Raw genomic sequence first — 57,671 nt, 5'->3', positions numbered from 1 at the left:
AAACGGCCGCTTTCTTACCGGCCTTTTCTCCTCCCAATGCTGATTGCGCCGAAGATGAAAATGCTAAAGCTGAGCCGGTAGTCAATGACCCGACTAGTGCGAAACTTCCTGTTCGCAAAAAATCTCTTCTGTCCATACTCGCATTAAATTTAATCAGTTAGTTATCATTTTTGGTTAATAAACTTTCTAGTTCTTCGGCACTCAGCCGCAAATAAAACTGTCCTTGATAGGCGACCGATATAGCTCCGGTTTCTTCAGACACAATAATCGCATGAGCATCGGATTCCTGACAGACTCCCATTGCTGCACGATGACGCAAGCCTAAATCTTTGGGTATATCTAAGTTATGAGATACAGGCAAAATACATCCTACAGCTTTTATCCTTTTCTTCGAAATAATCATCGCTCCATCATGCAACGGACTATTTTTAAAAAAGATATTTTCAACGAGTCGCTGGTTGATTCTTGCATCGACTTCCTCTCCAGTATAGACAAATTCATCCAGAGGAATATTATGCTCTATCACAATTAGAGCCCCCACCCGTTGCTTAGCCATATTCAAACAAGCCATAACGATCGGCATGATGTCATCATGACGTAACGTCACTTTCTTGTTCCCTGAGAAGAAACGTACCAAAGCGCTCATATGCTTATGTGATCCAAGAGTTAATAAGAAGCGTCTAATTTCGTCTTGAAACAGCACAATCAAAGCAATTACACCAACATTCTTTAGTGTATCAAAAATTGAGCCCAATAATTTCATCTCAAGCACTTGAGTGACAACAACCCAAATCAAGATAAACACCAATATCCCAGTGAATATCTTAATTGAGCCAGAAACTTTCATTAATTTGTAAGTGTAATACAAAAGAAAAGCAACTAGCAGAATATCGATAAGATCTTTAATTCCAAATCCAAAAAACGGCACAATTACAAACAAATTAGGGGTTAATTTTCTTGTTTAATTTTCTCCACAATTTTAATGGTTTCAACAGCCTCACGAACATCATGCACCCGAAGGATATCAGCCCCCTTCAACAAGGCAATCGTATCAAGAACAACTGTACCATTTAATGCTTCATCTGGATTCACATTCAGCAGTTTATAAATCATAGATTTACGAGAGACACCAACTAACAGTGGTTGCTCAAATATTCTAAAATCTTCTAAATGCGACATCAATTCATAATTATGATCCAACGTCTTTGCGAAGCCAAAGCCTGGATCAAGAATAACATCTTTTACACCAAGCGAACGAAGACATTCCAATTTTTGGGCAAAATATAAGAAAACTTCTCTTACAATGTTCTCATACGTTGCACATTTTTGCATATTTTGTGGAATTCCTTTCATATGCATCATGATATAGGGGACACCAAGTTTAGCAATCATCTCAAACATTTTGTTGTCCATATTACCACCCGAGATATCATTAATGATGCCAACGCCAAATTCATCCACGCATTTTTCAGCTATATCCGATCGAAAAGTATCAACAGAAATGACAACATCAGGATATTCCCGTCTAATAATATCTAAACCGAAGCGTAATCGTCTCATCTCTTCTTCTGAAGAGATATGTTCCGCATCCGGCCTGGAAGAGTAGGCGCCAACGTCAATAATTGTTCCTCCTTGAGTAACAATCTGTCGTGCTCTGTCCAAAATATCCTGTTCTGTTTGCATCCGGCTCCCTGCATAGAAAGAGTCTGGAGTCACGTTTAAGATCCCCATAACTTGAGGAACGGCGAGATCTATTAGATGACCATTTACATTTATCGTTTTTAAATTATTCAAGTCCATTTTCCATCTATTTTGATAAATGCAAATTTACAGAAAAAAAAAGAGTAATTGCATTAAAATTCAGAAATAAACGTATATTTGCAATAGATACAATAGATGTACAATGAAGCTCACAAAACACTCAATCAGCCGCCCTTTTGTCCTGTTAGTCTCCCTACTATTTTTGGCATGCCCTACCAAGGCTCAAAAAGAGGTTGACGCATTTAATGTAGACACAACGCTTTACTCGTATTATCAACATTGTCAAGCAAATATACTTCGTCCTATAGCATTATCCATGGCGGATACTCTTTTCCAAAAGGCATCTATAAAGAACGATATCAGAATGCAAGCAGTGGCTTTATCCCTCAAATTGAACTATTACTATTATCAAGGGATCGAAGAAGATAGCATCATATCCTACACCAATAAAGTTAAAAAATTTGCGAAGGAAACTAACCAACTCAAATACTACTATTTTGCATGGGGAGATCGCCTCATTCTATATTATCTAAAAACCGGGCGTAACAATATTGCATTATACGAAGCTGAACGCATGCTTAAAGATGCAGAAGCGACTGACAGTAAAATCGGATTATTAAATTGTTACGGTGCTCTAGCTCATATCTATTCGATTAAAGGCTTTAAAAAACTAGCACTAGAATGGCAATTAAAAGAAATAGAACTTACTGAACATGAAAAAGTCGAGAATTATAACATTGCTATTGTTTACGGCCTTGCCGCAAGCTATTACATTGACACCAAGGAGCGTAAAAAAGCCCTTGAAATGCTTCAAAAAGCAGAAAAGGCTTCTAATTCACGAGGACATCAAGCCCTCATTAAGCTTTATTACGTCAACTACTATTTAGCTTTTAACAATATTGCAGAAGCAGAAAAAATAATGAGAGAATGTCAACTTCTTTTCAATAAAGACAAAAGGCTAGACTCCATCAAAAAGACTTTTTACCAGACCGAATCTAAATATTATATTGCCACCAACCAACTCAAAAAAGCACTCAAATCGTTTCTCAACCAAGAGGCCGAAGAGAAACGATTCAGTGAGCATGCTCTAAATGGGACTCAAGTTCGTTCTAAAGCAAATATCTATTATAAAATGGGAGACGTAGAATCTGCCTTTAAGTGTCTACAAGAATATATTATATTAGACGACTCTTTAAAACTTGAGAATGAACAGAAAGCAACGAGTGAATTTGCGACTTTATTAAATATTGAAAAACTAAATTCCGAGAAGAAAGAGTTAATGCTTCAAACTCAACAAAAAGAAATAAAGAACAAGAAAACACTGATTATCTCATTAACGGGACTTTTAGGGCTCGTTTTCATCTTCCTTTACCGTGAAAATTTACTAAACAGGAAGCTTAGATTATCGGAATCAAAATTAAAAATCAAAAACGACGAATTGACAGAATCACGCGAAGAACTGCGTATTGCCAAAGATAAAGCTGAGCGAAACAGCCAAATGAAAACAACATTCATTCAAAGTATGTCTCATGAAATTCGCACTCCTTTAAATTCAATTGTAGGCTTTTCTCAAATACTAAGTGACAACTACGGAAAAGAAAATCCGGAAACAAAAGAGTTTGCGGAAATTATCAAGACCAACAGTAACGATCTGCTTCGATTAATCACTGATGTCCTAACATTATCGGAATTGGATCAATATGAAGAAATCGAATCAAACATCCCGACCAATATCTACGACTGTTGCCAGAGCGGCTTAGAACTTGCAGGGCATCAGAAAAAAGAAGGCGTTCAAATAAACTTCCACCACGAGAAAGAAAGCCTCATCATTAAGAGCAACCCCGGATATGTAACCCAAGTTTTAAATAACCTACTCCACAACGCGGCAAAATTTACCTTAAAAGGTAGTATCACCTTGGAATATAAGATCTCTGATAGAAAAGATACAATCTCTTTCATTGTTACCGATACTGGAATCGGAATCTCTAAAGATAAAAAAGAATATATCTTCGAACGTTTTTATAAAATAAATATGTTCTCGCAAGGAACAGGATTGGGACTCCCAATATGCAAAAGTATTGCAGATAAACTCCATGGAAACTTAATTATAGATGACACCTACACAAATGGATGCCGCTTCATTTTCACTATTCCTTATAAAAAATGACTTTAACATGATTTTTAATTATTAAAAGACTTAAATTAAAAAAGTCATCAATAATCAGACTATATTTGCATGTTTTTTAATAAAGAATAATGATGACAATCAATTCTATTTATCAAATTTTCCTGAAATGCCAATCTGTGACAACCGACAGTCGCAATTGCCCCAAGAATTCTCTTTTTATTGCTTTGAAAGGAGAATCATTTGACGGAAACTTGTTTGCAGCACAAGCTTTGGAAAAAGGTTGTAGCTATGTAATCGTAGATAACCCAGAGTATTATGTTGAAAATGATCAACGATACTTATTAGTTGATGATACCCTAAAGGCATTGCAAGAATTGGCCACTCACCATCGACAACAGATAAATACTCCAATTATTGGGATTACAGGAACGAACGGCAAAACCACGACTAAAGAACTTATAGCTTGCGCCCTATCTACAACATATAACATTCTATATACACAAGGAAACCTTAATAACCACATCGGCGTTCCACTCACTTTACTGCAACTAAAGAAAGAACATGAAATCGCTGTCATTGAGATGGGGGCTAATCATCCTGGAGAAATTGCATTTTTAGCACAAATAGCCAAACCAAACTATGGCCTCATCACAAACGTCGGCAAAGCGCATTTAGAGGGATTCGGTTCATTTGAAGGAGTAATCAAAACCAAAGGCGAACTATACGACTTTTTGCGACTAGATCCCCAATCCGTTGTTTTCATTCACCATGAAAATAAGCATTTGGAGACTATTGCCAAACAACTGACACTTATTGAATATGGCACCCATGATTCTTTGTACATCAATGGTAAAATAACCAATAACAATTCACCTTTTCTATCACTTATTTGGAAGAAAGGAGAAAAAGGAAATATTCAGACTATAAATTCTAAATTAATCGGAGATTATAATCTTCCCAATGTGTTAGCCGCAATAGCTATCGCCACATACTTCAATATAAGCCCCGAAAAAATAAACCAAGCTTTAGAAAACTATACTCCTAAAAACAATCGATCACAACTAAAGGTTACTAAAAGTAATTCCCTCATTATTGACGCATATAATGCTAACCCTACAAGTATGATGGCCGCTCTTGAGAACTTCAAGAAAATCGATACTCCACATAAAATGCTCATACTAGGAGATATGAAGGAACTTGGAACAGAGAGTCTGACTGAACATCAAAAAATAGTAGATTATCTCACCAAATGTCAATTTGAAAAGATTTGGTTAGTTGGGGAGCAATTCTCATCTGTAAATCATTCATTTCGGAGCTATCAATCAGCTCAAGATATTATCGAAGAGCTTAAGCAAGAACCAATAGAAGGACACACCATTCTTATAAAGGGCTCGAACAGTACAAAACTTTATACAATAGTGGATTATTTATAATCCACTATTACTTTTTGCCGACCCAAAATCGAAATAGCAAATAAGCCATAACGAGTCCAACCAAGCTACCTAATAAATCGACAAAGAAATCGTTCCATTCTCCACTACGATAATTTGTACCGTATTCTTGTAAAAGTTCAATTCCGCCTCCCAACAAAGTCGCAAGAATAAGATATATCGAGATTTTAATTATCGAGAGCTCGCCTGTTTTCCAACAATTCCTAAAATATTCAAAACCGAACACCAAAGATAATCCACAATACATCAGAAAGTGAGCAATTTTATCGATATACTTAAAACCTTCGCCTCCACTTTGAGAAAACCGTCCAAACGACAAAAAACAAATAACACCTATAACTAATATAGACAAAGGATATCTTTTTAGGTAATAAACTAACATATTCCATTTTATTTTGATCATACACAAACATAAGATTATTTTTTTATATTTGCATATCACAACAATAATATATCGCATAAAAAGGAATAAAGTATGCAACAACATCATAGAGCTAACTTTGGGAGCAAAATCGGGATCATTCTAGCATCGGCTGGATCAGCAGTAGGGTTAGGTAATATTTGGAGATTTCCATATGAAACAGGCAACCATGGAGGAGCAGCCTTTATTCTAATCTATTTAGCATGCATCATCATACTAGGCCTCCCTATCATGATCGGTGAATTTCTCATAGGACGCCAATCCAGAGCTAATGCAGCAGGTGCATATCGAATTCTAGCTCCGGGAACTCCTTGGAAATGGGTGGGTAGAATGGGAGTTCTAGCAGGTTTTCTCATCTTAAGCTATTACTCAGTTGTAGCCGGGTGGACCTTAGAATACACCACTGAAGCATTAAGCAATAAATTCTCTGGGCAAAACTCTGCGGATTTCATTCGTTCGTTTCAAACCTTCACCAACAATCCTTGGCGACCTCTATTATGGCTTGTTGTTTTCCTTCTAGCCACTCATTTCATTATCATCAAAGGCGTAGAAAAAGGAATTGAAAAATACTCGAAGCTAATGATGCCAGCCCTATTTATAATTATACTTATTTTAGTTGGCTGCTCAATTACTCTACCCGGAGCAGAAACTGGGATACGTTTTCTGCTAAACCCTGATTTCAGTAAAGTAAACGGGACAGTCTTTTTAGCAGCAATGGGGCAAGCATTCTTTTCACTAAGCCTAGGATTAGGCTGCCTTTGTACATATGCTTCGTATTTTGGTAAAGATACAAATCTGACAAAAACGGCATTTACAGTTGGAATCATCGATACATTTATTGCCATTCTTGCTGGATTCATTATTTTTCCAGCAGCTTTTTCAGTTGGTATTAAACCTGATACAGGCCCAAGTTTAGTGTTTGTAACTCTCCCTAATATCTTTCAGCAAGCTTTCAGTGACATACCAACCCTAGCTTATATTTTCCCGATAATGTTCTATGTACTATTAGCAATGGCTGCACTTACGTCAACAATATCGATGCACGAAGTAGCCACAGCTTATCTACACGAAGAATTCAAACTCACTCGAAAGAAAGCAGCTTCTTTTGTAACTGGAGGATGTATAATTCTAGGTACAATTTGTTCATTATCCTTTGGCCCAATAAAAGAATATACTCTATTCAACCTTACCGCATTTGATTTATTCGATTTTGCAACAGCAAAAATTATGCTCCCCCTAGGTGGGTTATTCGTCTCATTATTTTGCGGTTGGTATTTGGACAAAAAGATCGTATGGACACAAATCACCAATAATGGAAAACTTAGATTCACCTTTTACAAACTTGTCATATTCATCTTAAAATACATTGCATTAGTAGCTATAACCCTAATTTTTATCAACGAACTCAAACTTATTTAATAGAAATGTGGAAAGATTTCTTCTATTTCTCAAAAACAGAACGCCGAGGTATCCTGCTATTAATAACCATCATTTTAGTCTTCATTGCATCTCCTCTTGTGTTTAACAAACAAGAAGTACTGCCTGCTATAGATGACAAGTCAAAAGAAGAATGCGAACAATTCTTCTCAACCATGCAGAACGTAGAGAAAAAGAAACATTTTTTTCACACCTACAATCACAATCCTCAAGTCATTGCATTACGCTCATTCGACCCTAATACGGCTGATTCAATGGAGCTGCAGCAGCTAGGACTTTCAAGGTGGATCGTCCGAAATATTATACATTACAGACAAAAAGGCGGACGCTTTAAAAAACCTGAGGATTTCAAAAAAATCTACGGTATAACACAGGAACAGTACAACACCTTGCTCCCTTACCTATCCATAACCTCTCCTCAAAAGAATATAGACACCTTACTTTTACTTACAACCCATACCATAAAGAAAGACTCTGTTTACAAATACCCCATAGGGACAACTATAGAGCTCAATAAAGCCGATACCACAGAACTCAAGAAAATACCCGGAGTAGGTAGTTACATCGCAAATCTCATCGTGAACTACAGAAAATCGCTCGGTTTCTATTATACAGTTGATCAACTCAAAGACATTCACTTAAAAGTAGATAAGCTACGCCCTTGGCTTACTATCAGCAAGAAAGAGCTCCCTTATCTTAATTTAAACAAAGTCGGTTTAGCACAGCTCATGCGCCACCCCTACCTAAACTTTTATCAGGCAAAAGTCATTGTTGAACATCGAAAGAAAAAAGGGAAGCTCCAAAGCCTAAATCAACTCATCCTTTATGAAGAATTTACCTCATTTGATTTTGAGAGATTAAAGCCCTATATCTGTTTTAACTAAAAAACGTCTCTCCTATCTTTCATAAAGACTCCACTAATTATAGATGAATCATTCCATCAAGCATATGTATCGTTCGATCAGTTAATTGAGCTAGCCCTTCATCATGAGTTACAATCACGAAAGTTTGTCCCATTTTCTCTCGAAGATCAAAAAACAATTGATGAAGTTCTTCCTTATTCTTAGAATCCAAACTTCCTGAAGGTTCATCGGCCAATACCACAGCCGGATTATTAATTAATGCACGAGCCACTGCTACGCGCTGTTTCTCTCCCCCAGACAACTCATTTGGTTTATGAGAGGCACGATCAGCGAGTCCCATGAAATGAAGTAGTTCAAGAGCTCGTAGCTCTGCATCTCTTGAAGATACCCCAGCAATAAAAGCCGGAATCATAATATTCTCTAAAGCTGTAAATTCCGGAAGCAATTGATGGAACTGAAAAATAAAACCAATCTTCTTGTTTCTGAATGCAGATAATTCTTTCTCCTTCATCTGGTCGAGAAGAGTATCGTCTATCATAACCATCCCACGATCAGGTTTATCCAATGTGCCCATAATTTGCAATAACGTTGTTTTACCAGCTCCACTAGGACCTACAATGCTAACGATCTCTCCTCTAGCAATATTTAAATCAATACCTTTGAGCACCTGTAATGTCCCAAAACTCTTCGTAATTCCTTCTATTTTAATCATATCATTACAACCGTTTAATGACGTATTCAGCCAAATAACATCCAAAAATCATTGGCATATAACTCACTGTTCCACAAGTTGATTTTTTATTTTTCTCATTATCAACAAGGATAACCGCCTTAGGATCAGCTTGTTCAGCACTAAACACAACTGGATGTTTACGTTTCAAGCCCATTTTCTGCAGGCGTTTCCTCACCGCTTTACTTAGGCCACAGTGGTAAGTCTCCCACAAATCAGCAAAACGAACTTGAGTGATATCACTCTTTGCTCCAGCTCCCATACTCGAAACGATTTTGAGACGACGTTTCATTGCCTCATAGATTAAAAAGCATTTAGGACTAATCGTGTCAATAGCATCTACAATAAAATCATAATTCTGGGCATCTAAAAGCTCCGGTATATTCTCATCCTTTAAATATATCGCATGAACAGTTAGTTGTATATCAGGGTTGATATCTTTAAACCGATCTTCTAAAACTTTAGCTTTCTCTAATCCTATAGTAGAGTGTAGAGCAGGTAATTGTCGATTAATGTTAGAAGCTTGTACCGTATCCGCATCAACAATCGTCATACGTCCCACTCCAGCACGACAAAGAAGTTCGGCAGCATGAGCTCCTACTCCTCCTAATCCAACCACTAAAACATTTGCTTTTGTAATTCTAGACATCTTCTCAGCACCAAACAATAGCTGAGTCCGTTGTAACCAATCTTTCTCCATTTATTTTTTCTTAAACCAATCATAACACCATTGACAGATTCTCTCATACGGCTGCGTTTCCACTGGTCCTCTAGGCTCAGAAAAGGATAATAATTCCTGTGCTTCACCACATTGATCCGGATAGAGGACAATCAAGCTCGTATTGGCAAAATATTTATATAACTGACTAGGTAAACGTTCAAAAGATGGATTGTAAGAGATTGATCCCCTCCGTGCACTAATTACAACCCAAAGATGGTCATAACTCACCTGCCCAGAAAGAGAAAGCAAATCATCCCAGCTTTCTAATTCTGAAAAACCAATCGACACGCCATTGTAATTTTTAGTGAGTTGTTGCTGTATATATAAATAAGTTTTGTTTTCAGCAAAAAAATGTATCCGACATCCCAAGACATTAGCCATTCGTCCAAGATGATCGATCCAGCGCAAGAAACCGTATTCATATTCCGCTTTTGACGGGACTACTACATTAATGCGTCGAATGGTATTGACAGGTATCAACAGTTTAACAATAGTCACTTGTCGATGCGTTCCTTTCAATAGATTTTCCGCCAAATCTCCAAAAAAGGAGTCCACAATATTCGACTTGCGATGTAATCCGATAACCACATTCGTGATATCATATTCCTTCATCGTATGAATAATTCCAGAGGCGATATTGAGATCATACCTCGTCATCGTTTTAAGTGAAACATTGGCTGCAGTGGTTAACTTAGCTGCTTTTTCGAGATTTCTCTTAGCAAGTATCTGCAATTTAGAAGAATCATTATGATCATTAATGACACTTAAAGCCATCAGATTATTTTTCCTCTTTCCATCACGAATCACTAAAGCCAAATTCATCAACTCTTCAATCGTTTCAGGATTTCCTATCGGAATCAATATTTTCTCGGGCTTGTGTTCTTTTACGGTTTCATCAATTGAGATTTCCTGCATTGCCATACGCTTTGCAGCTCGCTCTGTAATGAAAGAGCTGATGATACACGTCAAAAGGATTAGTAAAATCGTGCCATTTAATATATCATCGTTAAGCAAACGATCTCCATTGGGTAACATGATATTATAACCGACAAGGACTGCAGCCAAAGTAGCAGCTGCTTGAGCATTACTTAATCCAAACATTAGTTCTCGTTCAATTGCTTTCATCCGATAGATTTTCTGAGTCGCCCATGAAGCCAACCACTTGCTCGTTAACGCCATTGTTGTCATTACCAAAGCAACTTTCAAAGAATCACCATGTCCAAACAAGATCCGGACATTAATAATCATTCCTACTCCAATAAGGAAATAGGGAATAAACAATGCATTACCGACAAACTCAAGATGATGCATTAAAGGTGATACATGAGGAATTAGTCGATTCAAAACCAATCCGGCTAAAAAAGCACCCAATATGCCTTCCATACCAACAAATTCCATTAAACCTGCACCTAAGAACACCATGGCTAATACAAAAACAAACTGTACAATGCCATCACTATATTTCCTAAAAAACCAACGTGCAATACGTGGAAAGAAGAAAATGATAAGCCCTCCCAATAGAATGACCTTTACCACTAACCAAACCCAAAAGAATTCCGAGCTATCTCCTTTAAACATTCCACTGATCACCGCTAAGACCAGCAACGTAAATGTATCCGTTACAGCCGTACCGCCAACTGCAATACTAACACTCCGTTGTCTAGCAATACCATATCTGATCACAATTGGATAAGCAATCAAAGTGTGAGAGGCATACATACTCGCCAATAAAACAGAAGTAATCACACCATATTTCAGAATCGTAATGTTACTAATAAATCCTAGGATCATAGGAATAACAAAGGCTAAAAGCCCTAAAACAAAAGCCTTCCAACGCGTCTGTTTAAAATCCGCCATATTCATTTCAAGTCCCGCAAGAAACATAATATAATACAAGCCGACCTTGCCAAACAACTTAAAACTGCTATCGTAATTCAGCAAATGGAAGCCATGTTCTCCAATTACGACACCGGCAATAATCATCCCAATAATATGAGGAATATGTAAGCGATTCAACAAAATAGGAGCAAACAAGATGATGCAAAGCACTAAAAAAAACACCCAAGTCGGATCGGTTATCGGTAGTACAAAATCAAAGCCAGTAGAATGCATATACTCTTGATTTTAGAATTTATAAGCAAAGGAACAAAAAAGTTAGCACATAGACAATTAGACAAGAAACATAATAAAAAAATAAATCTTCTATAAAAAAGTACCATTATATTTCAAAATGTTATAAATTTGCAACCGTCTCTTTACTATATAGATAAAAAAAAGAAGATACATTAATAATCACAATTAAATTTAAGGAAAAAAGATGAAAGTAGCTATTGTTGGCGTAAGCGGAGCTGTGGGACAAGAATTCCTACGTGTGCTCGATGAGAGAAACTTCCCTGTGGACGAGTTAGTTTTATTCGGTTCTAAACGTAGTGCCGGATCAGCATATACTTTCCGAGGTAAACAGATTGAGGTCAAACTCTTACAACACAACGATGATTTCAAAGGAGTCGACATAGCTTTCACTTCAGCCGGAGCGGGCACTTCAAAGGAATTTGAGCAAACCATCACTAAACATGGTGCAGTAATGATTGACAACTCGAGTGCTTTCCGTATGGACTCAGACGTTCCGTTAGTTGTGCCCGAAGTTAATCCGGAAGATGCTTTGGCCCGCCCACGTGGTATCATTGCCAACCCAAACTGTACAACTATTCAAATGGTTGTGGCCCTAAAAGCGATTGAAAATTTATCGCATATTAAAACTGTACATGTGTCGACTTACCAAGCGGCTAGTGGCGCCGGTGCAGCAGCAATGGATGAACTTTACGAACAATATCGTCAAGTCTTAGCCAATGAGCCGGTCACAGTAGAAAAGTTCGCCTACCAATTGGCCTTTAACCTCATTCCACAAGTTGATGTCTTCACCGAAAACGGCTACACCAAAGAAGAAATGAAAATGTATAACGAAACACGTAAAATTATGCACTCCGACGTTAAGGTTAGCGCAACCTGCGTACGTGTTCCAGCTTTACGTGCTCATTCAGAAAGTATCTGGGTAGAGACTGAACGCCCTATATCTATCGAAGAAGCTCGCACAGCATTTTCAGAAGGTGAAGGATTAATTCTTCAAGACGATATGGAGAAAAAAGAATATCCAATGCCATTATTCCTTGCCGGAAAAGATCCGGTATACGTTGGACGTATTCGCAAGGATTTAGCTAATGAGAATGGATTAACATTCTGGACTGTTAGCGATCAAATTAAAAAGGGTGCTGCGCTGAACGCCGTACAAATTGCCGAATACCTCATTAAGGTAAAAAATATCTAAACACACACTTCTCATTAGGGCGTTCTCTGCATCTATTAATGCAGAGCGTCCTAATTTTTTTATTCCACAAAAGCTCTTATTTAGAAAAAAGAGTCCTATATTTGTAGTCCAATCAAAATACTTTGATATGAAACTGATAGCAGAAAGCGGTTCTACGCGAACAGAATGGGCTTTAATAGAAGGCAATCACCTCATTGAACATGTATTTACCGAAGGTATTAATCCATTTTTTCAGAACCGTCGGGAAATCAGTCGGAGTGTCCGCTTAGGACTCCCCAAGGAATTCTTTCGTCCCAAGCTAGAGGTGGTCTACTATTATGGAGCTGGATGTAGTTCGGACGAGAAAAAGAACATTCTTGCCGCTTCGTTTGTAGCTCAATTCAAGACTCCAATCAAAGTAGAGAGTGATTTATTAGGAGCCGCTCGCGGACTTTTCAAAGACGAAGCCGGTATCGCCTGCATTTTAGGTACAGGCTCCAACTCTTGTTTCTATGACGGAAAAGAAATAATAAAAAACGTCAAAGCGGCAGGATACATATTGGGAGATGAGGGTAGTGGTGCCGTACTAGGAAAACTTTTCTTAGCCGATTTGCTAAAAGGATTCGTTCCTAAAGAATTAGAAACTGAATTCATTGAAACATTCCGTATTACCCCTAATGAAGTCATGGATTCCGTATATAATCGCCCATTTCCTAATCGCTTTCTTGGAACTATTGCTTATTTCTTAGCTGATTATCTAGACAACGATTATGCCCGTAATCTATTGGAAAACAACCTTCGTCAGTTCTTTACACGCAACATCTGCCAGTATGATTACAAGAACTACCCTATTCGTTTTGTTGGTTCTTTAGCTTATACCTACGCTGATGTATTGAGAGAGGTGGCACAAGAGTTTGGTGTTCAAACCGACCTAATCACAGAAACCCCAATGAAAGGATTAATCGATTTTCACTCCGCAAACTTAAATTTGGACACACTTCGTTAGAAACTAACCAGACTATTCGAAATCAGTCAACCATTTTTCTATAATCAGCACTATGATATAATTTTTCATCACAGTGCATTTTTTTGTGAAAATTTTATTGAATATAAAGTCTTTTAATTCTGACACATCTTTCACATTTTGAGAACATCTAACATCATTTCAACTTATTTCTCTCTTTTTCATAGCCTCTAACAACATAAAAACAGAACAAAATATTCAAAATATATGTTTTCAAATCTAAAAATACGCAAACAATAGTCGTAAATAATTAAACTATAACTATATTTGTATGCTAGAAAAGAAAAACGAAGTCGTTGTTCCTTTTGTTAACAGTTAGTTTATATCTCTTGAGACATATTATAATATATAATGCAGCTTATCAAACTATTATAAAAAATACAGAGATCACTAAACAAAAAAAACAATAAAAGAAAAAAGCCTATGAAAAACCCTTATTAGCCTTATTAAATAAGGATAAAAGCATTTTCTTCCCAACTCTTATCCTTATCATCTATTTCTTTAAAGTTAACCAATACATTAATTTATAATCAATCTTTTATTATGAACGGGAAACAAGAAAAACGAAGAGCTGTAAACAGCAAAGTATTCTTTGCCGCAGCACTATCCTCCCTATTCATTATAGGTAATACCTACGCAGTAACCTATTCGGCTACTCATTCGGACCTATATGAAGTCAATGACCAACATCAGTCACAAGCTATCAGCGGAAGCGTGACAGATGTCAATGGTGAACCCATTATCGGTGCTAGTGTCATAGAAAAAGGCACGACCAATGGTATCATTACGGATCTCGATGGAAAATTCAAACTCAATGCAAAACAAGGGGCTACCCTCGTTGTATCATTCGTCGGTTATCAAACTCTAGAGGTTAAAGCTGCCAAAGGAATGCACATTATCCTTAAGGAAGATGCTAAAGTTCTCGACGAAGTAGTTGTTGTAGGATACGGCACACAGAAAAAGGCCAATCTTACCGGTGCAGTCAGTACAGTAGATGTGGGAAAGACTCTGGAGTCAAGACCACAGTCAGATGTATCAAAAGCACTACAAGGCGTAGTCCCCGGCCTAACAATTCTCAACAGCAGTGGTGAGCTTAATGCAAAACCTATAATTTCAATTCGTGGAACAGGAACGCTAAGCAACGATGCAACAACAAATCCACTTATTGTCGTTGATGGTGTTCCAATGGATGACATTTCTTTTCTCAACACTCAAGATATTGAAAATATTTCTGTATTAAAAGACGCTGCATCAAGTTCCATTTATGGAACCCGCGCTGCTTTTGGCGTTATCTTAATTACTACAAAAGCGGCAAAAAAAATAGATAGAATCACGATCAATTACAATAATAACTTTGCATGGGATACTCCAAGTATATTACCTAACTATCCTGATGTCGGCACGCAAGCTCGCGCATTACGCACTGCAAATATGCGCGCAGGTCTAGCAAATGAATTATTTGGCATGTATATGAATGATGATTTTATAAAAAAGGCCGAAGATTGGAAAAAACGCCATGGAGGCAAAAGTGGTTATCGAGAAATGATACCAGGTGATGATTTTGATTTGGCAGCTGACGGCAGTGCATTATATTATGCCGATTGGGATGTAGTTGGCATTATGTTCCGTGATTGGAAACCATCACAAAGCCACAACCTCTCAATACAAGGCACAAGTGGAAAAACATCTTATTTCTTATCATTTGGGCACAATCACGACGAAGGAGTCATGACTTTCAACCCTGATAAACAAAATAAATATAACGCCACAATGAATATCACCTCCGACATCACAGATTGGCTACAAATCGGAGGACGATTTAATTACAGTAATAAGGTTTATACAGAGCCTAACGCACGTAGAAATACGTATACTTATATGTGGCGCTGGGGAAGTTTTTTTGGCCCATACGGAACCTACCAAGGAGTGGATATGAAAAATGATATCGCCTATAGAAAACAAGCTGGAGATGACAGAACTGATGATACTTACACAAGAATAGGAGCTTTTCTAAAAGCGAAAATCGCCAAAGGGTTAACACTGAATGCCGATTACACTTACAACATTAGGAACTCTCAAGAAAAAATCGCAGGATTACCTGTAACTTCTTGGAATTCATGGGGTGGAAAGCTAACAACTCCTTCCACTTTCAACACAGGTTCTTCAACTTATGTTAAAGAAGAATCTATTCGCGATCATTCCTATGCTCTGAATGTCTATGCAAACTATGAACTCAATCTACTCAAAAAACATAACTTTAACTTTATGTTAGGAGGCAACTCTGAAGAAGGAGAATACAACTCTCATTGGGGAAATAGAACGAACTTACTAGATAACACATTGCCAGAATTCAATTTAGCAACGGGAACTCAAACCGTAGGTGGAGAACATTCTAAATGGGGAACAGCTGGCTTTTTCGGACGTATAAACTATGACTATAAAGGCATCTGGTTACTAGAATTAAACGGCCGATATGATGGTTCCTCTAGTTTTCCGGCAAATGACCGCTGGGCTTTCTTTCCTTCTGGATCAATGGGATACCGCATGAGTGAAGAAGCCTACTTCGCTCCGATTAAACCTATCATAAATAATTTGAAACTTCGCGGTTCTTACGGAGAAATTGGTAATGAAACTATTGGAAAATACAAATTCATTTCAACAATAAATAATGTAACAGCCTCTAACACTTATTGGCTAGACAATGCAGGTAACAAAGTCATGGCTTACGATATTCCAACCCTTGTACCACAAACTCTAACATGGGAACGCATCCAGACCTTGGATTTAGGATTTGATTTAGGTGTACTAGACAATGAGCTAAATATTTCTTTTGATTGGTATCAACGCACCAATCGCGATATGCTTGCTCCAAGTAAGACGTTACCTCAAGTGTTGGGAACAACAGCACCATATGTGAACGCGGGTACATTACGTACACGCGGTTGGGAATTAACCATTAATTGGCAACACACATTTAAAAATGCCATGAACTTATATGCTAATGTTAGCATCGGTGATTTTAAAACAGTGATTACGAAATGGGATAATGATGCTAAATTACTGAATCAAAACTATTCAGGCAAAGTTTATGGAGATATCTGGGGATTTGAAACAGACCGGCTTTTTACTAAAGACGATTTCAATGCCGATGGTTCATATAAGGACGGTATCGCATCACAACAAGGACTAGAACAAGATAATTTCATCTATGGTCCTGGAGATGTAAAATTCAAAGATTTAGACAAGAGTGGCACAATTGATGGGGGCAAAGGAACAGCCAATGATCATGGTGACCTAAAGGTGATTGGTAATACAACACCTCGCTACCAATATAGCTTCCGCTTAGGAGGAAATTGGAAAGGATTTGACTTAGATTTGTTTTTCCAAGGAATAGGAAAGCGCAGTGCATGGACACAATCGGCTTTTGCTATGCCAATGATGCGCGGCGCAGATGCCATATATGCTAATCAAACCAACTATTGGACTGAAGAAAACCCGGATAATAATGCCGAATTTCCACGTCTATACCCTGGTAACGCTTCACAAGGTAAGATATCGGTATTAGACAGAGGCAACCATAACTTCTATCCACAGTCCAAATATTTGATCAACATGGCCTACCTCAGATTCAAAAATTTAACGATTGGATATACTTTACCTAAACATCTTACTCAAAAAGCTTATTTAGATAAAGTACGAGTTTATTTCAGTGCCAATAACATTTGTGAATTAATCAACAAGAGCAATGCCCCTATCGACCCAGAAGTCAATAGCAGCCAAGGCAGTACAACTTCATCAAACGACTTCGGGAATGGTACTTGGGGACGTATTGACCCAATGTATCGTACCATCTCATTCGGTATGCAGGTTACTTTCTAAATGTTATCCTTTAAAAAAATAAATTATGAAAAAAATAACATATATTTTAGGTTTAATGTCCATAGCAATGCTTTCAAGCTGTTTGGATAAAGACCCATTAGACCGTTTTACAAATGACAATTTTTGGAACAATGAGAACAATGTTTCCGGATATGCCAATACATTCTATAACGAATTTTTAGGTTACGGAAATAATGGTGGCACAGGCAATTTCTATTTTAAAAGTTTATCTGACGACCAAGCAGGAAGAGACTTCGATGATTGGAGTCAAAAAGGATTAACAACGTCTAATGCCACTTGGAGAAATGCATACAAAGAGATTCGTCGTGCAAACATCATGATTGAAAATATTAACAAAATGACTTCAATGGATGATGCCACTAAAAATCATTGGCTCGGTGTAGCCCGATTAATGCGCGGATGGGAATATTATCAGTTGGTAAGAATGTTTGGAAATGTTCCATACACAGATCGCTCATTGGATGTCAACGATGAAGGAATCCTATACGGACCGCGTAACAATCGAGATGAAATTATGAATCACGTATTAGATGATTTAAACTTTGCTTCATCAAACATCAAGGAAAGTTCATCAAGAACGACTTGGAGTAGAGCTTTAGCTAATGCTATGAAAGCAGAAGTGGGTTTATATGAAGGAACTTTCCGTAAATATCGCAAAGTCGAGGACGGACAACCAGCTCCTGATCTATCAGGTTCTAAAACCTTCTTAGAAGCTTGTAAAACGGCTTGTTCAGCTGTCATGAGTGGAAATTTCTCACTAAACTCTTCATATCAAGGCAACTATAACTCGACAGACTTGAGCGGAAATAAAGAGATGATCTTCTATAAAGCCTACAAACAAAGTGTATTAACCCATTCACTCATTTCATATACTTGTAGTTCTACACAAATAAGTGGAATGACCAAAGACGCTTTTAACGCTTATCTTTTCAAAGATGGTAAACCAATGGCATTAACAGTCGAGAATAATACGGATGTTCCTGAATTAGAAAACAATAAACTTTCTATCAACAAACTACTCGAAGTCCGAGATAAACGTTTATCTCAAACAATAGATCCGATATTAATGTATGAAGGTAAAGGTTATCCTAGGTTTGCAGGTGACATGGAGATGATTTCATCAACAGGCTATGGTGTGTGTAAATACGACAACAGCTCGATTCCAACACAATACAGAAATCAAACGGTATCCAATTATACTCATGCTCCACTATTTTGGTTATCTGTTATTTATTTAAATTATGCAGAAGCTTGTGTTGAGTTAGGTACTATCACTCAAAACGATTTAGATCAATCCATCAATTTATTAAAAGACCGTGCAGAACTCCCACATCTTCAAGTGAATGTTGGTTTTAATGATCCGGCAAATAACCATGGCGTAAGTAGCTTAATTTGGGAAATTAGACGAGAACGTCGCTGTGAACTAATGTTTGATAACTGGACACGTTATTGGGATTTAATTCGCTGGCATCAACTCGACAAATTAGATTCATCTAAATATCCTAGTATTTTACTTGGAGGCAATGTAACTACAGATCCTAACTGTATAGCTGCTAAGAAAGGGAATTATTTAGATGGCAGCAAAGGGAAACAACGCGAATTTGATAATAAATATTACCTATACCCAATCCCTTCTGGGGAAATCGATCTTAACCCACAGTTAAAACCCAACAATTTCGGTTGGTAAAAACAACAAGATTACTAAAGGAAGGATCGCTTTTTAAGGCGATTCTTCCTTATCTTTCGAAAAACATCCAACAAGTATAAAATAAAACCATGAAAAGTAATAGACCCCTCTATCTGTTCAAAATATTTTTATTTAGCATATGCTTGTTCTTTCCCATAGGAATAACAGCACAGCAAATATCTTCAACCACTATTAAGGAAATCTCTCTTTTTCTTAACTCCATAACTCAGCAAGCCGTTTCTTGTGGAGAAGTTAAAGTTGACTCAACTGCTGTTTCTGTTAAAAACAAAACGATTGCAATTTTCACCAATATCAATTTCTCTTACGTCCCTTTTAGAGAAGAAAGCGTGGAAGAAGTTTATCAGCAAATAAGACAACTGCTTCCCACTAGCTATAAAATGTATAAACTCACGATATATACGGACAATCGTCCTATAGAAGAGCTTATACCATTGGCTTTCAAGCAAAAAAAAGACAAACACATCAAGACGTTTCGAAACAAAGTAGAGCATCCTCTGATCACACGATTTTCAGAACCATATCAAGCTCTCAAGGGACTTCAAAACCGTCATATTGCGCTATGGCAAAGTCACGGTTATTACTATGAAGCCAAACTTGCTCGCTGGGAGTGGCAACGCGCCCGTATCTTTCAAACGGTCGAAGACCTCTACACTCAAAGTTATGTTTTACCTTTCCTTGTGCCAATGCTCGAAAATGCAGGGGCTAATGTGCTCCTTCCGCGAGAAAGAGATACCCAAACACAAGAGATCATTATAGACAATGACACACCTACAAAGGAAGAGTCACTTTATAAAGAAATAAACGGTTTAGAATCGTGGACACTAGGAACAGGAACCGGATTTGCCCATTTGAAAACAACATACAAAGACTTTGAAAACCCGTTCAGAGAAGGAACATATCGACAAGCGACAACGATCAAAAAAGGAAAAGAGAGCCTGATTGAATGGCAAGGTAGTCTTCCTGCAGCTGGTCGTTACGCGGTCTATGTGGCTTACAAAACCGTAAAAAACAGTACAGACGACGCTCTATATAGCGTCTGTCATAAAGGTGGAACCTCTCAATTTAAAGTCAACCAACGTATGGGAGGTGGCACTTGGATTTATTTGGGACATTTCGACTTTAATGCCGGCCTAGAAGCTTGTAAAGTTACGCTATCCAATCGATCTAAACATGCCGGGAAAGTCATCACTGCCGATGCCATCAAAATAGGGGGAGGATATGGCAATATTGCACGACGGGTATCCCCTGAAGGATATACAGAAAATGTGAAAAGCTCCGATCAGCATCGTACGGTCGAAACTCAAACACCTACCATTCTCTACCCTTACGAAACAAGTGGATATCCACGCTTTTGCGAAGCGGCTCGCTACTGGATGCAATGGGCCGGTATCCCTGATTCCGTCTATTCAGAAAGTAAAGGTAAAAATGACTACACAGATGACTATAAGTCTCGCGGCTATTGGGTCAATTATCTAGCAGGAGGTTCGTCTGCTAATCCCGAAACAGAAGGATTACATATTCCTATTGATCTGGCTTTTGCCTTTCATTCGGACGCCGGAACAACATATGGGGATACCATCATAGGAACATTAGGAATCTTTGAAACTCAATCGAACGACGGCTTATTTGCCAATAAGTCCTCTCGTTATGCTTCACGCGATTTAACCGACCTGATCCAATCGGCCATCGTCAATGACATCCGCGCCCTTCACGATCCTCAATGGACCCGCCGAGGGATGTGGAACCGCTCGTATTTTGAAGCTAGAGTGCCACGTGTACCGACCATGTTGTTGGAATTACTCTCTCATCAAAATTTTGCCGATATGCGTTATGGACTCGACCCGCGTTTCAGATTCACAGTGAGTCGTGCCATTTACAAAGGCATGTTAAAATTCATCGCATCACAATACCACACCTCCTATGTGGTGCAACCTTTGCCAGTAGACCACATGAGCATCCGTTTCACTGATCGCCAACAAATAGAGTTAACTTGGCAAGCCGTTATGGATGAACTAGAGCCTACCGCCAAACCCGAGCAATATATCGTATACAAGCGTATTGGAGACGGAACTTTCGATCAAGGTACGATCGTCAGTTCACCTATCTATCGCTGTGCCATTCCTGCCGATCAGGTCTGTAGCTTCAAAGTCTGTGCATTAAACAAAGGTGGTAAAAGTTTCCCCTCAGAAATACTATCCGTAGGCTATTCTTCAGAATCGAAAGGAACAGTACTTGTGATCAATGGTTTCGATCGGGTTTCAGCTCCGGCAGATTTTGTAGCTCATAAAGATACCCTAGCAGGATTTCTAGACGAGCTTGACCATGGAGTACCTTATTTAAATGACATCAGTTATATCGGATCGCAAAAAGAGTTCCGCCGTCAGATTCCTTGGATGGATGATGATGCCTCCGGTTTTGGAGACAGCTATGGTACACATGAAACCGAAGTCATCGCCGGAAACAGTTTTGATTATCCGGCCATACATGGTGCTGCGATACTAAAAGCCGGTTATTCATTTACCTCATCTAGCGATGAAGTGATCGAAAACCAAATGATCAAGCTTATCGATTACGCAACCGTCGATCTCATCTTAGGAAAAGAATGCCAAACGAAGATGGGGCCTGAAGGAATCAAACCATTATCTTTTAAGACCTTTAGTTCGTTAATGCAAAAGGCTATTACGGCCTATTGCGAAGCTGGCGGTCATCTCTTCATCTCAGGAGCCTATGTCGGCACCGATTTATGGGACAATCGTTGGGCTCAGCCTCAACAAGCAGATAAAGATTTTGCGACCCAAGTCTTAAAATACAAATGGCGTGTTGGTCAAGCAGCCCAAACGGGAAAAGTTAAGAGTGTGGTTTCACCGTTGATGCCTTACCGTGGAAATTACACTTATTACCATGAATTGAATCCCGAATCGTACCTTGTAGAATCACCAGACGCCATCGAGCCCACGGATCGTAACGCGTATACCATTTTCCGCTATAGCGAGAATAATTTAAGCGCAGGTATAGCTTACCAAGGTACGTACAAAACCTGCATATTAGGTTTCCCATTCGAAAGTATACGTACCCCGGAACAAAGAGCACAACTCATGGAAACTGTTTTAACCTTTTTCAATAACAAACCCTAAAAGAAGATGATAAAAAGACTATTCATACTCTTGATCTGCTTAGGTGGATTTCTTAATCTGTCGGCTCAAGGACAAGCCTTCCGGTTTGCACAGCTGACCGATTTACATATCAGTCCGAATAACTCCCAACCGGAAGAAGATTTAAGACGTTCTGTACAACAGATCAATACAACATCAGGGATCGACTTTGTATTGATCACCGGTGATATTACTGAAGAAGGTGATCGAATAAGCCTACAACGAACCAAATCAATTTTAGATCAATTAAGAATGCCATATTATATTGTGCCCGGCAATCACGAGACCAAATGGAGTGAATCGGGAGTTACTGATTTCAGCCAGATCTTTGGTTCAGAGCGGTTCAAGTTTGAGCACAACGGTTTCCTATTTTTAGGCTTCAACTCCGGACCGCTCATGCGAATGGCTTATGGACATGTTGTACCACAAGACATCAGTTGGTTAAAAAAGCAGATGAGTGATGCTCCGAAGAGTCAACCCATCATTCTAGTATCACATTATCCCATGACTGAAGGAGATGTAGACAATTGGTACGAAGTTACCGACGCCGTTCGTCCATTTAATATTCGCTTATTTATTGGTGGACATTATCACCGTAACCGTCTCTGTTCATACGATGGAATACCCGGGATATTAGGTCGTTCAAATCTCCGTGATAAAGATGGAATTGGAGGCTATAGTCTTTTTGACGTAACAGGCGACTCCATATTGGTTCACGAACAACGCATTAACGAGCCCATGAAGCGTTGGGCCGGACTATCCCTCCATCACCGCTATTATGAAGCCGACGGAAAAGCCCTGAAATATCCAGATTTCTCAATGAACAACCAATATCCTCATGTAAAAGCCCAATGGACGATACAAACCGGATCGGGTATTTACTCCTCCCCTGTTGTTTATAAAGGGACTGTCTTTGTTGGAGACGATAGTGGTATAGTAAGCTGTTATAACCTTAAAAACGGGCACAAAAAATGGAGTTATCAAACCGGTGCGCGTATTGTTGGCACTCCGGATGTCTCAAAAGACATTCTTGTTTTCGGCTCAGCCGATAAAACCATTTATGGGTTAAACGCTCTGAACGGTCAACTTCTTTGGAAAGTTCAAGCAGACGAAGCCGTCCTTGGTGCGGTAACGATCGACCATGGAACGGCTTACATCGGCGCAAGTGATCACTGCTTTAGAGCCATTGACATCCATTCCGGAAAAACACTTTGGACTTACAATCAAGTCAAAGGATACATTGAGACCAAACCATTAATAGCGGGTGATAAAGTCATATTTGGAGCATGGGACAACACACTCTACGCTTTAAACAAAATCAACGGAACAGAAAAGTGGAGATGGACAGGCGGATTAACTCGTATGCACTTCTCTCCGGCAGCAGTTTGGCCGGCTGCTTCACACCATCGGGTTTTTATTGCCGATCCACAACGAGCGCTGACAGCCATTGATCTCAATAACGGTCAAACCATCTGGCGTACGTTCCAATCCATGGTACGCGAATCGATCGGTTTATCAGAAGATGGCTCTAGGCTTTACGCCAAAACGATGAATGACAGCATTGTGTGTTATCGTACAAACACTAAGCAACCTCAACAAATTTGGGCTTCAAATGTAGGTTTTGGCTACGAGCATGCTCCTTCAATGCTCATTGAAAAAAATGGAATCATATTCGGTAGTACCAAAGAAGGCGTTATCTTTGCATTACAAAGCAAAACCGGAGATCTCCTATGGAAGCACAAGATCGGCAATTCACTAATTAACACAGTTTTGCCTATCAATAAGAACAACCTATTGATCACATCGACAAGTGGTGAGCTTGTCCTATTAACCTATAGTAAAACAAACAAAAAACAATAAAAATATAAGAACATGAAAAAGACCATTAGCTGCTTCATCCCTTTCACGGAAGCAACACAAGCGATACAAACGATCGAAGGATTGAAGAACCTTTCAAACATCAAACGACTGATACTGTTGGCTACCGATAAAAATGTAGCCCCACTAGAAGGATGCGACATCATGTATATCGACCAACTGTTTTCTAGCGCGACCTTAAAAGAAATTGCAGGACATTCGGATGCCGATTACACCCTATTTTACACCAAGCATACCACCCTAAACATGGGACTGTTTGCACTTGATCGTATGATTAGCATTGCTCAAGACAGTAGTGCCGGTATGGTCTATGCCGATCATTACCAAATCGCTAACAGCAAAAAAAGTTTAGCACCGGTCATCGATTATCAACAAGGTAGCTTACGTGACGATTTCAACTTCGGATCCGTCTTGTTGTTCAATGCAGAAGCTCTTAAAGAATCGGCTGCCCGTTTAAAAGCCTCTTATCAATTTGCCGGATGGTACGATTTACGTTTGAAACTATCACAACGTTATCCATTAGTACATATTAACGAATATCTCTACACTGAGATAGAGAATGATACCCGCCAAAGCGGGGAAAAAATCTTTGATTATGTAGATCCCAAAAACCGATCGGTACAAATCGAGATGGAGCAAGCGTGTACAGAACATTTAAAAGAAATCGGTGCTTATTTAAAACCCGAATTCGAGCCCATTTCCTTTGATGCCGAGACCTTTGAATATGAAGCTTCTGTCATCATCCCGGTACGTAACCGTATTCGCACCATTCGAGATGCTATACGCTCAGTGCTCGTACAAAAGACAAACTTCAAATTTAACCTCATCGTTATTGACAACCATTCAACCGACGGTACAACGGAAGCCATTAAAGAGTTTAGCGACGATAGTCGACTTATTCATCTTATCCCAGAACGCGAAGACTTAGGTATTGGGGGATGTTGGAATTTAGGGGTACATCATGAGAAATGTGGTAAGTTTGCCGTACAACTCGACAGTGATGATGTTTATAGCAAAGAAGAGACCCTACAAACCATGGTTAATGCTTTTTATGAGCAGAATTGCGCCATGGTAGTCGGTACTTATATGATGACCGATTTCAACATGAACATGATAGCTCCGGGTATCATCGACCACAAAGAATGGACGCCCGAAAACGGGCGAAACAATGCCCTACGTATCAACGGATTAGGTGCACCACGTGCCTTCTACACCCCTGTACTTCGGGAAGTCAACGTCCCTAATACGAGCTACGGCGAAGATTATGCGTTAGGATTACGTTTCTCTCGCCGGTACCAAATCGGACGGGTATATGAGGTGGTGTACAACTGTCGCCGTTGGGATGATAATTCAGATGCATCACTTGACATTGTGAAGATGAACGGACATAATCTTTATAAAGACCGTATCCGCACATGGGAACTTCAAGCGAGATTAAAACCAAACCGCTAGTTTGTAAGATCATGACGACAGAACAAATAAACGCTCTATTCCTAAAGCAACTAGCTCTTTGGGATCTAGCCAAAAAAAACTATAAAGCCTTAGAAACTGTACAAGAAAAGCAATTCACCATCAATGGCAATTGCTATAAGGTACAATTTAATCCGGCACGTATCGTTTCATCGGCGGCTAAAGTCGATGCAAAGTCGATCCAAGAACGCAAATGCTTCTTGTGTCGGCAGAACTTGCCATTGGAACAGATCGGCTTACCTTTTGAGGCCAACTATCAAATTTTAGTCAACCCATTTCCTATTTTTCCAAGACACTTGACTGTTCCGGATCAACAACATACCGATCAACGCATCGCAGGACGTTTTAAGGATATGTTAAGTTTAGCTGAAGCCGCAACTGATTATATTATCTTTTATAATGGTCCCCGCTGTGGAGCCTCCGCCCCTGACCATATGCATTTCCAAGCAGGTAATAAGGGGTTTCTTCCACTAGAGAACGACTGGAAAAAGCAAAAAGCAGAGAAGATAGGGCAGGGTACAGAGTCCACATTATGGGCACTAAACGATGAACCACGCAACACCTTAGTCATCGAGTCGACGAATAAGGATGAGGCAACAAAACTTTTCGACAAGATTTACCAGGTTCTAGAAGCTAACTCACGGAATCATGCAGAAGAAGAACCGATGATGAATCTGATCACTTGGAAAGAAGGCAAACGATTTGTTACCTGCCTCTTTCCACGCGTGCTCCATCGTCCGAGTTGTTATCATGCCGAAGGAGATCAAAATATATTGATTAGCCCAGCTTCAGTCGATATGGGTGGAGTCTTTATTACCCCTCTAGAAAAAGACTTTAAAAAAATCACAGCAGAAGACCTCACCAACATCCTCAAAGAAGTTTGCCTGCAGTCGGACGATTTTGCAACCCTAAAAACACAACTAAAAGCACAATTATGAAAGAACCTCAAGTACAAGTAGGCATCGTTTCAGGCGATCAACAAGAGTTTGTATTATCGGGTATCTATACGGCCGGAAGTAAAAAGACAACCGGTCGACATCTAGTTACTTTTTCGGAAGGCAAACTCATTTGGGAAGGAAACACCTATCAAGAACTCCTTTTTGAGCCCACAACAGAGGATCTTTGTTCGTTTGAACTGATCGATGTTACCATTGGCATCAATTTTCATTGGGAGCGTAAGGAGAATCAACGTTTTCCGGGAATCTTAAAGCTACTTGCGACTCAAGACCACTTAATCGCGATCAATATTCTTCCAATAGAAGACTACTTAACTAGCGTGATCTCTTCAGAAATGAGCGCTACGGCTTCACTCGAACTATTGAAAGCACATGCCGTCATTTCAAGGAGTTGGCTACTTGCCCAGATTCAGAAAAACCAAACACTCTCTGCTTCAAAAGTCGATTACAAGGCCTCATCAACTACAGAAGATGAATATATTCGTTGGTACGACCGTGAAGACCACACCTTATTCGATGTGTGTGCCGACGACCACTGCCAACGTTACCAAGGAATCACCCGGGCTTCCACTCCTATAGTTAGAGAAGCCATCGAACAAACACGAGGAGAAGTACTAACCTACAATCGTCTCATCTGTGATGCCCGATTCTCGAAGTGTTGTGGTGGAGCTTTTGAGGAATTTCAATATTGCTGGGAAGACGCTGAACATCCTTACTTGCGCAAACAGAGAGACAGTAAGCAACACACGGAATTACCCGATTTATCTCTTGAGAGTAACGCCGAAGCATGGATTCGCACCTCTCCAGATGCCTTTTGCAACACCATCGATAAGCGCATCTTAGCACAGGTTCTCAACAACTACGATCAAGAGACTACAGATTTCTACCGTTGGAAGATAAGCTACTCGCAAGAAGAACTCTCTCAACTCATTAAAGAGCGTTCAGGGGTCGACTACGGACAAATCATCGATCTCATCCCGATTGCGCGAGGGACTTCCGGAAGACTTTGGAAACTCAAGATTGTAGGGACCAAGCAAAGCCGTACTATCGGTAAAGAGTTGGAGATTCGCCGAACCTTATCGACCTCCCATCTCTATAGTTCAGCTTTCGTCATCGATAAAGAAGGTATAACTTCCGAAGGTTTTCCTGAACGATTCACGCTTATCGGCGCAGGTTGGGGCCATGGTGTCGGCCTTTGCCAGATCGGCGCCGCAGTGATGGGGGAACAAGGATACGATTATCGCACCATCTTACTCCATTACTACATTGATGCTTTAATCGATAAACTCTACTAATATAACTATAATACAACCATGAAAACAAAAAAGATATCTCCGTGGGCCTGGATTCCATCGCTCTATTTCGCACAAGGATTACCCTATGTAGCCGTCATGACGATCTCGGTGATTATGTACAAAAATCTAGGAATATCGAATACAGACATTGCACTTTACACCTCTTGGCTCTATCTACCTTGGGTCATCAAACCCTTTTGGAGTCCATTTATTGACCTACTCAAAACAAAACGCTGGTGGGTAGTCACCATGCAGCTCTTGGTGGGAGCAGGTTTGGCCGGAATAGCTTTCACCATTCCAATGTCCACCTTCTTTCAAACCACACTAGCTATATTCTGGCTAGTCGCTTTTAGTTCTGCAACACATGACATTGCTGCGGACGGTTTTTATATGCTAGCCCTCAACGTCAAAGATCAAGCCCTCTATGTGGGTATCCGAAGCACCTTCTATCGCATCGCGACCATTGCCGGACAAGGTCTATTGGTGATGTTGGCCGGTGGGCTGGAATACTGGACGGGAAGTATTAAAATGGCTTGGAGTATCACCTTCTTTATCTTAGCAGGACTATTCCTAGCCTTTTGCCTCTATCACAAATTCATATTGCCGACTCCGACATCGGACAAAGCCGTAACAGAAGAGAGCCATAATGCCCAAACCATATTTAAAGCTTTCATAAACACCTTCAAAACATTCTTTAAGAAGAAGCAAGCCGGAGTCGCCATTCTATTTATGTTATTCTATCGGTTCCCGGAAGCTCAACTCGTCAAGTTAATCAATCCGTTCTTATTAGATCCGATTGAAAAAGGAGGATTAGGATTAACCACCGCAGAAGTCGGACTCGTTTATGGAACCATTGGCATTATCGGATTAACCTTAGGCGGAATTGTTGGTGGACTCTGTGCAGCCAAAGGCGGTTTGCAAAAATGGCTATGGCCTATGGCTTGGAGTTTATCCCTCACTTGCTTAACCTTTGTATACCTAGGTTATTTCCAACCACAGAACTTCGTGATCATTAACATTTGCGTCTTTATCGAGCAATTTGGTTATGGATTCGGATTTACAGCCTATATGCTTTATCTCATTTATTATTCGGATGGAGAACATAAGACGGCGCACTATGCTATCTGTACAGCCTTTATGGCACTTGGCATGATGCTACCCGGAATGGCTGCCGGATGGTTACAAGAGCAGATCGGTTACGAAAACTTCTTCATTTGGGTGATGATTTGTTGCGCCGTGACCATAGCAGTCTGTGCCTTTATCAAGATTGACCCCGAATATGGTAAAGAGACCGCTAAAGAAGACGTACAATAACTAACGATTCGAAACAGTAAACAAAACACACGATCATGAAAAAAATAACTCTTAATATCACCAATAGGCTAACTTTATGTTTGCTTAGCCTATGTTGCTTTTGGAGTGTATCACTGAACGCTCAACAGATTAAAATAAAGACCGGCATTGAGATGCTGAAGAAGCAACAATTCAAATGTCTAGAAGGTAAACGGGTGGGATTGATTACCAATCCCACAGGAGTAGATGATCATCTCCAATCGACGATCGACATTCTACATGCCGCACCTAATGTCAATCTCGTAGCCCTTTTTGGGCCAGAACACGGTGTGCGTGGCGATGTACATGCAGGTGATCATGTCACCGACAATAAAGATGCGACAACCGGATTACCCGTTTACTCCCTTTACGGCAAAACGAGAAAAGCCACACCCGATATGCTGAAAGATATCGACGTATTGGTGTATGACATTCAAGACATTGGTTGTCGCTCGTTTACCTACATCAGCACCATGGGACTAGCCATGCAAGCGGCCGCCGAGAACAATAAGGAATTTATCGTTCTCGATCGTCCTAACCCACTGGGAGGACTCAAAGTGGAAGGTAACCTGACAGAAGACGACTGCATCTCGTTTGTGAGTCAATTCAAGATTCCTTATGTCTATGGTCTAACCTGTGGAGAGTTGGCCTTACTGCTCAACAACGAACAAATGCTTGGCAAGCCGTGTAACCTGACAGTAGTCAAGATGAAAGGTTGGAAGCGAAAGATGGACTATGTCTCCACCGGTCTACAATGGATTCCCTCTTCACCTCACATTCCACATGCACATTCCGCCTTCTTCTATCCGGTATCCGGCATATTAGGCGAATTAGGATACGTATCGATTGGGGTCGGCTACACGATTCCTTTTCAAATGTTTGCGACTTCTTGGATGAAAGCCGACGAACTCGCTCAACGCCTCAACAACTTACACGTTCCCGGAATAATCTTCCGCCCCATTCATCTACGTCCATTTTACTCCGTAGGTAAAGGCGAAGAACTACAAGGCGTGCAAGTCCACATTACCGACTTTAAGAAAGCCCCATTGAGTGAAATTCAGTTTTTGGTGATGCAAGAAGCAGCCATCCTTTATCCCGAACATGCAGTATTCGATCATGCCGACAGTAAGCGGTTCCGAATGTTCGATCAGGTTTCCGGTTCAAAGCAAATACGAGAACGATTCAGTCGCCGCCATCGTTGGGACGACATCAAGCCCTATTGGAATAAAGATGTAGACGCTTTTAAGAAGCTATCTAAAAAATACTACCTTTATAAATAAAACCAAAAGATGCTCAACTCTACTTATAAAGCTTTTCTAGAAGACATCGACCGCTTCATTCCCCAAGAACGAATCTATACAGACGATTTGAACTGTCTAGCTTGGGGAACAGATGCCGGGTTCTACAGACTTATCCCAAAGATTGTAGTCCAGTCTGATCATGAGCAAGAAGTATCGAAACTACTCCAAAGCGCATCAAAACACAAGCTACCGGTCACCTTCCGTGCAGCAGGCACTAGTCTGTCGGGACAAGCCATCAGCGATTCCATACTCGTCATCGCCGGAAAACATTGGGAGAACTACTCCCTTTCCGCCGATCGACAAACGATCACCCTACAACCGGGAATAACCGGTCAGCGGGTGAACGACCTATTAGCTCCCTATGGCCGCAAATTCGCTCCAGACCCGGCTTCCGTGAAAAGTGCCATGGTCGGTGGCATTATCATGAACAACGCTTCAGGGATGAACTGTGGCACGCACGCCAACAGCGATCGGATGATTCTCTCAGCCCGCATCGTGTTTCCTAACGGTGTCATACTAGATACCGCGAGCAAAGAGAGTCGTGAGACCTTTCAGGCCACACAAGGTTTGTTCATCGAACAGTTAACCGACCTTCGTGATCGTATTCGCAAAAACAGAACGCTATGCGAAAGAATACACCATAAGTACGCCATCAAGAATGTCACCGGTCTGAACTTACTACCTTTTGTTTTATACGACGATCCATTCGATCTGATCACCCATCTCATGGTCGGTTCAGAAGGTACCTTAGCCTTTTTATCGGAGGTGACCATGAAAACCGAGCATGACTATCCCTGCAAAGCAAGTGCCATGCTCTATTTTAAAGAGATCAAAGAAGCTTGTCGCGCCGTAGTTGCCGTGAAAAAGCTGATCAGCGACAAAGGCGAACCGATCGTTAAAGGTGCCGAGCTGCTCGATCGCAAGTCACTGGCATCAGTCAACGACCCCACAGGAGAGGGACTAACCGCACTCCTTGTCGAGACCAAAGCCGATACAACCGTAGAGCTCCACAATCAGATTGCCCACTTAGAAGAAGTCTTGAAAGCCTTCGAAACCGCCACACCCATACGGTTCACCGATCGTCCGGAGGAATTTGCCACTTATTGGGCCATCCGGTCGGGCATCTTCCCTTCAGTAGGCGGAACTCGCCCGCTCGGGACCACCTGTCTGATTGAAGATGTAGCTTTTCACATCAACGACCTTCCCGAAGCGACAGCCGACCTACAAGAACTACTCATTAAAAACGGATATGAAGATGCTTGCATTTATGGACACGCGCTAGAAGGCAACTATCACTTCATCATCAACCAATCGTTTGCCACCTCGCAAGAAGTCGACCGTTACGAACGCCTCATGGACGAGGTCAAACATTTAGTGGTCGACAAATACGACGGTTCGCTAAAGGCCGAGCACGGCACAGGACGTAATATGGCTCCATTCGTAGCCTACGAGTGGGGAGAAGAAGCCTTTGCACTCATGAAAGAGGTCAAAACCTTATTCGACCCAAACGGCTTGCTTAACCCCGGTGTCATCTTTAATGACGACCCGACTTGCCACATCAAGCACTTCAAACCTCTTCCGCTGACCAACGATCACGTGGATCGGTGTATTGAATGCGGCTTCTGTGAGATCAACTGCCTCACTTGCGGGTTTACCCTCTCCTCCCGACAGCGTATCGTCGTGCAGCGTGAGATTGCCCGCTTAAGACAAACCGGTGAAGATCCCGAACGACAATTGCGTTTAGAAAAACAATACCATTATGCAGGTAACCAGACCTGTGCCGGAGATGGACTATGCGCCACTTCCTGCCCAATGCATATCAATACCGGAGAACTCACACACGATATCCGTCGTGCAAACCTACCGGAGCACTCCGTCGGCTATCAAATCGGCCGGTATGCTGCCCGTCACTTTTCGGGAGTTAAATCCATGATTCGGCCGGTACTGACCATAGCCGATACCACCCACAGTCTATTAGGCGCCTCAACCATGAGTCAGCTTTGCCAAGCTTTACACCATCGGCTAAGCCTCCCTCTATGGACGCCTGCGATGCCCAAAGCCTTCAAGCTGCATACCGACTCGAAGCAGTCAAACCAGGGCTCCCCATTGAAAGTCGTCTACTTCCCAAGTTGCATCAATCAGACCATGGGAATTGCTCGAAAATCACCGGTCGAACAAGCCCTAGCGAATAAGATGATTGCCTTATTGCATAAAGCCGGATACGACGTGATCTTCCCTGCAGAAATGGAAAAGCTCTGTTGTGGTACGATCTGGGAAAGTAAAGGCATGCCCGAAATGGCCGATGAAAAAGCAAAAGAGTTAGAAGCCGCCTTATGGGAAGCCAGTGTCCAAGGACAATACCCGGTGCTATGCGACCAAAGCCCTTGCTTATATCGTATGCGTGAAACCATCAAGCGAATGAAACTCTACGAACCGGTGGAATTTATCTACACCTTCCTACGCGAACGGTTAGACTTCAGCACAACCGACAAACGGGTGGCGATTCACACGACTTGCTCGATGCGCAAGATGGGATTAGAGCAACAACTCATTGCACTCTCACGTCTCTGTTCATCGAACGTCTTCATTCCCGAAGAAGTGGGATGCTGCGGCTTTGCCGGCGACAAAGGGTTCACTCATCCTGAGGTCAACCAATACGCCCTACGCAAGCTCCGCCCACAACTAGAGAAGAACCGTGTTAAGATAGGCTATTCCAACAGTCGCACTTGCGAAATTGGACTGACGACCAATGGAGGTATCCCCTACATCTCCATTGTCTATTTAGTCGACGAATGTACTACCCCGAAACAACAACCGAAAAACTCATAACCATGAATCAAACAACCAACAAACGCTTACTCGCCCTCGACATTCTACGAGGCATTACCATCGCCGGTATGATTATGGTCAACAACCCTGGCAGCTGGGGAGCCGTATACGCTCCCTTAGGACACGCTGAATGGATTGGACTCACACCAACCGACCTCGTATTCCCATTCTTTATGTTCATTATGGGCATATCGACCTACATCTCTCTGAGAAAATACGAATTCAAGTTCAGTCACGCTGCCGCCTTAAAGATCATCAAACGATCCATCATCATCTTCCTCATCGGATTAGGGATTGCTTGGTTCTCACTCTTCTGTCGGACGTGGAATAGCTTAGGAGAAGAACCCATCTCGTTCCTAGCCCGCTTGGGACAATCGGTTTGGACGTTCGATCACTTACGTATCCTTGGTGTAATGCAACGACTGGCCTTGTGCTACGGTGCCACTGCCCTTATTGCATTAACCGTTAAACACAAACACATTCCCTATCTCATCGCCCTCCTTTTAGGCGGATATTTCATTCTCCTAAAGTTAGGCAACGGCTTTGCATACGACACCAGCAACCTCTTGTCGATTGTCGACCATCAGATTCTTGGGGAAGCCCACATGTATAAAGACAATGGCATCGATCCGGAAGGACTGCTCAGCACCATCCCCTCTATCGCCCATGTCCTCATTGGCTTCTGTGTGGGTCGCTTACTCATGCAAGTCTCAAACATCAACGAAAAGATTGAGCGCCTATTCATCGTGGGCACCACCCTCACCTTTGCAGGTTTCCTTCTCAGCTATGGCTGCCCGATCAGTAAAAAGATCTGGTCGCCCACCTTTGCCATTGTAACCTGCGGTCTTGCCTCCAGCTTACTCGCTCTTCTGATCTGGTTGATCGACGTGAAAGGCTACAAGAAAGGGTGGACCTTCTTCGAATCGTTTGGTGTCAACCCCCTATTTATCTATGTGATGGGCGGAGTACTCTCCATCCTATTAGGGAACATCCTCATTCCTTATCAAAACGAGATGATCAGCCTTCATGGCTTCGCTTATAAAATCGTCCTACAACCTTTGTTAGGCGATTACCCGGGATCTTTAGCCTTTGCTCTACTCTTTGTCGGCTTAAATTGGAGCATCGGGTACCTATTATACAAGAAGAAAATTTATATTAAAATATGATACTTATAGCAGATAGTGGTTCTACTAAGACCGATTGGTGCATCGTAGAACATGGACAATTACTCCGTCGAGTAAACACCGGAGGTACCAACCCTTTCTTCCAAAGCGAAGAAGAGATTAAACACGAGATTGAGACGTCGCTCCTTCCTCATCTACCCAGCAAACGGTTTGAGGCCGTGCACTTCTATGGGGCCGGCTGTGCCTTTCCCGATAAGATAGAAAGTGTCCGCCGAGCCATTGCCGCGCATTTAGAAGTTGAACAGGAGATTGAAGTCAGCACCGACATGTTGGCTGCCGCCAGAGGACTCTGTGCTCACTCTCCAGGCATTGCCTGCATCATGGGTACAGGATCGAACTCTTGTTACTATGATGGCAAAGAGATCGTCCAGAACGTTTCACCGCTAGGTTTTATCTTGGGAGATGAAGGCAGTGGAGCCGTACTTGGCAAACTCTTCATTGGCAGCTTGCTCAAGAATCAGATGCCTGTAGGTTTGAAAGAAACTTTTTTGGAAAAGTACGACTTAACTCCGGCGGATATTATCGACAGGGTTTATCGGAAGCCGTTCCCTAATCGTTTCCTGGCCAGTCTCTCTCCCTTCTTAGTGGAACATCTACACATTCAGGAGATACATGATATGGTCTACCAAAGCTTTATCGATTTCTTCAAGCGCAACGTCATGCAATACGATTATTCGACATTCGACGTTCACTTTGTCGGATCAGTGGCCTACTATTATCAAGACATCTTGAAAGAAGCCGCTCGTGAAATCGGCATTCGTATCGGACAAATCGAAAAGAGTCCGATGCCCGGATTAATCCACTACCACGAAACCCTCTAACTCCAACCAACGAACATGGCATTTACTAAAATATCCGAACAATCATCGCTTTATAACGGTCTTGAGAAAAAGACCATACGCGAAATACTTGAAGAAATAAACGCCGAAGACCAAAAGGTGGCCTTAGCTGTACAGCAGACCATTCCGCAGGTTGAAAAGCTCGTATCACAAATCGTCTCTCGTGTTAAACAAGGGGGACGAATCTTTTATATGGGAGCAGGCACAAGCGGTCGATTAGGCGTTCTCGATGCGTCCGAGATTCCTCCAACCTTTGGGATGCCCAACACCGTGGTCATCGGCTTAATAGCCGGAGGCGACACCGCTTTACGTAATCCTGTAGAAAACGCCGAAGACGACACCACAAGAGGCTGGGAAGAACTCTTGGAACAAGGTATCCATTCAAACGATACTGTCATCGGCATTGCAGCCTCAGGTACCACCCCTTACGTCATAGGAGCGATGCACGCTGCTCGTGAGCATGGTATCCTGACCGGCTGCATTACAAGCAATCCCGACTCTCCAATGGCACAAGAAGCCGATGTTGCCATTGAAATGATTGTCGGTCCGGAATATGTGACCGGAAGTTCACGAATGAAATCGGGCACGGGACAGAAGATGATTCTAAACATGATCAGCACGTCGGTCATGATTCAGCTCGGTCGGGTGAAAGGCAACAAAATGGTCAACATGCAACTCAGTAACCAAAAGCTGGTCGACCGCGGGACGCGTATGATTATTGACGAACTTCACTTAGAATATGACCAGGCAAAAGCGCTTCTATTAACCCATGGATCGGTAAAGAAAGCTATTGAGGCTTATCGTATCGAGCAACAAGAATTAAATGCTTAGCCGATGAGCCCCTGCAGATTGATCATCAGCATTAGTGCGTTCTTCTTAGCTCTTTCGATCGACGGAAGAGCTCAAGAAAACGCACTAAAGAATCCGGTAAAGCCGACCGAGGAACCTCGAACAGCGCATTATTACGCTCGCCTAACGGATTTTGCAGCCGAAAAACCCATTAAGCGAAAAGAGACGGTGATGCTAGGCAATAGCCTAACCGAAAATGGTGCCGATTGGGGCAAGCGATTAGGGCGAAGGCATATCCGCAACCGAGGTATTATCGGCGATGATGTCTCGGGCATGATGTTTCGACTCGAAGAGATCCTTAAAGGACGCCCCAAAAGACTCATTCTAATGGCCGGAGTCAATGACTTATCGCATCAACTCTCGGTAGATAGCATTGTCACCTTGGTGACCCAGTTGGTCGACACCATTCATAAAAAGTCGCCACGCACCCGCATCTACCTGCAAAGTCTTCTCCCCATCAACGAAAGCTTCAAACGCTATAAACGATTGGAAGGGAAAACAGACATGATCCCAATGATTAATGAGCAATTAGAACAATTGGCTACCGAGCGCAAGCTCGTCTTCATCAATCTCTTTCCACACTTTACGGAAGAGGGAACAGCTATCCTTAGAAAGGAGCTGACCACCGATGGGCTGCACCTCACCGAAGAAGGGTATGCCATCTGGAGTAAACAACTCAAACGGCAGTTATAAATTAGACGTTCTTTATCGATTATAATAGGGTTAAACACCATTTCATTCTCTGCTAAGAGGATTGAAATGGTGTTTTTTCATAGATTACTGCCCCTCAGAGGTTTCCATATTTCTTATAAGTTTGACATCCACAAACAAATATGGAGACGAGGAAAAGACCAACTGATCATCACTGTTTTATTCGTCATGATTGTATTATCAAACAGTCTATCAATATTTAAGCGTAAATCCACAGCAATTTAAAATAGCCACAACGTGTCTAGGTTCTTAGGATAGAAAAAATAAAACGGTCTATCTTTTCAGAGTGATAGAACAGAAAGAGTCTACCTACATCAGTAAAAGACAACCTAAATCAGTAAAAGGCACGCTCATAGAGCAAGAAATCAGCAACTTACGTCCGATTTATAGTTTCATACGGCAGACAAAGCAGTTTCATACGGTAGAAGTTCTAGTTTCATACTGACAAAATAAAAGTTCCAACGTTTGGAAATAATTTTCCAAACGTTGGAACTGAAATAGCGACCCTTCGAAACTTTTTGTTTTACCTTAAAAAAAAGAGAACTAGCCCGTTGGATGGGCAAGGGAAAGGCTTTCTGATTGTCAGGAAAAAGCACTCAATCATCCTTCCATTCACTTGGTGTTGCAGATCATTGATCTGCCACCTATCTGCAACACCCATCTGCAACACTCTTTCGAAACTGTAAATCAACAACTTATCACTCATTTGGTGGCAGATGACAGATCATATTCAAAATAAACTTTAGGAGGAGGAATATATAAGAGTTGCACTTGAGAGAGTTCAGTGATTAACCTATGAAAGAAGTGAACTCAGTCTATTCGACTGAATGACTTGGTTTAAGGTTTATCTCCAAAATAAATTTTAGCGCATATCCTTACAAAAAGAATTCCAAAAAAGCTCGTTTATCGAAAAAGAAGAAATATATTTGTAAGAAATAATTAGAACATAACCATTTAACGATCTTATAAAAGATCGATTAACCTCCTTAAACTCTAACAAAGATGAAAAAAAGAATGATTCTTGCAACGGGCTTATTTTTGCTCTTCTGTACGACCGTCTTCTCAGAAGAAAAAAACGTGGTGCCCAAAAGCGTTACATTAGCCTACGCCAAGCAGACACGCAGCAAAGATGGAAATCCCGGTAAGCATTACTGGCAAAACACAGCGTCTTACACCATCAAAGCAACCGTCGATGTGAAGAACAAGATGCTACACGGCTCGGAACGAATCACCTACTTCAACAACAGTCCGGATACCCTAAAGACTCTTGTCGTCAGACTCTATCAAGATCTATTTAAAAGAGGAGCCAACCGCAATTCACTCGTCGATGTGGATCCGCGCGATTTGACCGACGGCGTAGTCATCGAGCGTATGCATATCGGGAATAACGAGAAGACCATCGAAGTGAATCAGAAACAAGTGCGCCGCACAGGCACATTGATGCACGTACAACTCACTGACAAGATAGCGCCACAAAGCAAAGCCGACATACAGATCGACTGGAATTTCCACATCCCCGAACACACCTTAATCAGAATGGGGACGATCGACAGTACGACTGTTTTTCTAGGACAATGGTATCCACAAATCGCAGTGTATGACGATCTCAACGGATGGGATAAGCATTCCTACAACGGACTAGCAGAGTTCTACAACGAAGTAGCCGACTTTGATGTCGAGATTACTGTTCCCAAAGGCTTTATGGTTTGGGCTACCGGAGAGCCGGTAAACATAGACGAGTTGCTGCAAGCTCCATACAATGCCAACTATAAGAAAGCCACAGCTTCCGATCAAGTCACCCATTTAATCACAGTTCAAGATTTGAAACGAGGAAACATCACCACCAACAAACAGACTTGGAGATACAAAGCTTCTCAGGTTTCTGATTTCGCTTTCGGGCTCAGCGATCATTATTGTTGGGATGTCACAAGCGTGGAAGTAGATAAGGCTACGAAAAGACGCACCATAGTAGGAGTCGCCTATAATCCTGCCTCTCAACATTTCGATAAAGTAGTAGATGTGGCGAGAGAGACCGTCCGTTCCATGTCGGAAGAGATACCGGGCATTCCGTTTCCCTTCCCTTATATGACCGTCTTCAATGGCGATTTTGGTATCGAGTATCCGATGATCACCAATGTAGGTGCAGATCCTAAGTTCAGCATGACCGTGTATGCCAATTCGCACGAAATAGCACATAGCTACTTCCCCTTCTACGTTTGCACCAACGAAACGAAAAATGGCTGGCTCGACGAAGGGCTGACCGTGTTTTTACCTGAGAAAGTTCAGATGAGAATGGCGCCTCTTGATGAAGCCAAGAAGAACACCAGAGCTTTCTCCTATTATGCCGGTCTGGAAGATGAGCCGGCGGTAATAACGCCAACCCACTACCTTGATCAGCGCATCTATTTCTACCTCAATTATGCCAAGACAGAAGTTGCCTTACGCATGTTAGAGACAGAGCTGGGTGATTCGTTGTTTAAGACTTGCTTAAACGGATTTATGGAACGCTGGAAATATAAACACCCAACACCATACGACTTCTTTAATACGTTCAACTCCCTTTCCGGACAAGACTTAACGTGGTTTTGGCAGGCGTGGTACTATCAAAATGGTGGCATTCCCGATTTAGCAATAGATCAAGTCAAACGCTCAGGACATAAGATCGAGGTCGTGGTGGTTAATAAAGGCGATTTTCCTTTACCCGTTGTCCTTTCAGGTTATAACCAGGACAAAATCGTAAAAACAATCACATTGCCGGCTAGAAAATGGTTGGAACAACCTAACAAACCGTTAACGGTTTCTTTTGAATCGACAGAACCGATCACCAATATCACATTAGGCAATGACTATATCCCTGACGCCAACCGTTCGAATAACAAACACTAATTCGGGCAGTGACAAGTCTTCTTACAAACGTTTAGACTGACCTTTAGAATGTAAAGGGAAACAAGAGTCGTTCGCATAAAAGTTTGCCCTCGTTGTACAAAGACAACGAGGGCAACTCTTATTTTAAAAATATTTTAAAAATCTACCGGTTCAACCAAGGTTCCGGATTCAACTTATCTTTCTCACGCCGAAGTTGGAAATGTAAGACTGTACGTCCTCCATCGGCTCCATCAGAGAAAACGGTACCAATCGGTTGTTTCGTCTGAACCGCATCACCCGACTTCACGCTTGCCGAAGATAAGTTGCAATACACCGAGATGTAACTGCCATGACGGATGAGGATATTGAACAAGCCATTCAACTGGAACACCGCCGCTACTTTACCATCGAAGATCGCCCGTGCTTGAGCTCCGGGTTTACCTTGAATGTCGATGCCTTTGTTGTCGAGCTTCACATTACGAAGTCCTTCAACAGCATACTCCCCAAAATGGCTCGTAATAATATAAGCCCCGGAAATCGGCATAGGCAGACGTCCTTTATTGGAGGAGAAGTTGCTCGATAACTCACGATCCGCTCTACTCATCGTATATTCTTCGAGAGGTTTGCTCTTCGAAGCTTTCGATCGCTTTGAGCTTTTTGAACTCTTCTTTTCCTCTACAGTCCGACCGGCCTTTTCAGCTTCCTTACGCGCTTCTTCCTCGGCACGCTTACGCGCACGTTCTATTTCCTCAGCAATCAGACGGTCGATCTTAGCATTCAGCTGAGCCGCTTCACGTCTTTTCTTATTAATCTCGCTTTGTAATCCCTTCTGTTTCTTTTGAAGGTTGGCCACTAACGACCGCTTTTCTTTTTCCTGAACCTCAAGTTTTTGCTTCTCGCCTTCCCGTTCTTTTAGGAGATTCTCTTTAGCCCGCTTTACCTGTTCACGTTCGATCTTCTTCTTACGCACTTGCTCCTGCTTCTTTAAGATCTCTTCACCTTGAAGACGCTGATAAGTACCATATTCACGAACGTAACGCAAGCGACGATAGGTCTGTCCCAGATCTTTTGCCGAAAAGATAAACATCAACTTCTCCTCGATCGACTTGTTTTTATACAAATATTGTACAGAAGCTTCATATTTCTTTTTCTTACTTTTCAGGTCACGCTCCAAACTTCGAAGTTCGACAGCCAACGAATAAAGTTCGTCGTCGATCGACTTGACATCCGTGTTAATGACTGCGATGTAACGCTTACGTTCCTCAATCTGCCCCGTCAATACCGTAAGATTCCTCAGCTGGCTCCCGACATCTTTCTTTGTAGTTTTAAGCAACTGTTCGGTTTCGACAATCTGTTTTTGAAGTGCACCACGTTTGCCTTCGAGCTCTTTGATCAGTTTATTCGACTGAGCAAACAAAGAAGGAAAAGTACACCAACTCAATAACAAAGCAACTAAACAATATCTCATAATATTTTCGACAACATATTCATTAATTCCTCCAAAGAGGTTTGACGATATTTAGAAGAAACCTCAGTCGGAATAATAGCAATCTCACGAGCACTAAAGTCGTATAACTTTAACTTGGCTTTCTGCAAAGAGGGAATACCAAGATCCTTACCCAGAATTTCGCTCTTACCATTAGGCAACGAGGCCTTGATCAGTAGTTTCTCTAGTCGTGAATAATCGGCTTTATGAAGGATCGCCTGTTCAACTTCGGCTTTTGTAGCACGCACATAGCGTTTATTCATACGATCGATCAATAAAATGTCATCTGGAGTGATCTCTATACGGGCCACTTCCGAACGGAGAATCGGCATGAGCAAAGAAATCTGTATCCGTTCGTGACTTTTCATCTTCATATGACCTCCAATGGTCAACGAGCCATCGCGTGTGGGTACAACGAGTTGCAACTTCGACGATAAATAAACCGGATCTAATGATCCACTGCCGGGTTTCAATGTTTTACAGCCGGTAAGAAAGACAACTAGACCCAATAAATATAACCACTTTCTCATTCTGCAATGTATTTCTTTTGTTCTATTTTCTGTTTCAAGGTTTTCGAGTCACTTCCCGCATCATAGGCTTTCTTCCAATACATGAGTGCTCCTTCTACATCTTTAGCCATATAAAGGATATCACCACAATGTTCTAAAAGAACAGCACTTTTGGTGGTATCGTTCTTGACTGCTTCTTCAATATAGATGCGCGCCTCAGCATAGTTACCTTTCTCAAACAAGATCCAGGCATAAGTATCTAAGAAGGTCGCATTTTTAGGTTCAGCCTTAACGGTTTTATAACTCATCTCTTCAGCACGATCTAAATCTTTTCGCTCTACCGAGAGGTAATAAGCATAGTTGTTCAACGCGCCAATGTTTGAAGGATTGTACACCAAAGCCGAGTCATAAGCAGCATAAGCCTCAGTCATCTGTTTCTTGGTATGATAAACATCTCCCATAATGGCATAGAAGTCGGAAACAACTTCTTTCTTACTCTGCTCATTAACCTGCTCTAAAGCTTTGCGGCAGACGCTCAAAACACTATCCCCTTCTTCCGCTTGATTATAAGCAATAGCTAGATAATAGTAAAATTCTAAGGCCTCCGGAGTCGCCTCTATACCCGGCTCACAAACCTTAATAATCTTTTGATAATCTTCCTGTTTAACAGCGGCACTCACCAACATCAAACGAGCCGCTTTATTCGTCGGCTCAACCTGAACGATTTGTTCCAGAACAGGCACCGAAGCTGCCTCCATGTTTTTCGACAATAGATACTGGGCGTATAGCATGGGGATCTGAGCATCTTCGGGATCGAGTTTGAGCATACGATCGAACAAGCGTATGACTTGAGTACTATCTTTTCCCGAAGATTCACCGTCGACAATCACTTGACGCATCACATTCACTTTCGTTTCAGCCGGCACTTTCTTACTTAAAAGCAAGGTATCGAGTTGTTGTTGGTACTTCTCTTGATCGCCGATCTCGTCGTAATAATTGGCCATAGAATACAAAGCCATCGCGTTATCCGACTCTGCAGCGAGAACTTTCTGATACAACGCATAAGCTTCTTGCTTTTTCCCATGCTCCAGATAAACATCCCCTAAGATGACTTGATAACGTAGATCTGCCGGATATTCTTCAACCAAGCTTTCAATCTCACGAAACGCCTTTTTATCCTCTTTCATCTGCAGGTAAACCCGAAACTTTTCCATCGTGAGTTGTTCGTTTTTCCCCATACGCTGTTCTAAACGATTGAGGGTACGAATGACTTCACGGTATTTTTGTTCACGATTATAAAGATCCAACAGATTAAGCAACGGTTCTTGCTTCGAAGGGAAGCGAAGAGCCATCTGTTCATAAAGATCGGTGGCTTTTTCCAAGTCGTTTTGCTGCTGATACAAAGAAGCCAGACCCTGGCTATACCAATAATTGTCGGGACTGTATCGTACCGCTTTTTCTAAAGCATCACGCCCTTGCGGGACTTGCCGCAAGAACAGATAATATTGGGCGAGCTCATATAACGCCGAAGAAGCTTTAGGATTAAGATCCAGACAATGCTGCAAAAGCTCAAAAGTGACATCGTACGACTTCTGTTGCTTCATCCGCATGGCCTCAAGAAAGTAGTAATCGTACTTTCGTTGATCGGCAACCGACTGGTCATTGAGGGGCGTTGACGAATGATCGACCAAACGAACCTTCGACGCGCACGACAAGAGAAGAAGCGATAGACCGGCTACCAATAAAATAGGTGTTATTCTTTTTTTCATGATTCCAAATCTAAAAAGCCCAATCTATGATTCGGCATTTATCCATTAAGATTTCCCGGTGTGTCCAAATCCCCCAGCTCCTCTGGCTGTATCATCCAACGTATCAGTAGACTCCCAACCAACGTGCTCGTGACGGGCAATGATCATCTGAGCGATACGTTCACCATCTTCAATGACAAAGGATTCGCCGGAAAGGTTAATGAGGATGATACCTATCTCTCCTCTATAATCAGCATCGATCGTTCCCGGGGAATTAAGCACTGTGATACCTTTCTTCAAAGCCAAACCACTGCGAGGGCGAATTTGTGCTTCGTAGCCTTGAGGTAATGCCATATAAAGTCCGGTTGGTACAAGGCAACGTTGCAAAGGATTCAAAGTAATAGGTTCAGACAAATTAGCACGAATATCCATGCCGGCAGAAGATTCTGTAGCATACTCCGGTAAAGCATGCTTCGATTTATTAATAATTGGAATGTTCATATTCTTTTTGTTACGAGATTAATGGGCGAAAATACGCATTTTGAACCGAAAAATGTCTAAGTTTGCAGTTAAATAATGTGCTCAAGAAGGAATACAACTTAAAAAGAGACAAAATAAAGAAAGATATGATGGATTGGAGAACTCTAATATCCGCCAAACGCTTTGGCATGGAAGAATACCACGAGAAACGACAAGAAAATCGCTCGGAATTCCAACGAGATTATGACCGTTTGATCTTTTCAGCCCCTTTTAGACGTTTACAAAACAAGACTCAAGTCTTTCCTTTGCCTGGTAGTATTTTCGTACACAATCGGCTCACCCATAGTCTTGAGGTCTCATGTGTCGGACGATCTTTGGGGAGCAATGTATCACAAGCCATCCTCAAAGAACATCCCGATTTAGAGGATTCATTCTTACCGGAAATCAGTTCAATTATTTCGGCGGCCTGCCTTGCTCACGATCTTGGAAACCCTCCTTTTGGTCACTCGGGTGAACGCGCCATATCGACCTTCTTTTCTGAAGGAAAAGGATTAACTTTCAAAGAAAAACAGATCGACGGCTCACAATTATCTGCAGCAGAATGGGAAGATCTCACTCACTTTGAAGGAAATGCCAATGCCTTTAGACTACTCACCCATCAATTTGAAGGACGACGAAAAGGAGGTTTCGCAATGACTTATAGCACCTTGGCTTCAATCGTTAAGTACCCTTTTTCTTCCGAACTAGCCGGGGATAAATCGAAGTTTGGCTTTTTCACGACCGAAGAGCAAAGTTTCCGTCTTATAGCCGACGAATTAGGATTGATTAAAGTGAGCGACTCGCCACTAAAATATGTCAGACATCCGTTGGTTTTTCTAGTAGAAGCGGCCGACGACATCTGTTATCAAATGATGGATATTGAAGACGCTCACAAGTTAAAGATTCTAACAAGAGATGAGACAAAATCAATCTTAATGGATTATTTCGATGACGATAAAAAGAGTCACATTGAAAAAACGTTCCATTTTGTCAGTGATGCTAATGAGCAAATTGCTTATCTACGTTCAAGTGTCATCGGACTACTGATCAAAGAGTGCACCACCGCATTCCTCGCTCACGAGAAAGAAATCTTATCGGGTACTTTCAACAACCCTTTAATCAAGAGCATTTCCGATCGTCCATTAGTAGCCTATAAATCAAGTTCTGAAACCTCATTCGACAAGATTTACCGATCACGCGACGTATTAGATATTGAGTTGGCCGGCTTTAAAGTCATCAGCACCTTACTCGACCTCATGACCGAAGCAATCAAAGCACCGGACAAAGCTTATTCAAAGCTACTTATCGATCGTGTTTCGAATCAATATAATATAAAATCGCCCATACTCTACGAAAGAGTACAGGCGGTTCTTGATTATATATCGGGAATGACCGATGTCTTTGCACTTGATTTATATCGGAAAATTAATGGCAACAGCCTTCCTGCTGTGTAACCACCTTAGGCGTGAAAGCCTCTTGCGATTCGGAAGCCGGATTAAGAGCTTCAGGATGACTTTCGATAAAAGTTTGAATATGACGAATACGTTTCTCCTCAAGTATTTCATCAACAGCGATTAGAATCCCGGTTTCTTCAACCTCTCCAAATTCATGGTTAACAGCCGTACCAAACATTCGCATGGTAGGGCTTAACCCCATATAGGCATTCACCAATGGGGGAATATTATAGCCCAATTTTCGAATCTCCATATTAAGAATCCGATAATCGCCTTTAAATGACGAATCCTCAAAAATAGAGTTCAGTTCTGATTCACTCGTTTCCAGAATAAGTGGATCAGTTGGAACAATAAGATTCTCCTTATCACAAAAATGCTTCTTAAGAAAATACAAGATCATATCGCGACCTTTACGATGATAACTCGGATACATCGTGACTTTTCCAAAGAAATATTTTACATTTGGCATAACAACCGTCAAAGCACCAAGACCATCCCATAAATTATCCAAAGCGAACAAACCTTTACTTCCTGCACGAGTCGATTGATATTCTAACGTAACAAAAGATCGCCCCAGCTCAACCGTCATCGGTAAATATTCAGAAATAAATTTCTCAGAAAAATGAAACATATGAGAAGTAGCCAAAATAGGAGCACCGTTTTCATCGAATTTCACATCAGTCCCCAATAAATAGCGATATCCTCCCAATATTTCTTCTGCCTCGGGATTCCAAACGATGAGTTGTTTATAAGGATTCTCCATCGTATCAAACTCATCTATATCTATTGATAGACCGGTTCCTCCACCAGCAGCACGAAATGCGATTTCACGCAAACGCCCAATCTCTCTCATCACGTTCGGAGAGTCTTGATAAGTAATAATATAAATTTGATTATTACTTTTATTCGTCATACGTAATCTTTTATCATCCGTTAGCTCCATCTTAAGTAACTCTTTACTTACAGGGTCTATTATTTTTTCCATCTCTTTTATCATATTCATTCAAGATCTTACAATTTGTAAACAGTTTCTTTCACAAACTCAGCCCACTGACTAGGATTTTTTGATTGATCAAAAGTCTGCCATGAGATCGGTTTGCCAAAAGTTACAGTAAAAGTTTTATGCCGGTTCTTAAACATTTCATCAACAAGATACAACATTGCAATATTTATCTTAATGTTCAGAAATTTACACACATTGGCTAAGTTATAAAAAAAGTCAGAATTTCTTCCCTCAAAATGCACGGGTACAACATCCCGATGACATTGCACACTCTTTACAACAAAAGTCTTTTTCCATTTCAAATCACGAATCACTCCTTTTCGTCTACGAGAACACAAGCCAGCAGGAAACATAATCAACTGACTGTTAGACAAAAAACCCTGTTCGACCATCCGAGGAAAATCTTTCGATTGTCTCCCTGTTTTATTTATTGGTATACAAAGCGGAGCCAGTCCATGCAAATTCATGAGTAGGTCATTCACTAAGTATTTTACATTCCCATTAAAAAATGTCCCTAAGACATACCCTAAGGCGACACCATCTTGCCCGCCTAGCGGATGATTAGAAACAAATGTATATAAACCAGATTCTGATATATTCTCCAATCCCTTAACCTCAACCTTAAGATCAAGGAACTCCATACAAGCTTCTAGAAACTCAACTCCAACCTTATCCTTAGATTCTTCCAAAAACACATTAATTTCATCTTGATGAATAATCTTCTTCAAATACGAAATTAAGAACTTGGGAATATACCTATAATGAGCCGGAACCTTTTCTCGAAGTATTCTATCAATATCTATTAATAACAAAGAATCATCGGCCATCTTTTAAGTTTTAAAAAAAATGATGCCACAAAATTAACGGTTCTTTTTTATTATCTGCAATAATTTGCGAAAAAATACGGGTTTGCTATCCCCATATGTCAAAAACCAAATCCTTTTAAAAAGAACTTTTCTCATAGCCCAACAGTCTCCCCCTCTATTTTTGTCAATACCCCCCCTATAGTAATCAATTTATTATTGCATAATTGTATTGCTAACCATAAAATCAAATATTCACCTAAAAAAGTTACACTATGAAAAACTTAAGTTTTAGAAAAGATTTGATTAGAGTCCAAGACGACTTGTTACGTTTTGCATACAAACTTACTACTAATCCAGAAGAAGCAAACGATTTATTACAAGAAACTTCGTTAAAAGTCTTAGACAATGAAGATAAATATACACCTGACACAAATTTCAAAGGTTGGGTTTATACTATTATGCGTAATATCTTCATCAATAATTATCGGAAAGTGATCAGAAACCAAACATTTATTGATCAGACCGACAATCTTTATCACTTGAACTACCCTCAAGATAAAGGCTTTGAAAATACAGAAAGAGTTTATGATCTAAAAGAAATGCGGAAAATAACAAACTCATTACCAAAAGAATATCGAATCCCTTTTGCTATGCACGTTTCAGGATTTAAATACAGAGAGATAGCTGAAAAGTTAAACCTCCCTTTAGGTACAGTTAAGAGTCGAATTTTTTTCACTCGTCAAAAACTGCAAAATGAGTTAAAGGATTTCAGATAAAGAAACTTCTACTCCCCAAATATAAGCGACAAAACGACATGTGATTCCTAAAAAGGTTTATTTAACAACCGGGATCGTATGTCGTTTTAGTATTTCAAAATTCCAAGAACGACGGACGCTCCTTACAGAAGGGACTATTTTCATCAAGAAATCTACTAAAATTTACTTTAAAAAAGGCTCGAATCTTTCATAGACAAAGGTGTTAATAACTTGTCGAAAAATATTTGTGTAAAAATGTGGGGAATTGTGGGGAAATTAATACTTTTACAGTCGTTTTATATAATAAGGTAAAAGATGATGCATTTCTGGGGAAACATAGAAGCCAAAACTGATACAAAAGGAAGAGTATTCATTCCATCAGGATTTAGAAAACAACTACAGACCGCTTCTGAAGAAAGGCTTATTATGAAAAAAGACATCTTCCAAGACTGCCTCATATTATACCCCGAAAGTACATGGAATGAAGACCTCAATGAATTTAGAAAGCGTCTTAACAAATGGGATAGTCAACATCAACTTTTATTTAGGCAATATATTAGCGACGTTGAGCAAGTCACCATTGATTCGAACGGCCGAATTCTTATTCCTAAACGCTATCTCGCCATGTGCAAGATCATTTCAGACGTGAAATTCATTGGGCTAGACAACAAAATCGAAATTTGGGCTAAAGAATTAGCAACAGAGCCTTTTATGTCAGTCGAGAACTTTAGACAGACTTTGGAAAAAGTAATGGGCGAAAAAATATAAAAATAAGAAATAAGAATATGATAAACGAGACTAATTATCACATACCAGTTCTGCTTAAAGAGAGTGTAGAGGCTATGAATATAGATCCAAATGGAATCTATGTTGATGTCACATTCGGTGGAGGTGGGCACTCCAAGGAAATATTATCAAGACTTGGAGAGCATGGTCGTTTATTCGGATTTGACCAAGACCTAGATGCAGAAAAGAATATTATTGATAATCCACACTTTACTTTTGTCAGAAGTAACTTTCGCTATTTACAAAATTTTCTAAAGTATCATCATATCGAAGAAGTTGATGCTATTTTAGCGGATTTGGGCGTCTCATCCCACCACTTTGACGACAGCGAAAGAGGATTCTCTTTTCGTTTTGACGGCAATCTAGATATGCGCATGAATAAAAGAGCAGGGATCAATGCCGCAGACATCATAAATTCTTATGATGAAGAAAGGCTCGCAAATATTTTGTATTTATACGGCGAACTAAAAAATAGCCGGAGACTCGCATCACTTTTAGTTAAAGCTAGAGCAAATAAAGAGATCCACACGATTTACGAGTTATTAGAAGTCATAAAACCAATCTTTAATATAGAAAGAGATAAGAAAGATTTAGCGAAAGTTTTTCAAGCGCTAAGAATAGAAGTCAATCAAGAGATGGAAGCCTTAAAAGAGATGCTGTCAAGCGCAATCAACGTTCTAAAACCAGGAGGGCGATTGGTCGTCATAACTTACCACTCATTAGAAGATCGAATGGTAAAAAACATCATGAAGGCAGGAAATATCAACGGGAAAGTCGAGCAAGATTTTTTCGGCAACGTAAATGCTCCATTACGCATAACTAGCAATAAGGTTATCACTCCATCAGAAAAAGAAATTTTAGCCAACCCAAGATCCAGAAGTGCAAAACTTCGAATCGCTGAGAAGAAATAAAACTGGCCTAACCGAATAAATTAAATAAAGATGGAAAAAGAGGATATAAAAAAGAATCTTAACAAGAACAAAAAACGCACATCTTTAAAAAGTATTCTCGGAGGGGATATTTTAGCTACGGATTTTTTCCGTCGACAAACAAAGCTAATTATCCTCATCATGGTATTGGTTATATTTTATATCCATAACCGATATGCCAGCCAGCAGCAGCAAATTGAAATAGATAGACTAAAAAAGATACTCATTGACATAAAATATGATGCTCTAACACGTAATTCTGAATTAATGGAAAAGAGCCGTCAATCACGTATAGAAGACTATATATCCGACAAAGAGAGCGATTTACAAACATCCACGAACCCTCCTTATCTGATAAAGTAGTCCTAAAGATACGTTTTACACTATAAAAACAATCAACCTGTGGCAGTTAATAAAAAAAATATAATGACCCGATACTTCTTTGTCATATTACTTATGGCACTTATTGGTATCGCAATCATTGTGAAAGCAGGCATTACGATGTTTGCCGAACGTCAATATTGGCAGGATGTAGCTGACCGATTTGTAAAAGAGAACGTCACAATCAAGCCCAACCGAGGTAATATTATTTCCTCTGACGGTAAACTAATGGCTAGTTCTCTACCTGAATACAAAATCTATATGGATTTCATGTCAGGTGAAAGGGATGAAAAAAGGCGCATAAAAGATCAACAACACAAAGATTCTTTGTTGAGGACTTACTTGGATTCCATTTGTATTGGACTTAATAAAATTTTCCCAGATAAAAGCATTAGTGAATTTAAAACTCACTTGAAAAAAGGGCGCAAGCAACGAAGCCGTAACTATTTAATTTACCCTAAGCGTATTTCTTACATCCAATACAAAGAAGCGAAACAGCTACCAATTTTCCGACTAAGCAAGTACAAAGGTGGATTTCATGAATTGATATACAATCAGAGGAAGAAACCTTTTGGATCATTGGCTGCGCGTACCCTCGGAGATGTATATGCCGATACGACAAAAGGTGCTAAAAATGGTATAGAACTCGCTTTCGACACCTTACTTAAGGGGAAAAATGGTATTACCCATCGACAAAAGGTCATGAACAAATACCTAAATATTGTTGACATCCCCCCTATCGATGGCTGTGACATCATAACGACACTAGATGTCGATATGCAGGATATTTGCGAAAAAGCATTAGTTGACAAGATGAAAGAGATTAATGCAAACGTAGGAGTCGTAGTTTTAATGGAGGTCGCTACAGGTGAAGTAAAAGCCATCGTAAACATGACTCTTTGTTCTGATGAGAAATATCATGAAATACGCAATAATGCAATAAGTGATATGCTCGAACCAGGATCTACATTCAAGACAGCATCCATAATGGTCGCTTTAGAAGACGGGAAGATCACTCCAACTTATGAAGTAGAAACAGGAAATGGACTCAAGATGATGTATGGGCGTACAATGAGAGACCACAACTGGCATAGAGGAGGATATGGTAGAATTAATGTCACAAAGATTCTAGAAGTTTCATCTAACGTCGGGGTATCAAGCATTATTGATCATTTCTACAGCAACAATCCACAACGGTTCGTAGACGGTTTAAAAAGAATGAGCATAAATGAACCACTTCACTTACAAATATCCGGTGAAGGTAGACCTAATATTCGTGGTCCTAAAGAACGATATTTCTCAAAAACCACGCTACCATGGATGAGCATAGGCTACGAAACACAAGTTCCTCCTCTCAACATCCTTACCTTTTATAATGCCATCGCAAATAATGGCATAATGGTGCGTCCCAAATTTGTTAAAGCAGCCGTAAAAAATGGAGAAATAATAAAAGAGTATCCAACAGAAATAATTAATGAAAAAATATGTTCAGACCGGACATTAGCAGATATTAGAATGATTCTGCATAAGGTTGTTAGTGAAGGATTAGCTAAGCCTGCAGGCAGCAAACAGTTTAGCGTTTCAGGTAAAACGGGAACTGCTCAAATTTCCAAAGGAAGTGCAGGATATAAAGCTGGGCGAATGAACTATCTAGTTAGCTTCTGTGGATTTTTCCCATCAGAGGCTCCTAAGTATAGTATGATTGTATCCATACAAAAGCCAGGCTTACCAGCATCCGGTGGACTAATGGCAGGTAGCATTTTCGGGAAGATCGCAGAACGAATTTATGCAAAAAATTTAAGATTATCCATCGAAAATGCGGTGGACTCAAATGCCGTCTTTATTCCACCAATCAAAATTGGTGAGAAAGCAGAAACAGAACGTGTCCTAAAGGAATTTGGGATACAACATATAGGGTATTCTTCTCCATCTACAAATAAAAATTGGATCAATCCACAGATCGGTAACCAATCGGTCGTTTTTGAAAAAAAAGATCTAAATCAAAAGAAACTCCCTAATGTTATCGGGATGGGCGCCAAAGATGCCGTTTATTTATTAGAAAGTCGTGGATTAAAGGTCAAAATAATAGGCGTCGGAAAAGTAAAGAAACAATCTATAAATGATGGAGCTTTAATTAAAAAAGGAGAAACAATTACTCTCATCCTAGAAGATTAAAAAAATAATTTTATAAAAAGTAAGATATGAAATTAAATCAGTTACTGACATCAATTGAGCCCCTACAAATAGTAGGAGCCTCTGATATAGAGATCACCGGAGTAAATATAGACTCAAGATCAATTACACAAGGGCATTTGTTTATAGCCATGTGCGGCACACAAGCAGATGGGCACATGTACATCGAGGCCTCTATAGAAAGTGGAGCTGCAGCCATTTTATGTGAGAAAATGCCACAAAACCTAGATCCCCAAATCACCTATGTACAAATAAAGAATAGCGAGGATGTTGTCGGAAAAATTGCCACAACATTCTATGGTGATCCGACTTCTAAACTAAAGCTAGTGGGCGTTACGGGTACAAATGGGAAAACGACAATCGCAACACTATTATACAACACCTTTCGACACTTAGGATATAAAACCGGATTACTATCAACGGTATGCAACTATATTGATGACAAACCTATTCCAACAGAGCATACCACCCCAGATGCAATTACATTAAACCAACTCTTATCAGAAATGGTTAAGGCTGGATGTGAGTACGCCTTCATGGAAGTTAGTTCACATGCCATTGCCCAAAAGCGGATTGGTGGTTTACAATTTGCGGGAGGAATCTTTACCAATTTAACTAGAGATCACTTAGATTATCATAAAACCGTCGACAATTATTTAAAAGCCAAAAAGACATTTTTTGATGATATGCCGAAAGGGGCATTCAGTCTAACAAATTTGGATGACAAGAACGGATTAGTAATGACTCAAAACACGAAATCAAAAACCTATACTTACTCACTAAGAAGCTTAAGCGATTTCAAGGGAAGAGTTCTTGAGTCACACTTTGAAGGCATGTTGTTAGACTTCAATAATCATGAATTGGTTGTTCAATTTATTGGGAAGTTTAATGCTTCAAATTTACTAGCAGTATATGGTGCAGCTGTCTTACTCGGTCAAAAAGAAGAAGATGTGCTCATCACCTTAAGTACCCTGCATCCCGTCTCTGGACGTTTCGATTCTGTCCGATCGCCAAAAGGTTATACGGCTATTGTTGATTATGCCCATACCCCAGATGCTCTAATCAATGTTTTGGATGCCATTCATGGAGTATTAGAAGGCAAAGGAAAGATCATCACCGTTGTCGGAGCCGGAGGCAATCGAGATAAAGGAAAGCGTCCGATAATGGCCAAAGAAGCTGTAAAAAGCAGCGATCAAGTCATCATCACCTCTGATAATCCCCGTTTTGAAGAGCCTCAAGATATTATAAACGATATGCTTGCCGGACTAAATGCTGATGAGAAAAAAAAGACCATCAGTATTGTTGACCGTAAAGAAGCCATTCGTACAGCATGTATGATTGCACAAAAAGGAGATGTCATCTTAGTTGCCGGAAAAGGGCATGAGAATTATCAAGAAATCAAAGGAATCAAACATCATTTTGATGACAAAGAGGTTTTAAAGGAGATTTTTTCATAGTGACAAGGGGGTTTCAAATCATCTAAAAATCCCAAAACATCATAAAGAAAATATTAAGTTATGCTATATTATCTTTTTCAATGGTTGCAAAAGTATAATGTTCCGGGTGCCGGAATGTTTGCTTACACATCCTTTCGCGCATTAATGGCTGTCATTATTGCTTTGCTAATCTCAATCATTTGGGGCGATAAGTTCATCAATTTTCTAAAGAGAAAACAAATTACAGAAACTCAAAGAGATGCATCTATTGACCCATTTGGTACAAATAAGATTGGAGTACCAAGTATGGGAGGCGTTATTATTATCATTGCCATACTCATACCTTGCTTATTATTAGGAAAACTGCATAATATCTATATGATATTAATGCTAATCACAACAGTTTGGTTAGGTACTTTGGGAGGTGCAGACGATTATATCAAGATTTTTAAAAGAGATAAAGAAGGTCTACACGGAAAATTCAAAATAATAGGGCAAGTTGGTCTTGGGTTAATTGTAGGATTAACGCTCTATCTAAGTCCAAACGTTGTGATACGTGAAAATTTTGAGATACACAAGCCCGGACAGGACATGGAGGTCGTACATGGTACGAATGATTTAAAGTCCACACAAACAACCATCCCTTTCTTCAAAAGTAATAATTTAGACTATGCAGACTTCGTTGACTTTTTAGGAGAACATGCTCAAACCGGAGGATGGATATTATTTATAATCGTCACCATCCTTGTGGTAACAGCAGTTTCAAATGGAGCAAATCTAAATGATGGAATGGATGGAATGGCTGCCGGAAATTCCGCTATTATTGGAATAACATTAGGTATATTAGCCTACGTCTCTTCACATATTGAATTTGCAAGTTATTTGAATATCATGTATATTCCTGGATCTGAAGAGCTTGTTATCTTTATCTGCGCATTTATAGGTGCCCTTATCGGTTTCTTATGGTACAACGCTTACCCTGCACAAGTTTTTATGGGAGATACAGGCAGCTTGACTATTGGTGGAATCATTGCTGTTTTCGCTATTATTATCCACAAAGAATTATTAATTCCTATACTCTGTGGCATTTTTCTTGTAGAGAACTTATCTGTAATTTTACAACGTTATTATTACAAAGCGGGTAAACGAAAAGGTGTCAAACAACGTATGTTCAAACGCACACCCATACACGATCATTTCAGAACGTCTATCAACATTATAGAATCTGGATGCAGTGTGAAGTTCAATAAGCCAGAACAACTTTTCCATGAATCAAAGATCACGGTCAGATTTTGGATCATAACAATCATTCTGGCCGCAGTAACCATTATAACACTGAAAATCAGATAAACATTATAAATTCTTTATTAATAACTCAGCATAATGAAAAGAATTGTAATATTAGGAGCAGGCGAAAGTGGCGCAGGAGCTGCTGTATTAGCCAAAACAAAAGGCTTTGAAACTTTTGTTTCCGACATGTCATCTATCAAAGACAAGTATAAAGAACTCCTGAATAAGTATTCGATTTCTTGGGAAGAAAGACAACACACAGAAGAACTCATCTTAAATGCAGATGAAGTTATTAAAAGCCCAGGCATCCCTAATGACGCCCCCATTATTCTAAAGTTGATCGAACAAGGCACTCCAATTGTTTCTGAAATAGAATTTGCAGGACGATACACCAATGCCAAGATGATTTGCATCACTGGTTCTAATGGGAAAACGACCACAACCTCTTTAATTTATCACATCTTTAAGAGCGCAGGGCTGAATGTCGGATTAGCAGGAAATATTGGAAAGAGTTTAGCATTGCAAGTCGCAGAAGAGAATCACGACTATTACATTATCGAATTAAGCTCCTTTCAATTAGACAACATGTACAACTTCCGTGCCAACATAGCTGTCTTGATGAACATCACCCCAGATCATTTAGATCGTTATGAGCACTGCATGCAGAACTATGTCAATGCAAAATTCCGTATCACTCAGAATCAAACACAGGATGATGCGTTTATTTTCTGGAATGATGATCCTATTATTAAAGAAGAGCTAGCCAAGCATGGACTAAAAGCTCATCTATATCCTTTTGCAGCAATAAAAGAAGATGACGCCATTGCTTATGTTGAAGATAAAGAATTAAAAATTACCGAACCCATAGCATTCAATATGGAACAAGAGGAGTTAGCCCTAACCGGGCAACACAATTTATATAACTCTTTAGCTGCCGGTATCTCAGCAAATTTAGCAGGCATAACTAAAGAAAATATACGCAAAGCACTCTCTGATTTCCAAGGAGTAGAACATCGATTAGAAAAGGTCGCTCGAGTACGAGGCATCGATTTTATAAACGATTCCAAAGCAACGAATGTCAATTCATGTTGGTATGCCCTACAAAGTATGAAAACCAAAACCGTACTAATATTAGGCGGAAAGGATAAAGGGAATGACTATAAAGAAATCGAAGCTCTTGTAAAAGAAAAATGTTCAGCTTTAGTCTATCTTGGCCTACATAACGAAAAGTTACATCAATTCTTTGACCCGATGGGATTGCCTGTTATTGAAGTCAACACAGGAATGAAAGAGGCAGTGGAGGCAGCTTATAAGTTAGCCCAAAAGGGAGAAACAGTTTTATTGAGTCCCTGCTGTGCTTCATTCGACCTATTTAAAAGCTATGAAGACAGAGGCGACCAGTTTAAGAAATATGTAAGAGAGCTATAGGAAAGAGAACAGGAAAGACAAAGGAATCTAAATCGTAACAAGCTTAATTTAATTAACAGTGGATTTATTAAAAAACATATTCAAAGGAGATAAAGTGATATGGATTATATTCTTATGTCTATGTCTCATTTCAATTATTGAGGTGTTTTCTGCTGCATCAACCCTCACCTATAAAAGTGGGGATCATTGGGGACCAATCACGCAGCATTCAATAATCTTAATGGTAGGAGCCATTATTGTTGTGTTAATGCATAACATTCCTTATAAATGGTTTCAAGTCTTCCCTGTATTTCTATATCCAGCTTCCATTGTCTTATTGGCGTTTGTTACCCTAATGGGTATTGTGACAGGTGACCGAGTGAATGGTGCTGCCCGTTGGATGACTTTCATGGGAATACAGTTTCAACCCTCTGAGTTGGCAAAGATGGCTGTCATCATTGCGGTTTCTTTCATTTTATCGAAGAAACAAGATGAATACGGCGCTAATCCCAAGGCCTTCAAATACATTATGATTTTAACGGGACTTGTCTTTCTCTTGATTGCCCCAGAGAATTTATCTACCGCAATGCTGCTTTTTGGGGTCGTCTTTATGATGATGTTCATTGGACAAGTATCTATGAAAAAGTTATTGGGATTAGTTGGATTATTGATTTTGGTTGGAGGAATAGGGATTAGTACAATCATGCTTATCCCCCCTAAGACGATAAGACAAACCCCCGGATTACACCGTCTAGAAACATGGCAGAATCGCGTAAAAGGGTTTTTTAATAAAGAAGAAATACCCGCAGCCAAATTCGACATTGACAAAAATGCTCAAATCGCGCACGCACGTATTGCGA

The 57,671-nt window shown here is 40.5% G+C and carries 44 protein-coding genes (2 of these 44 cut by a window edge); 31 read left to right on the top strand and 13 right to left on the bottom strand.

The features are described 5' to 3' along the window. The 3 genes in view from AC4PG5_RS11430 to folP are tightly spaced (at most 21 nt apart) and all read right to left on the bottom strand, a layout consistent with a single transcriptional unit that may run on beyond the window. Window positions 1-136, bottom strand: the start of a protein-coding gene (locus tag AC4PG5_RS11430; protein WP_492029011.1) for a TldD/PmbA family protein. Its footprint begins 1,412 nt before the window's first position; 136 of the gene's 1,548 nt are visible here — the first part of the coding sequence; its start codon is at window positions 134-136; its stop codon lies beyond the left edge, outside the window. Window positions 137-157: 21 nt separating this feature from the next. Beyond that, window positions 158-931, bottom strand: coding sequence for a diadenylate cyclase CdaA (gene cdaA / locus AC4PG5_RS11425; protein WP_492030751.1), 774 nt, complete (start codon window positions 929-931; stop codon window positions 158-160). A 17-nt stretch (window positions 932-948) separates the two neighbouring features. Then, window positions 949-1,800 carry a dihydropteroate synthase gene (gene folP / locus AC4PG5_RS11420; RefSeq protein ID WP_492029010.1) on the bottom strand — a complete coding sequence of 284 codons (852 nt, stop codon included), beginning with the start codon at window positions 1,798-1,800 and terminating at the stop codon, window positions 949-951. A gap of 103 nt (window positions 1,801-1,903) precedes the next feature. On the opposite strand from folP, the gene AC4PG5_RS11415 reads away from it, so the two are divergent. Together AC4PG5_RS11415 and AC4PG5_RS11410 are read left to right on the top strand one after the other, a co-directional pair. Continuing rightward, window positions 1,904-3,928, top strand: a complete 2,025-nt coding sequence (locus AC4PG5_RS11415) for an ATP-binding protein (protein WP_492029009.1) — start codon at window positions 1,904-1,906, stop codon at window positions 3,926-3,928. A gap of 92 nt (window positions 3,929-4,020) precedes the next feature. Further along, on the top strand, window positions 4,021-5,322 hold the full coding sequence (locus AC4PG5_RS11410; protein ID WP_492030750.1) for a UDP-N-acetylmuramoyl-tripeptide--D-alanyl-D-alanine ligase: 1,302 nt from the start codon (window positions 4,021-4,023) through the stop codon (window positions 5,320-5,322). A gap of 7 nt (window positions 5,323-5,329) precedes the next feature. Here AC4PG5_RS11410 and AC4PG5_RS11405 read toward each other — a convergent pair whose 3' ends face one another. Next, window positions 5,330-5,692, bottom strand: coding sequence for a VanZ family protein (locus AC4PG5_RS11405; RefSeq protein ID WP_492029008.1), 363 nt, complete (start codon window positions 5,690-5,692; stop codon window positions 5,330-5,332). Window positions 5,693-5,815: 123 nt separating this feature from the next. Between AC4PG5_RS11405 and AC4PG5_RS11400 the strand changes: the two genes are divergently transcribed. Together AC4PG5_RS11400 and AC4PG5_RS11395 are read left to right on the top strand one after the other, a co-directional pair. Then, a complete protein-coding gene (locus tag AC4PG5_RS11400; RefSeq protein WP_492029007.1) occupies window positions 5,816-7,180 on the top strand; it encodes a sodium-dependent transporter in 1,365 nt (454 codons plus the stop codon). A gap of 5 nt (window positions 7,181-7,185) precedes the next feature. Continuing rightward, a complete protein-coding gene (locus AC4PG5_RS11395; RefSeq protein ID WP_492029006.1) occupies window positions 7,186-8,082 on the top strand; it encodes a ComEA family DNA-binding protein in 897 nt (298 codons plus the stop codon). Window positions 8,083-8,119: 37 nt separating this feature from the next. On the opposite strand, the gene AC4PG5_RS11390 is transcribed toward AC4PG5_RS11395, so the two are convergent. The 3 genes from AC4PG5_RS11390 to AC4PG5_RS11380 are packed head-to-tail and all read right to left on the bottom strand — an operon-like array spanning window position 8,120 to window position 11,624. Beyond that, window positions 8,120-8,773 (bottom strand): ABC transporter ATP-binding protein, encoded by a 654-nt coding sequence (locus AC4PG5_RS11390; protein ID WP_492029005.1) that lies wholly within the window; start codon window positions 8,771-8,773, stop codon window positions 8,120-8,122. A gap of 4 nt (window positions 8,774-8,777) precedes the next feature. Beyond that, entirely contained in the window at window positions 8,778-9,491 is a 714-nt protein-coding gene (locus tag AC4PG5_RS11385) for a tRNA threonylcarbamoyladenosine dehydratase (protein ID WP_492029004.1), read from the bottom strand. Then, window positions 9,492-11,624: a cation:proton antiporter domain-containing protein gene (locus tag AC4PG5_RS11380; protein ID WP_492029003.1), complete on the bottom strand. Its 2,133-nt coding sequence runs from the start codon at window positions 11,622-11,624 to the stop codon at window positions 9,492-9,494. Window positions 11,625-11,829: 205 nt separating this feature from the next. Between AC4PG5_RS11380 and AC4PG5_RS11375 the strand changes: the two genes are divergently transcribed. From AC4PG5_RS11375 to AC4PG5_RS11295, 17 genes are all read left to right on the top strand, one after another. Continuing rightward, window positions 11,830-12,837: an aspartate-semialdehyde dehydrogenase gene (locus tag AC4PG5_RS11375; RefSeq protein ID WP_492029002.1), complete on the top strand. Its 1,008-nt coding sequence runs from the start codon at window positions 11,830-11,832 to the stop codon at window positions 12,835-12,837. A gap of 127 nt (window positions 12,838-12,964) precedes the next feature. Beyond that, window positions 12,965-13,822 carry a hypothetical protein gene (locus tag AC4PG5_RS11370; RefSeq protein WP_492029001.1) on the top strand — a complete coding sequence of 286 codons (858 nt, stop codon included), beginning with the start codon at window positions 12,965-12,967 and terminating at the stop codon, window positions 13,820-13,822. A gap of 561 nt (window positions 13,823-14,383) precedes the next feature. Then, a complete protein-coding gene (locus AC4PG5_RS11365) occupies window positions 14,384-17,719 on the top strand; it encodes a SusC/RagA family TonB-linked outer membrane protein (RefSeq protein ID WP_492029000.1) in 3,336 nt (1,111 codons plus the stop codon). 25 nt (window positions 17,720-17,744) lie between these two features. Next, the gene (locus AC4PG5_RS11360; RefSeq protein WP_492028999.1) at window positions 17,745-19,427 is read left to right on the top strand and encodes a RagB/SusD family nutrient uptake outer membrane protein; all 1,683 of its coding nucleotides are present in this window, start codon (window positions 17,745-17,747) and stop codon (window positions 19,425-19,427) included. 89 nt (window positions 19,428-19,516) lie between these two features. After that, entirely contained in the window at window positions 19,517-22,582 is a 3,066-nt protein-coding gene (locus tag AC4PG5_RS11355) for a golvesin C-terminal-like domain-containing protein (RefSeq protein ID WP_492028998.1), read from the top strand. A 6-nt stretch (window positions 22,583-22,588) separates the two neighbouring features. Beyond that, window positions 22,589-24,460 (top strand): outer membrane protein assembly factor BamB family protein, encoded by a 1,872-nt coding sequence (locus tag AC4PG5_RS11350; RefSeq protein ID WP_492028997.1) that lies wholly within the window; start codon window positions 22,589-22,591, stop codon window positions 24,458-24,460. Window positions 24,461-24,472: 12 nt separating this feature from the next. Continuing rightward, window positions 24,473-25,930: a glycosyltransferase family 2 protein gene (locus AC4PG5_RS11345; protein WP_492028996.1), complete on the top strand. Its 1,458-nt coding sequence runs from the start codon at window positions 24,473-24,475 to the stop codon at window positions 25,928-25,930. Beyond that, the gene (locus AC4PG5_RS11340; RefSeq protein ID WP_492028995.1) at window positions 25,894-26,886 is read left to right on the top strand and encodes a DUF4922 domain-containing protein; all 993 of its coding nucleotides are present in this window, start codon (window positions 25,894-25,896) and stop codon (window positions 26,884-26,886) included. Before AC4PG5_RS11345 ends, AC4PG5_RS11340 begins: the two co-directional genes overlap by 37 nt. Continuing rightward, a complete protein-coding gene (locus tag AC4PG5_RS11335; protein ID WP_492028994.1) occupies window positions 26,883-28,199 on the top strand; it encodes a SpoIID/LytB domain-containing protein in 1,317 nt (438 codons plus the stop codon). Before AC4PG5_RS11340 ends, AC4PG5_RS11335 begins: the two co-directional genes overlap by 4 nt. An 18-nt stretch (window positions 28,200-28,217) precedes the next feature. Then, entirely contained in the window at window positions 28,218-29,513 is a 1,296-nt protein-coding gene (locus AC4PG5_RS11330) for an MFS transporter (RefSeq protein ID WP_492028993.1), read from the top strand. Window positions 29,514-29,548: 35 nt separating this feature from the next. Then, window positions 29,549-30,811: an exo-beta-N-acetylmuramidase NamZ family protein gene (locus AC4PG5_RS11325; RefSeq protein ID WP_492028992.1), complete on the top strand. Its 1,263-nt coding sequence runs from the start codon at window positions 29,549-29,551 to the stop codon at window positions 30,809-30,811. Window positions 30,812-30,820: 9 nt separating this feature from the next. Further along, on the top strand, window positions 30,821-33,661 hold the full coding sequence (locus tag AC4PG5_RS11320) for an FAD-binding and (Fe-S)-binding domain-containing protein (protein ID WP_492028991.1): 2,841 nt from the start codon (window positions 30,821-30,823) through the stop codon (window positions 33,659-33,661). Window positions 33,662-33,663: 2 nt separating this feature from the next. Next, window positions 33,664-34,827 (top strand): acyltransferase family protein, encoded by a 1,164-nt coding sequence (locus AC4PG5_RS11315; protein WP_492028990.1) that lies wholly within the window; start codon window positions 33,664-33,666, stop codon window positions 34,825-34,827. After that, the gene (locus AC4PG5_RS11310) at window positions 34,824-35,666 is read left to right on the top strand and encodes an ATPase (RefSeq protein WP_492028989.1); all 843 of its coding nucleotides are present in this window, start codon (window positions 34,824-34,826) and stop codon (window positions 35,664-35,666) included. Before AC4PG5_RS11315 ends, AC4PG5_RS11310 begins: the two co-directional genes overlap by 4 nt. Window positions 35,667-35,681: 15 nt before the next feature. Beyond that, entirely contained in the window at window positions 35,682-36,515 is an 834-nt protein-coding gene (murQ, locus tag AC4PG5_RS11305) for an N-acetylmuramic acid 6-phosphate etherase (protein ID WP_492028988.1), read from the top strand. Between the two features lie 3 nt (window positions 36,516-36,518). Beyond that, entirely contained in the window at window positions 36,519-37,226 is a 708-nt protein-coding gene (locus AC4PG5_RS11300) for a GDSL-type esterase/lipase family protein (RefSeq protein ID WP_492028987.1), read from the top strand. A gap of 1,020 nt (window positions 37,227-38,246) precedes the next feature. Then, window positions 38,247-40,130 (top strand): M1 family metallopeptidase, encoded by a 1,884-nt coding sequence (locus AC4PG5_RS11295; protein WP_492028986.1) that lies wholly within the window; start codon window positions 38,247-38,249, stop codon window positions 40,128-40,130. Between the two features lie 142 nt (window positions 40,131-40,272). On the opposite strand, the gene AC4PG5_RS11290 is transcribed toward AC4PG5_RS11295, so the two are convergent. The 4 genes from AC4PG5_RS11290 to dut are packed head-to-tail and all read right to left on the bottom strand — an operon-like array spanning window position 40,273 to window position 44,353. Then, window positions 40,273-41,577 (bottom strand): murein hydrolase activator EnvC family protein, encoded by a 1,305-nt coding sequence (locus AC4PG5_RS11290; RefSeq protein WP_492028985.1) that lies wholly within the window; start codon window positions 41,575-41,577, stop codon window positions 40,273-40,275. Continuing rightward, the gene (gene lolB1 / locus AC4PG5_RS11285) at window positions 41,574-42,125 is read right to left on the bottom strand and encodes a lipoprotein insertase outer membrane protein LolB1 (RefSeq protein ID WP_492028984.1); all 552 of its coding nucleotides are present in this window, start codon (window positions 42,123-42,125) and stop codon (window positions 41,574-41,576) included. Before lolB1 ends, AC4PG5_RS11290 begins: the two co-directional genes overlap by 4 nt. Next, the gene (locus tag AC4PG5_RS11280) at window positions 42,122-43,873 is read right to left on the bottom strand and encodes a tetratricopeptide repeat protein (protein ID WP_492028983.1); all 1,752 of its coding nucleotides are present in this window, start codon (window positions 43,871-43,873) and stop codon (window positions 42,122-42,124) included. The genes lolB1 and AC4PG5_RS11280 overlap by 4 nt, the downstream gene beginning before the upstream one ends. 45 nt (window positions 43,874-43,918) lie before the next feature. Further along, a complete protein-coding gene (gene dut, locus AC4PG5_RS11275) occupies window positions 43,919-44,353 on the bottom strand; it encodes a dUTP diphosphatase (RefSeq protein WP_492028982.1) in 435 nt (144 codons plus the stop codon). Between the two features lie 125 nt (window positions 44,354-44,478). Between dut and dgt the strand changes: the two genes are divergently transcribed. Continuing rightward, on the top strand, window positions 44,479-45,825 hold the full coding sequence (gene dgt, locus AC4PG5_RS11270) for a dGTP triphosphohydrolase (protein WP_492028981.1): 1,347 nt from the start codon (window positions 44,479-44,481) through the stop codon (window positions 45,823-45,825). Here the strand turns inward: dgt and glsB are convergent. Beyond that, window positions 45,797-46,810 carry a glycine N(alpha)-acyltransferase GlsB gene (glsB, locus tag AC4PG5_RS11265; RefSeq protein ID WP_492028980.1) on the bottom strand — a complete coding sequence of 338 codons (1,014 nt, stop codon included), beginning with the start codon at window positions 46,808-46,810 and terminating at the stop codon, window positions 45,797-45,799. The genes dgt and glsB overlap by 29 nt on opposite strands. A 26-nt stretch (window positions 46,811-46,836) precedes the next feature. Beyond that, window positions 46,837-47,655 carry a lyso-glycine lipid O-acyltransferase GlsA gene (gene glsA / locus AC4PG5_RS11260; protein WP_492028979.1) on the bottom strand — a complete coding sequence of 273 codons (819 nt, stop codon included), beginning with the start codon at window positions 47,653-47,655 and terminating at the stop codon, window positions 46,837-46,839. A 251-nt stretch (window positions 47,656-47,906) separates the two neighbouring features. Between glsA and AC4PG5_RS11255 the strand changes: the two genes are divergently transcribed. From AC4PG5_RS11255 to AC4PG5_RS11215, 9 genes are all read left to right on the top strand, one after another. Then, a complete protein-coding gene (locus AC4PG5_RS11255; RefSeq protein WP_492028978.1) occupies window positions 47,907-48,410 on the top strand; it encodes an RNA polymerase sigma factor in 504 nt (167 codons plus the stop codon). 294 nt (window positions 48,411-48,704) lie between these two features. Further along, window positions 48,705-49,157, top strand: a complete 453-nt coding sequence (gene mraZ / locus AC4PG5_RS11250; RefSeq protein WP_492028977.1) for a division/cell wall cluster transcriptional repressor MraZ — start codon at window positions 48,705-48,707, stop codon at window positions 49,155-49,157. A gap of 17 nt (window positions 49,158-49,174) precedes the next feature. Continuing rightward, window positions 49,175-50,086 carry a 16S rRNA (cytosine(1402)-N(4))-methyltransferase RsmH gene (rsmH, locus tag AC4PG5_RS11245; RefSeq protein WP_492028976.1) on the top strand — a complete coding sequence of 304 codons (912 nt, stop codon included), beginning with the start codon at window positions 49,175-49,177 and terminating at the stop codon, window positions 50,084-50,086. Between the two features lie 30 nt (window positions 50,087-50,116). Further along, entirely contained in the window at window positions 50,117-50,467 is a 351-nt protein-coding gene (locus AC4PG5_RS11240) for an FtsL-like putative cell division protein (RefSeq protein ID WP_492028975.1), read from the top strand. Between the two features lie 63 nt (window positions 50,468-50,530). Then, on the top strand, window positions 50,531-52,660 hold the full coding sequence (locus AC4PG5_RS11235; protein ID WP_492030749.1) for a penicillin-binding protein: 2,130 nt from the start codon (window positions 50,531-50,533) through the stop codon (window positions 52,658-52,660). Window positions 52,661-52,686: 26 nt separating this feature from the next. Then, window positions 52,687-54,135: a UDP-N-acetylmuramoyl-L-alanyl-D-glutamate--2,6-diaminopimelate ligase gene (locus AC4PG5_RS11230; protein WP_492028974.1), complete on the top strand. Its 1,449-nt coding sequence runs from the start codon at window positions 52,687-52,689 to the stop codon at window positions 54,133-54,135. A gap of 60 nt (window positions 54,136-54,195) precedes the next feature. After that, on the top strand, window positions 54,196-55,464 hold the full coding sequence (gene mraY / locus AC4PG5_RS11225; protein WP_492028973.1) for a phospho-N-acetylmuramoyl-pentapeptide-transferase: 1,269 nt from the start codon (window positions 54,196-54,198) through the stop codon (window positions 55,462-55,464). 33 nt (window positions 55,465-55,497) lie between these two features. Beyond that, on the top strand, window positions 55,498-56,832 hold the full coding sequence (gene murD, locus AC4PG5_RS11220) for a UDP-N-acetylmuramoyl-L-alanine--D-glutamate ligase (protein ID WP_492028972.1): 1,335 nt from the start codon (window positions 55,498-55,500) through the stop codon (window positions 56,830-56,832). 58 nt (window positions 56,833-56,890) lie between these two features. Then, a protein-coding gene (locus tag AC4PG5_RS11215) for an FtsW/RodA/SpoVE family cell cycle protein (RefSeq protein ID WP_492028971.1) crosses the window boundary here: on the top strand, window positions 56,891-57,671 show its 5' portion. The gene runs 515 nt beyond the window's last position; 781 of the gene's 1,296 nt are visible here — the first part of the coding sequence; it begins with the start codon at window positions 56,891-56,893; its stop codon lies beyond the right edge, outside the window.

The sequence above is a fragment of the Bacteroides sp. QWL-09 genome (assembly GCF_058683585.1).
The sequence above is the reverse complement of the archived record's forward strand: the minus strand, read 5'-3'. Positions and strand labels throughout refer to the sequence as shown.

Coding starts and splice junctions, on each gene's coding strand:
- AC4PG5_RS11380 (WP_492029003.1), bottom strand. CDS start 11,624: ATGCATTCTACTGGCTTTGATTTTGTACTACCGATAACCGATCCGACT.
- mraZ (WP_492028977.1), top strand. CDS start 48,705: ATGATGCATTTCTGGGGAAACATAGAAGCCAAAACTGATACAAAAGGA.
- AC4PG5_RS11240 (WP_492028975.1), top strand. CDS start 50,117: ATGGAAAAAGAGGATATAAAAAAGAATCTTAACAAGAACAAAAAACGC.
- AC4PG5_RS11290 (WP_492028985.1), bottom strand. CDS start 41,577: ATGAGATATTGTTTAGTTGCTTTGTTATTGAGTTGGTGTACTTTTCCT.
- AC4PG5_RS11235 (WP_492030749.1), top strand. CDS start 50,531: ATGACCCGATACTTCTTTGTCATATTACTTATGGCACTTATTGGTATC.
- AC4PG5_RS11350 (WP_492028997.1), top strand. CDS start 22,589: ATGATAAAAAGACTATTCATACTCTTGATCTGCTTAGGTGGATTTCTT.
- AC4PG5_RS11230 (WP_492028974.1), top strand. CDS start 52,687: ATGAAATTAAATCAGTTACTGACATCAATTGAGCCCCTACAAATAGTA.
- AC4PG5_RS11390 (WP_492029005.1), bottom strand. CDS start 8,773: ATGATTAAAATAGAAGGAATTACGAAGAGTTTTGGGACATTACAGGTG.
- AC4PG5_RS11410 (WP_492030750.1), top strand. CDS start 4,021: ATGACAATCAATTCTATTTATCAAATTTTCCTGAAATGCCAATCTGTG.
- AC4PG5_RS11385 (WP_492029004.1), bottom strand. CDS start 9,491: ATGGAGAAAGATTGGTTACAACGGACTCAGCTATTGTTTGGTGCTGAG.
- AC4PG5_RS11355 (WP_492028998.1), top strand. CDS start 19,517: ATGAAAAGTAATAGACCCCTCTATCTGTTCAAAATATTTTTATTTAGC.
- glsB (WP_492028980.1), bottom strand. CDS start 46,810: ATGGAAAAAATAATAGACCCTGTAAGTAAAGAGTTACTTAAGATGGAG.
- lolB1 (WP_492028984.1), bottom strand. CDS start 42,125: ATGAGAAAGTGGTTATATTTATTGGGTCTAGTTGTCTTTCTTACCGGC.
- AC4PG5_RS11360 (WP_492028999.1), top strand. CDS start 17,745: ATGAAAAAAATAACATATATTTTAGGTTTAATGTCCATAGCAATGCTT.
- AC4PG5_RS11330 (WP_492028993.1), top strand. CDS start 28,218: ATGAAAACAAAAAAGATATCTCCGTGGGCCTGGATTCCATCGCTCTAT.
- glsA (WP_492028979.1), bottom strand. CDS start 47,655: ATGGCCGATGATTCTTTGTTATTAATAGATATTGATAGAATACTTCGA.
- AC4PG5_RS11255 (WP_492028978.1), top strand. CDS start 47,907: ATGAAAAACTTAAGTTTTAGAAAAGATTTGATTAGAGTCCAAGACGAC.
- mraY (WP_492028973.1), top strand. CDS start 54,196: ATGCTATATTATCTTTTTCAATGGTTGCAAAAGTATAATGTTCCGGGT.
- AC4PG5_RS11340 (WP_492028995.1), top strand. CDS start 25,894: ATGGGAACTTCAAGCGAGATTAAAACCAAACCGCTAGTTTGTAAGATC.
- AC4PG5_RS11400 (WP_492029007.1), top strand. CDS start 5,816: ATGCAACAACATCATAGAGCTAACTTTGGGAGCAAAATCGGGATCATT.
- AC4PG5_RS11345 (WP_492028996.1), top strand. CDS start 24,473: ATGAAAAAGACCATTAGCTGCTTCATCCCTTTCACGGAAGCAACACAA.
- AC4PG5_RS11295 (WP_492028986.1), top strand. CDS start 38,247: ATGAAAAAAAGAATGATTCTTGCAACGGGCTTATTTTTGCTCTTCTGT.
- AC4PG5_RS11375 (WP_492029002.1), top strand. CDS start 11,830: ATGAAAGTAGCTATTGTTGGCGTAAGCGGAGCTGTGGGACAAGAATTC.
- AC4PG5_RS11320 (WP_492028991.1), top strand. CDS start 30,821: ATGCTCAACTCTACTTATAAAGCTTTTCTAGAAGACATCGACCGCTTC.
- folP (WP_492029010.1), bottom strand. CDS start 1,800: ATGGACTTGAATAATTTAAAAACGATAAATGTAAATGGTCATCTAATA.
- AC4PG5_RS11370 (WP_492029001.1), top strand. CDS start 12,965: ATGAAACTGATAGCAGAAAGCGGTTCTACGCGAACAGAATGGGCTTTA.
- AC4PG5_RS11315 (WP_492028990.1), top strand. CDS start 33,664: ATGAATCAAACAACCAACAAACGCTTACTCGCCCTCGACATTCTACGA.
- AC4PG5_RS11365 (WP_492029000.1), top strand. CDS start 14,384: ATGAACGGGAAACAAGAAAAACGAAGAGCTGTAAACAGCAAAGTATTC.
- AC4PG5_RS11310 (WP_492028989.1), top strand. CDS start 34,824: ATGATACTTATAGCAGATAGTGGTTCTACTAAGACCGATTGGTGCATC.
- AC4PG5_RS11415 (WP_492029009.1), top strand. CDS start 1,904: ATGAAGCTCACAAAACACTCAATCAGCCGCCCTTTTGTCCTGTTAGTC.
- dut (WP_492028982.1), bottom strand. CDS start 44,353: ATGAACATTCCAATTATTAATAAATCGAAGCATGCTTTACCGGAGTAT.
- murD (WP_492028972.1), top strand. CDS start 55,498: ATGAAAAGAATTGTAATATTAGGAGCAGGCGAAAGTGGCGCAGGAGCT.
- murQ (WP_492028988.1), top strand. CDS start 35,682: ATGGCATTTACTAAAATATCCGAACAATCATCGCTTTATAACGGTCTT.
- dgt (WP_492028981.1), top strand. CDS start 44,479: ATGATGGATTGGAGAACTCTAATATCCGCCAAACGCTTTGGCATGGAA.
- AC4PG5_RS11300 (WP_492028987.1), top strand. CDS start 36,519: ATGAGCCCCTGCAGATTGATCATCAGCATTAGTGCGTTCTTCTTAGCT.
- rsmH (WP_492028976.1), top strand. CDS start 49,175: ATGATAAACGAGACTAATTATCACATACCAGTTCTGCTTAAAGAGAGT.
- AC4PG5_RS11335 (WP_492028994.1), top strand. CDS start 26,883: ATGAAAGAACCTCAAGTACAAGTAGGCATCGTTTCAGGCGATCAACAA.
- AC4PG5_RS11325 (WP_492028992.1), top strand. CDS start 29,549: ATGAAAAAAATAACTCTTAATATCACCAATAGGCTAACTTTATGTTTG.
- AC4PG5_RS11395 (WP_492029006.1), top strand. CDS start 7,186: ATGTGGAAAGATTTCTTCTATTTCTCAAAAACAGAACGCCGAGGTATC.
- AC4PG5_RS11280 (WP_492028983.1), bottom strand. CDS start 43,873: ATGAAAAAAAGAATAACACCTATTTTATTGGTAGCCGGTCTATCGCTT.